The sequence below is a fragment of the Corynebacterium sp. HMSC065D07 genome (genome assembly GCF_001810695.1).
GTDB lineage: Bacteria > Actinomycetota > Actinomycetes > Mycobacteriales > Mycobacteriaceae > Corynebacterium > Corynebacterium hesseae.
On the sequence record NZ_KV802467.1, the window covers coordinates 1 to 47,895 of the forward strand.

46 protein-coding genes are annotated in these 47,895 nt (G+C 60.4%); 18 read left to right on the plus strand and 28 right to left on the minus strand.

Annotated features, from left to right (window positions below; genetic code table 11):
* Window positions 1–285 precede the first annotated feature (285 nt).
* Genes HMPREF2760_RS08220 through HMPREF2760_RS08230 form a run of 3 tightly spaced genes read right to left on the minus strand, consistent with a single transcriptional unit; the run spans window position 286 to window position 2,443 of the window.
* Window positions 286–1,272 carry a hypothetical protein gene (locus tag HMPREF2760_RS08220; protein ID WP_070597051.1) on the minus strand — a complete coding sequence of 329 codons (987 nt, stop codon included), beginning with the start codon at window positions 1,270–1,272 and terminating at the stop codon, window positions 286–288.
* Window positions 1,272–2,072 (minus strand): ATP-binding cassette domain-containing protein, encoded by an 801-nt coding sequence (locus HMPREF2760_RS08225; protein ID WP_070533748.1) that lies wholly within the window; start codon window positions 2,070–2,072, stop codon window positions 1,272–1,274. The genes HMPREF2760_RS08220 and HMPREF2760_RS08225 overlap by 1 nt, the downstream gene beginning before the upstream one ends.
* Window positions 2,069–2,443, minus strand: a complete 375-nt coding sequence (locus HMPREF2760_RS08230) for a GntR family transcriptional regulator (protein WP_070533746.1) — start codon at window positions 2,441–2,443, stop codon at window positions 2,069–2,071. Before HMPREF2760_RS08230 ends, HMPREF2760_RS08225 begins: the two co-directional genes overlap by 4 nt.
* A 225-nt stretch (window positions 2,444–2,668) precedes the next feature.
* Between HMPREF2760_RS08230 and HMPREF2760_RS08235 the strand changes: the two genes are divergently transcribed.
* Complete coding sequence (locus HMPREF2760_RS08235; RefSeq protein ID WP_070561790.1) at window positions 2,669–3,907, plus strand: NYN domain-containing protein; 1,239 nt, start codon at window positions 2,669–2,671, stop codon at window positions 3,905–3,907.
* Between the two features lie 113 nt (window positions 3,908–4,020).
* On the opposite strand, the gene HMPREF2760_RS08240 is transcribed toward HMPREF2760_RS08235, so the two are convergent.
* Window positions 4,021–4,815, minus strand: a complete 795-nt coding sequence (locus tag HMPREF2760_RS08240; RefSeq protein ID WP_070524228.1) for a PspA/IM30 family protein — start codon at window positions 4,813–4,815, stop codon at window positions 4,021–4,023.
* Window positions 4,816–4,972: 157 nt separating this feature from the next.
* On the minus strand, window positions 4,973–5,335 hold the full coding sequence (gene trxA, locus HMPREF2760_RS08245) for a thioredoxin (RefSeq protein WP_070524226.1): 363 nt from the start codon (window positions 5,333–5,335) through the stop codon (window positions 4,973–4,975).
* 147 nt (window positions 5,336–5,482) lie between these two features.
* Between trxA and HMPREF2760_RS08250 the strand changes: the two genes are divergently transcribed.
* The 6 genes from HMPREF2760_RS08250 to HMPREF2760_RS08275 all read left to right on the plus strand — a co-directional run bounded on the left by HMPREF2760_RS08250 (window position 5,483) and on the right by HMPREF2760_RS08275 (window position 12,144).
* Window positions 5,483–5,683, plus strand: coding sequence for a heavy-metal-associated domain-containing protein (locus HMPREF2760_RS08250; protein WP_070524224.1), 201 nt, complete (start codon window positions 5,483–5,485; stop codon window positions 5,681–5,683).
* Window positions 5,684–5,688: 5 nt separating this feature from the next.
* Window positions 5,689–7,866 carry a heavy metal translocating P-type ATPase gene (locus tag HMPREF2760_RS08255; RefSeq protein ID WP_070597052.1) on the plus strand — a complete coding sequence of 726 codons (2,178 nt, stop codon included), beginning with the start codon at window positions 5,689–5,691 and terminating at the stop codon, window positions 7,864–7,866.
* Window positions 7,867–7,871: 5 nt separating this feature from the next.
* The gene (locus tag HMPREF2760_RS08260) at window positions 7,872–9,206 is read left to right on the plus strand and encodes an MFS transporter (protein ID WP_070533736.1); all 1,335 of its coding nucleotides are present in this window, start codon (window positions 7,872–7,874) and stop codon (window positions 9,204–9,206) included.
* A gap of 28 nt (window positions 9,207–9,234) precedes the next feature.
* On the plus strand, window positions 9,235–9,699 hold the full coding sequence (locus tag HMPREF2760_RS08265; RefSeq protein ID WP_070533734.1) for a VanZ family protein: 465 nt from the start codon (window positions 9,235–9,237) through the stop codon (window positions 9,697–9,699).
* A gap of 785 nt (window positions 9,700–10,484) precedes the next feature.
* A complete protein-coding gene (locus tag HMPREF2760_RS08270) occupies window positions 10,485–11,291 on the plus strand; it encodes a HipA family kinase (protein WP_070533733.1) in 807 nt (268 codons plus the stop codon).
* Between the two features lies 1 nt (window position 11,292).
* Window positions 11,293–12,144: a DUF3037 domain-containing protein gene (locus HMPREF2760_RS08275; protein WP_070563953.1), complete on the plus strand. Its 852-nt coding sequence runs from the start codon at window positions 11,293–11,295 to the stop codon at window positions 12,142–12,144.
* Between the two features lie 95 nt (window positions 12,145–12,239).
* Here the strand turns inward: HMPREF2760_RS08275 and dnaB are convergent, their stop codons facing one another.
* The 8 genes from dnaB to HMPREF2760_RS12590 form a co-directional block, all read right to left on the minus strand.
* Window positions 12,240–13,664, minus strand: coding sequence for a replicative DNA helicase (gene dnaB / locus HMPREF2760_RS08280; RefSeq protein ID WP_010187892.1), 1,425 nt, complete (start codon window positions 13,662–13,664; stop codon window positions 12,240–12,242).
* 640 nt (window positions 13,665–14,304) lie between these two features.
* A complete protein-coding gene (gene rplI, locus HMPREF2760_RS08285) occupies window positions 14,305–14,757 on the minus strand; it encodes a 50S ribosomal protein L9 (protein ID WP_070524218.1) in 453 nt (150 codons plus the stop codon).
* A 46-nt stretch (window positions 14,758–14,803) separates the two neighbouring features.
* Window positions 14,804–15,394: a single-stranded DNA-binding protein gene (locus HMPREF2760_RS08290; protein WP_010187897.1), complete on the minus strand. Its 591-nt coding sequence runs from the start codon at window positions 15,392–15,394 to the stop codon at window positions 14,804–14,806.
* Window positions 15,395–15,445: 51 nt separating this feature from the next.
* Window positions 15,446–15,736, minus strand: coding sequence for a 30S ribosomal protein S6 (gene rpsF / locus HMPREF2760_RS08295; RefSeq protein ID WP_180952128.1), 291 nt, complete (start codon window positions 15,734–15,736; stop codon window positions 15,446–15,448).
* 148 nt (window positions 15,737–15,884) lie between these two features.
* On the minus strand, window positions 15,885–16,067 hold the full coding sequence (locus tag HMPREF2760_RS08300; protein ID WP_070524214.1) for a hypothetical protein: 183 nt from the start codon (window positions 16,065–16,067) through the stop codon (window positions 15,885–15,887).
* On the minus strand, window positions 16,064–17,455 hold the full coding sequence (locus HMPREF2760_RS08305; RefSeq protein WP_070533729.1) for a glycosyltransferase family 87 protein: 1,392 nt from the start codon (window positions 17,453–17,455) through the stop codon (window positions 16,064–16,066). The genes HMPREF2760_RS08300 and HMPREF2760_RS08305 overlap by 4 nt, the downstream gene beginning before the upstream one ends.
* Window positions 17,456–17,481: 26 nt before the next feature.
* Window positions 17,482–19,710, minus strand: a complete 2,229-nt coding sequence (locus HMPREF2760_RS08310) for a transglycosylase domain-containing protein (protein WP_070533727.1) — start codon at window positions 19,708–19,710, stop codon at window positions 17,482–17,484.
* Between the two features lie 76 nt (window positions 19,711–19,786).
* Complete coding sequence (locus HMPREF2760_RS12590) at window positions 19,787–20,146, minus strand: DUF5318 family protein (protein ID WP_070644730.1); 360 nt, start codon at window positions 20,144–20,146, stop codon at window positions 19,787–19,789.
* Between the two features lie 170 nt (window positions 20,147–20,316).
* Here HMPREF2760_RS12590 and HMPREF2760_RS08315 point away from each other — a divergent pair, with 170 nt between their 5' ends.
* The 3 genes from HMPREF2760_RS08315 to HMPREF2760_RS08325 all read left to right on the plus strand — a co-directional run bounded on the left by HMPREF2760_RS08315 (window position 20,317) and on the right by HMPREF2760_RS08325 (window position 22,358).
* Window positions 20,317–20,796 carry a MarR family winged helix-turn-helix transcriptional regulator gene (locus HMPREF2760_RS08315; protein ID WP_070524207.1) on the plus strand — a complete coding sequence of 160 codons (480 nt, stop codon included), beginning with the start codon at window positions 20,317–20,319 and terminating at the stop codon, window positions 20,794–20,796.
* 84 nt (window positions 20,797–20,880) lie between these two features.
* Complete coding sequence (locus HMPREF2760_RS08320) at window positions 20,881–21,864, plus strand: universal stress protein (protein WP_070597053.1); 984 nt, start codon at window positions 20,881–20,883, stop codon at window positions 21,862–21,864.
* Window positions 21,865–21,875: 11 nt separating this feature from the next.
* A complete protein-coding gene (locus tag HMPREF2760_RS08325; RefSeq protein ID WP_070533724.1) occupies window positions 21,876–22,358 on the plus strand; it encodes a hypothetical protein in 483 nt (160 codons plus the stop codon).
* On the opposite strand, the gene HMPREF2760_RS08330 is transcribed toward HMPREF2760_RS08325, so the two are convergent.
* Window positions 22,355–23,284 carry an oxygen-dependent tRNA uridine(34) hydroxylase TrhO gene (locus HMPREF2760_RS08330; RefSeq protein ID WP_070533722.1) on the minus strand — a complete coding sequence of 310 codons (930 nt, stop codon included), beginning with the start codon at window positions 23,282–23,284 and terminating at the stop codon, window positions 22,355–22,357. The genes HMPREF2760_RS08325 and HMPREF2760_RS08330 overlap by 4 nt on opposite strands.
* 53 nt (window positions 23,285–23,337) lie before the next feature.
* Complete coding sequence (locus tag HMPREF2760_RS08335; RefSeq protein WP_070563938.1) at window positions 23,338–24,834, minus strand: DUF1846 domain-containing protein; 1,497 nt, start codon at window positions 24,832–24,834, stop codon at window positions 23,338–23,340.
* A gap of 77 nt (window positions 24,835–24,911) precedes the next feature.
* Between HMPREF2760_RS08335 and HMPREF2760_RS08340 the strand changes: the two genes are divergently transcribed.
* A complete protein-coding gene (locus HMPREF2760_RS08340) occupies window positions 24,912–25,721 on the plus strand; it encodes an Fpg/Nei family DNA glycosylase (protein WP_070533721.1) in 810 nt (269 codons plus the stop codon).
* An 11-nt stretch (window positions 25,722–25,732) separates the two neighbouring features.
* Entirely contained in the window at window positions 25,733–27,322 is a 1,590-nt protein-coding gene (locus tag HMPREF2760_RS08345) for an NAD(P)H-hydrate epimerase (RefSeq protein WP_070533720.1), read from the plus strand.
* A 142-nt stretch (window positions 27,323–27,464) separates the two neighbouring features.
* Here HMPREF2760_RS08345 and HMPREF2760_RS08350 read toward each other — a convergent pair whose 3' ends face one another.
* The 3 genes from HMPREF2760_RS08350 to HMPREF2760_RS08360 form a co-directional block, all read right to left on the minus strand.
* On the minus strand, window positions 27,465–28,241 hold the full coding sequence (locus HMPREF2760_RS08350) for a YwaF family protein (RefSeq protein ID WP_246818381.1): 777 nt from the start codon (window positions 28,239–28,241) through the stop codon (window positions 27,465–27,467).
* Between the two features lie 128 nt (window positions 28,242–28,369).
* The gene (locus tag HMPREF2760_RS08355; RefSeq protein ID WP_070533717.1) at window positions 28,370–29,017 is read right to left on the minus strand and encodes an ABC transporter ATP-binding protein; all 648 of its coding nucleotides are present in this window, start codon (window positions 29,015–29,017) and stop codon (window positions 28,370–28,372) included.
* Window positions 29,017–30,012 (minus strand): ABC transporter permease, encoded by a 996-nt coding sequence (locus HMPREF2760_RS08360; RefSeq protein WP_070533715.1) that lies wholly within the window; start codon window positions 30,010–30,012, stop codon window positions 29,017–29,019. The genes HMPREF2760_RS08355 and HMPREF2760_RS08360 overlap by 1 nt, the downstream gene beginning before the upstream one ends.
* Window positions 30,013–30,127: 115 nt before the next feature.
* Here HMPREF2760_RS08360 and HMPREF2760_RS08365 point away from each other — a divergent pair, with 115 nt between their 5' ends.
* From HMPREF2760_RS08365 to HMPREF2760_RS08375, 3 genes are read left to right on the plus strand one after another with little or no spacing between them, the layout of a single operon-like run.
* Window positions 30,128–31,276, plus strand: a complete 1,149-nt coding sequence (locus tag HMPREF2760_RS08365; RefSeq protein ID WP_070533714.1) for a sensor histidine kinase — start codon at window positions 30,128–30,130, stop codon at window positions 31,274–31,276.
* A complete protein-coding gene (locus HMPREF2760_RS08370; RefSeq protein ID WP_070533713.1) occupies window positions 31,269–31,886 on the plus strand; it encodes a response regulator in 618 nt (205 codons plus the stop codon). The genes HMPREF2760_RS08365 and HMPREF2760_RS08370 overlap by 8 nt, the downstream gene beginning before the upstream one ends.
* A gap of 4 nt (window positions 31,887–31,890) precedes the next feature.
* A complete protein-coding gene (locus HMPREF2760_RS08375) occupies window positions 31,891–32,898 on the plus strand; it encodes an NAD(P)-binding domain-containing protein (protein WP_070563935.1) in 1,008 nt (335 codons plus the stop codon).
* A gap of 7 nt (window positions 32,899–32,905) precedes the next feature.
* On the opposite strand, the gene HMPREF2760_RS08380 is transcribed toward HMPREF2760_RS08375, so the two are convergent.
* On the minus strand, window positions 32,906–33,481 hold the full coding sequence (locus HMPREF2760_RS08380) for a VanZ family protein (protein WP_070533709.1): 576 nt from the start codon (window positions 33,479–33,481) through the stop codon (window positions 32,906–32,908).
* Window positions 33,482–33,568: 87 nt separating this feature from the next.
* Here HMPREF2760_RS08380 and HMPREF2760_RS08385 point away from each other — a divergent pair, with 87 nt between their 5' ends.
* On the plus strand, window positions 33,569–34,534 hold the full coding sequence (locus HMPREF2760_RS08385) for an acrylyl-CoA reductase family protein (protein ID WP_070563933.1): 966 nt from the start codon (window positions 33,569–33,571) through the stop codon (window positions 34,532–34,534).
* On the opposite strand, the gene metS is transcribed toward HMPREF2760_RS08385, so the two are convergent.
* The 9 genes from metS to HMPREF2760_RS12885 all read right to left on the minus strand — a co-directional run bounded on the left by metS (window position 34,531) and on the right by HMPREF2760_RS12885 (window position 44,506).
* Window positions 34,531–34,704 carry a methionine/alanine import NSS transporter subunit MetS gene (metS, locus tag HMPREF2760_RS08390; protein ID WP_070533705.1) on the minus strand — a complete coding sequence of 58 codons (174 nt, stop codon included), beginning with the start codon at window positions 34,702–34,704 and terminating at the stop codon, window positions 34,531–34,533. The two genes, HMPREF2760_RS08385 and metS, sit on opposite strands and share 4 nt — an antisense overlap.
* Before the next feature lie 25 nt (window positions 34,705–34,729).
* Window positions 34,730–36,391, minus strand: coding sequence for a sodium-dependent transporter (locus HMPREF2760_RS08395; RefSeq protein ID WP_070533704.1), 1,662 nt, complete (start codon window positions 36,389–36,391; stop codon window positions 34,730–34,732).
* 172 nt (window positions 36,392–36,563) lie between these two features.
* A complete protein-coding gene (locus tag HMPREF2760_RS08400) occupies window positions 36,564–37,277 on the minus strand; it encodes a response regulator (protein WP_070533703.1) in 714 nt (237 codons plus the stop codon).
* Complete coding sequence (locus tag HMPREF2760_RS08405; RefSeq protein ID WP_070533701.1) at window positions 37,274–39,871, minus strand: ATP-binding protein; 2,598 nt, start codon at window positions 39,869–39,871, stop codon at window positions 37,274–37,276. Before HMPREF2760_RS08405 ends, HMPREF2760_RS08400 begins: the two co-directional genes overlap by 4 nt.
* 23 nt (window positions 39,872–39,894) lie before the next feature.
* Window positions 39,895–40,446: a potassium-transporting ATPase subunit C gene (locus HMPREF2760_RS08410; protein ID WP_070597054.1), complete on the minus strand. Its 552-nt coding sequence runs from the start codon at window positions 40,444–40,446 to the stop codon at window positions 39,895–39,897.
* A gap of 30 nt (window positions 40,447–40,476) precedes the next feature.
* Entirely contained in the window at window positions 40,477–42,546 is a 2,070-nt protein-coding gene (gene kdpB, locus HMPREF2760_RS08415; protein ID WP_070533697.1) for a potassium-transporting ATPase subunit KdpB, read from the minus strand.
* Window positions 42,543–44,255, minus strand: coding sequence for a potassium-transporting ATPase subunit KdpA (gene kdpA, locus HMPREF2760_RS08420; protein ID WP_369822001.1), 1,713 nt, complete (start codon window positions 44,253–44,255; stop codon window positions 42,543–42,545). The genes kdpB and kdpA overlap by 4 nt, the downstream gene beginning before the upstream one ends.
* Window positions 44,255–44,350, minus strand: coding sequence for a K(+)-transporting ATPase subunit F (kdpF, locus tag HMPREF2760_RS08425; protein WP_039672809.1), 96 nt, complete (start codon window positions 44,348–44,350; stop codon window positions 44,255–44,257). The genes kdpA and kdpF overlap by 1 nt, the downstream gene beginning before the upstream one ends.
* 3 nt (window positions 44,351–44,353) lie before the next feature.
* Window positions 44,354–44,506: a hypothetical protein gene (locus tag HMPREF2760_RS12885; RefSeq protein WP_158011604.1), complete on the minus strand. Its 153-nt coding sequence runs from the start codon at window positions 44,504–44,506 to the stop codon at window positions 44,354–44,356.
* A gap of 228 nt (window positions 44,507–44,734) precedes the next feature.
* Here HMPREF2760_RS12885 and HMPREF2760_RS08430 point away from each other — a divergent pair, with 228 nt between their 5' ends.
* Window positions 44,735–46,420, plus strand: coding sequence for an FAD-binding dehydrogenase (locus HMPREF2760_RS08430; protein WP_070563929.1), 1,686 nt, complete (start codon window positions 44,735–44,737; stop codon window positions 46,418–46,420).
* 27 nt (window positions 46,421–46,447) lie between these two features.
* Window positions 46,448–47,731: a hypothetical protein gene (locus HMPREF2760_RS08435; RefSeq protein WP_070561867.1), complete on the plus strand. Its 1,284-nt coding sequence runs from the start codon at window positions 46,448–46,450 to the stop codon at window positions 47,729–47,731.
* Window positions 47,732–47,895: the final 164 nt, after the last annotated feature.

The window sequence follows — 47,895 nt, forward strand, 5'->3', positions numbered from 1 at the left end:
TACATTGGCACACTATTGAGTTCTCAAACATCGTCACCACACAGTCATACGGAACGCCTTTGGCGGTACGCAGTACTGCGAGTAAAGAAAATATTTGTTGTCAGGGCCTGTTTTCCTACCGCCTCTCTCCAAGAACTTCTGTTCCTGTGGGGCGCTGTCGGTCGCGCTGACTCATATAAAGTTACACACGGCCTTGAAAAAACACAAATATGCACTTCAATGAAGGTTTTTGCCCCTTCTTGAAGTGCACAAAGACAAGCTTTTTACGCAGACATTGGTTGGCGCTCAGCGTGCCCCAAACCAGCCCATGAGCCCCGGGCTAAACACGTTGGTCTTCTTGGCCATCCGGGGATATACGGCAACCCACACGACGTAGATAGTTGCCATCCCTGTCAGCGCCCACCCCATCGCAACGCTGGGATTGATAAGCCACGCTATGAACAGTGCGGCGATTACTCCCGCTAGCGCAGTGGTATAGACCCACGTCAGTTTGTCGGTAATGGCAAAACTTAGAAGTAGCGAGGTTGTAGCAAGACACACGATGGTGAACCCGGCTGGATTGCCGGTCCACATCATGGATACAAGATCGGCCAAGACCGATAGGACCACGGGGATTGCCGTGCACAGCAAAGTTGCCTTGGCCCAGGCACCGCGCGGCAGTCCAAAGGCCACTGCATCTTTGAGTGAGCTGCGGATTGAATCAGCGACGAGCGGCAGGACAATCAATATAACAATGACACCCACAATGCCCACGCCGGTATCCCACAGCTTGATCAACACGAGATTCACCGCGATCGCGAGGGCGAAGCCGATCGCCGTCCACATCCACGCGCGTACCTGGGGGCGCACCACAATTTGCGAAACCGGGGACGCTGAGAACCAGCCCGTCGAAGAATCACCATCGCTACCTACGATGAGGGAGCTCGCGGTCATGCGCGATGGCTCGACGCGCTTCACCATGCACACTGCCCACATGAGCCCCGGCGCGATGAGAGTCCACCATGGAAAGGCGAAGGGCGCGCTAACAAGAATCAGTAAAAGCGTCAGGGTGGCATTGATGCGCCGGTGCCCGTTCCACATACGCGAGCTGAGGCCAAAAGTGAGATAGCGGGAGAAATCAGGCTGGGATAGATAGACCGTAAGCACCATAAAGAGTGAGTAGCCGATGGCCCACCCTCGCCCGCTGCCCATCCCGATCACCGGCAAGACGACGAACCACAGGGCAAAGAAGAGGCTATTCCAGCTCAGCGCCATATGCCTATACAGCTTCATCACGCCTCCCCCAATGCCAGAACTGCCTGTTCGAGGGATACCTCGGTGGCACGCAGCCCCATTTCCTGAGCCATGGCAAAGACGTTGGCGGTGTGGTTGGGGCGGGCGTCGACAAGCGCTCGGTCCGCCACGGCGGAGGTTTCGCGCTCGAGCACCGGGAGCTGCAAGCGCCCCAACGCGCGGTCGAGGGCTTCGGCAGAGCCGGTGAGCTGGACGACGCCCTCGATAAACTCATCGATGGGGCCGGAGAGCGGGTTCTCCCCCATCAGGGCTACGGTATCAAGCAAACCGGAAAGCTCGTTGAGGTGATGGGTGGAGACGATAATGGTGCGACCATGCTCTTCGCGCAAGACCTCATAGAATACTTCCCGCTTGGAAGCGTCGAGGCCGAGATAGGGCTCGTCGAGAAGCATGTACGGCACCCCCGAAGCCACCGCAACGATGAAGCTCGCCGCGGACTTTTGCCCGCGGGAGAGGCCCGAGTAGTTCTTCATCGGAAGCTCGAAGCGCTCGACCAGTTCCGCGGCGCGCGTCTTGTTCCAGGTGGGCCAGCGCAGGCTGCATACCGTGAAGACCTTCTTCATATTCCAGCCTTCAGGCAGGGGGTTATCAATGCCCATGAGGACGATCTTGTTGAGGACTTTTTCATTGTCGTAAGGCTTGTCACCATCGACGGTGATGCCGGAAGCATTCAGCTGACCGGCGATTTTACGCATCAAGGTGGTTTTGCCAATGCCATTGGGGCCGACGAGGCCGTGCGTAAGGCCGTCGCTGAAGGTGAAGTGCGGAGTGGAAATCATGAGTAGAGTCCTCGGCTTTCTGCGACAAGGTCGATGAGGTCGTGGAGTTGCTGGCGGGTATAGCCCAGGTGCACGGCTTCGTCGATAAGCGGCGCGGCGTACTCGGCCGCGAATTCTTGGCGACGCCGCGCGCGGATCTTCTCGGCTGCACCTGAGGTGACAAACATTCCTATCCCCCTGCGCTTTTCCAGGATTCCTAGATCTACGAGGAGGGTCAGCCCCTTGCGGGCAGTGGCGGGGTTGATGCTATGAAAGGCGGCAAGTTCATTAGTGGATGGCGCCTGCGCACCCTCGGCGAGAGTGCCCTCAATAATGGCGTCCTCGATGAGCACCGCTATCTGCCGGAAGAGCGGCTGGGCAGAGTTGTCCATGCCGGCCTCCTCGTTGGTTGGTTACTCATGTAACTAACCATATAACCACACCGAAACCCTCGCAAGCCCCCCTTGGGCAACGCCATTGACCTGGGAATTTCCTCGGGGTTATCGACGTTTTGTGACTAATGGGGCACACTGGACTACACCGGCCCTAGGCTGGAAGATCTCACAGAAGTGACCCTAGAAAATTAGTTAGAAGAAATAGAACGGAATTTAGGAGCCATGCTTGAACGAACACTTGTCTTCGTTGACACGTCATACCTACTGGCCAGCTTTTATAACTCTTGGGAGACGGGGGCCCGCGCCCAGCTAGAGATTGATTTACCCGAAGTAGTCAGCTCCCTTGGTTCCATGATTGAGAACCAAGTAGGCAACCCCATCCACCGCCAATACTGGTACGACGGAATCCCCGATACCGGCCCCCACCGTTACCAGCGAGCGCTGCGGGTCTGCGATGGCGTCCAATTGCGCACCGGTCAACTCATCGAATGGGGCGAACGGCGAACCCAGAAAGCCGTGGACACCCGCCTCGTCGCCGATATGATCGTTTCCGCCATGAAGGGCCAAGTCACGGATTTCGTCTTGGTCTCCGGCGACGCAGACATGATTCCCGGGGTCCAGGAAGCCGTGAACAACGGTGTGCGCGTGCACCTTTATGGCTTCGGTTGGGACTCCATGTCTTCAGCTCTGCGCCATGCCTGCGACTCCACCACGATCCTCGATCCGCGGGAGGACTTCGCCGACGCGATGGAGCTCGAGGTCCTTGAAGGCCCGCTGCCGCCGACCATCCGCGAGCCCCAGAGCACCGGAGAAGGAAGCGAAGACGCTAGCGATTCCGCCACCGAGGACGCCCCAGAGTGCGACGAACCTACCGAAGCACAAGCTGCCTTCCCCTCTGCGCCAAAGCCTGGGCCGGCAACACCTTCCGCCGCGGCGCAAGACGTGGCTGCCACCGCCTCGCACCCAGAGTCGGCAGCACCGAGCGCCCCCGCCGACGAAGAGGAGCCCGCCCCCTGCGGCGAACAAGCCACAAAGCCCAGCGCCGCGGATCAGAAGCCCGCGGACGCAGAAGAGGAAACGGGCTCCGAAGCCCCGAAGCCTGCCCCCAAACCGGCCGCGCCCAAGCCGTCGATGATGGCGCCGCGCCGCAAGCTGCGCTCGAAGTATGTTCCCCTCCCCGAGGAAGTGTGGAGCTCCGCCGGCTTCCAGTCCCCCTTTGACGTGGGGCAGCAATATGCCTCGTGGTGGTTCGACAACGCCGCGAGCGCCGATCAGCGCGACCAAGCCCATCTCCTTTCCGGCGGCGGTCTGCCGCCGGAGATCGACCGTCCGCTGCTACAGTTCGCCTGCGAGACTCTGCACGAGTACACGCTCACCGAAACCCAGCGCGTGAACCTCCGCGATGGCTTCCACTCCGGCATCCGCGGCGTGCTTATCAATATCCGCCGCCAGGGCAGCTAGACCGTCGAGGCGCACAGGGACCTTAATAAAGGGACCTTCTGGAGCGCGGGGTGGTGAAATCCCCTGGCCGCAGAATGCGGCCTGCTCCAGAAGGCCCCTTTTCGCGCTGGCTACTACTTATCCTCAGCGTCCTTGGCTTCGGCGCCGGCCTCGAGCTCCTCTATGGTCTTGGAGGATGAGCCTTCCAGCTCCTTGTTCTTGGCCATCTCAGCGCGGATCTCATCCAAGCGGGACATAGCGGCCATATCGTGTCCCGCCGCCGAAATCTCCTGAATCCGGCTACCACCAGCTGCCTGGTGCAGCTCCTGGGCGCCGAGCGCATCAGCGTAGCGCTTCTCAATCTTGGCGCGTACCGAATCCATCGTAGGCGTCGAGTCATCCGGCTTGAGCTCATTCATGGAGTCCAGAGCCTCAGCGTTCTTCTCCTGCATCGCCGCCTGATCGGCTTGGGACAGCAACTGGTCCACCTGCGCGAGCTGCTCCTTCAGTCGGGCCTCCGACTGCTGTTGCTGGGCCTTTGCCTGCTCCGCCGCTTGCGCGGCAGCCTCGTGCTGGGACTTCAGATTCGCCAGCTCATTTTCTACGGCGACCAGCTGGCTCGCCACAACCTCCGCTGCCTGGTTGTACTCGGCGGCCTTCTGCGGATCCTCGGAAGCGTCCGCCAACTCCAAGGCCCGGCGCGTCTGATCCTGGTAGTCCTTCTGAGTTTTCACTAGGCGGTTGAGCTGCATTTCCAGCTGGGTTTTGCGGCCGATAATCTCCGCTGCGTGCTCGGAAATCTGGCGGTGCTGTTCCTTTGCACCTTCCACGGCCTGCTGGATTTGAACCTTGGGATCAGCGTTCTCATCGATCTTCTGATCGAAAGAAGCCATCACATACTTCCAACCTTTGCTGAATGGGTTTGCCATTGCGCTCACTCCTTAGTGGTTCCTGCAGCAGTAATCAATGCAGCGCTCGTTAGTGCTTTATATGTAAAGACGCTTTCCTGCGAGTGTAGCGATACTCACAGGAAAGCGCGCACAGCGGTCTATCTCGACCGCCTTATAGACGAACTATCCGGAATTATTAGGCCTGCTGGCTCTCCACCTGGGCGCGGACCTCATCCATATCGAGAGCCTTGACTTGGCTAATGAGATCTTCCAGGGCTGCCGGCGGCAATGCACCCGACTCGCGGAAAACCAAGATGCCGTCACGGAAAACCATCAACGTCGGGATGGAGTTAATTTGCAGCTTCGCAGCCAGCTCCTCGTTTGCCTCGGTATCCAACTTGGCAAAGGTGGCATCAGGGTGCTCCTCGGATGCCTTCTCAAAGACCGGGCCGAAGCGCTTGCACGGACCGCACCATTCCGCCCAGGCATCCACGAGGGTGATGCCATCGCCGGAGATGGTCTCCTGGAACGTCTCTTCAGTGATGTCAATCGTTGCCATGTCTCTTCCTATCTGTTTCGGGGAACTTTGTAGGTTCTTTCAACTCTCAACGGTACACAAGGCTCAATTATTCCTTGCACCTATACCCCTAGGGGGTATACGCTCAACGGTGTATCTACCCACTACTTAAGGAGTCTGATCACGACCATGAGCACCACCACCTACACCGTTAACGGCATGACCTGCGGCCACTGCGAACTCTCCGTGAAGGAAGAGATCTCGGAGATCAAGGGCGTCACCGACGTCACCGCTGACCACACCACCGGCGCCGTCACCGTGACTGGTGAGGGCTTTAGCGATGACCAGGTCGCCGCCGCCATCACCGAAGCCGGCTACGAGTTGGCCTAAGCATCATGACCACCAGCCTCACTCTCGGTATCACCGGGATGACCTGCACCTCCTGCTCATCCCGGGTGGAACGCAAGCTCAACAAGCTCGACAACGTCGAAGCCACGGTCAACTTCGCCACGGAATCTGCCTCCGTAAGCTATGACCCAGCGACGACGACCCCCGCCGATCTCATCGACGTCGTCGAAGGCGCGGGCTACGGGGCTTTTGCGGTGGACGATGAGGGGGAGGCGTCGGCAAGCACGGCGGACACCGCCCGCGAGGGTGAGGCTTCCGACATCCTGCAGCGCACGCTCGTCTCTGCGACGCTCTCGCTGCCCGTGATGCTCCTCTCCATGGTCCCGGCCCTCCAATTCCAGAACTGGCAATGGGCCTGCCTGGTACTCACAACGCTCGTCTACGTCATCGGAGGCGCGCCCTTCCACCGCGCCACGTGGGCCAACCTGAAGCACGGCGCCGCCACGATGGACACGCTCATCACGCTGGGCACCACCGCCGCCTTTGGCTGGTCGCTCTACGCGCTCTTCTTCGGCAACGCCGGCATGCCCGGCATGACCATGCATATGACGCTGCGTTCCAATGACGCGCAGATGGACCACATTTACCTCGAATCAGTGGGGATGGTCATTACGTTCCTGCTGCTTGGGCGCTGGTTTGAGCTCAAGGCTAAAGGGCGCTCTTCCGAGGCGCTCACCACGCTGCTGACTATGGGGGCTAAAGAAGCCACCGTGCTTCGCGACGGCACCGAAACCCGTATTCCTGCCAGTGATCTCCATGTAGACGATGTTTTTGTGGTTCGCCCCGGTGAGAAGATCGCCACCGATGGCGTGGTCTTCACCGGCCATTCAGCCGTGGACGAATCCCTGCTCACCGGCGAATCGTTACCGGTTGAGGTTTCACCCGGCAGCACGGTGACGGGCGCAACCATCAACACCTCCGGGCGGCTTGAGGTGCGCGCCACCCGCGTCGGCTCCGACACCGTCCTTGCCCAGATGGGCGCGCTCGTCACCGCAGCCCAGACCTCGAAGGCCCCGGTGCAGCGCCTCGCCGACCGAATCGCCGCTGTCTTCGTTCCCATCGTCATCGGCATCGCTATCCTCGCGCTCGTGGCTCACCTGTGGGTCGGCGGAGTTGCCCCGGCCTTCGTGGCCGCCGTCTCCGTCCTCATCATTGCGTGCCCTTGCGCCATGGGCTTGGCGACGCCCACCGCAATCCTCGTGGGCACCGGGCGCGGCGCCGAACTGGGAATCCTCATCAAGGGCCCGGAGATTTTGGAATCGACCCGCCAGATCGACACCATCGTTCTAGATAAGACGGGCACCATCACCGAAGGCCAGATGTCAGTAGCGGCGGTTCAGGCCACTGCGGGGCACTCAGAGCAGAAGGTTCTCCGTCTTGCTGCCGCCGCGGAGCAGGGCTCCGAGCACCCCATCGCGCGGGCCATCCGCGCGGCTTACGACGGCGACATCCCTGCAGCCGAGGACTACCGCGAGCTGCCAGGCCAAGGGATCGAAGCGACCGTCGACGGCGCGCGCGTGCGGGTGGGACGCCCACCCGCGGGCTACGACGGCACTGGGACGCAGGTCGGCGTCTACGTGGCGGATGACGTGGTGGGAACCATCGAGCTACAGGACCGCGTTAAGGAGTCCGCAGCCGCCGCCATCTCCGCCCTCCAGGATCTCGGCCTCACACCCCATCTGCTCACGGGCGACAACGCAGGTGCAGCACACGCAGTGGCGCGAGCCGTTGGCATTGATGAAGCCAACGTGACAGCAGAGGTGATGCCCTCTGACAAGGTGGACGCTGTAGCCCAGCTTCAGCAGCAAGGAAAGACCGTGGCCATGGTGGGCGATGGCGTGAACGACGCCGCGGCACTCGCACAGGCGGACCTCGGCATCGCGATGGGTGCTGGGGCCGATGTCGCCATCGAGGCCTCCGATATCACGGTAATGAATAACGACCTACGTTCCGTCGCCGATGCCGTACGCCTGGCGCGGGCCACCCTGCGCATCATCAAGGGCAACCTATTTTGGGCCTTCGCCTATAATATTATTCTTCTACCTGTTGCCGCTTTTGGCCTGCTCAACCCCCTTTTCGCGGGTATAGCCATGGCGTTGAGTTCGGTTTTTGTAGTCAGTAATTCTTTGCGCCTGAAAAGCTTTCACTCCGCAGAGTATGCTTAGCCTGCATGAATCGTCTTGATCATCGCTCTATCTCTCGCACGGAGAGGCTCGACCGCCTTCCCGTCACTGGAAAACACAAACGTCTCCTCTTCGGTTCCGGCATTGGCTGGGCTCTCGACGCCATGGACGTGGGCCTCATCTCCTTCATCATGGCCGCTTTGGCCGTGCACTGGGGAATCACGCCGACCCAATCCTCATGGCTGGCGTCCGTGGGCTTCATCGGCATGGCCTTAGGTGCTACCTTTGGTGGCCTTTTGGCCGATAAGTTCGGCCGCCGCCACGTCTTTGCCTTGACCCTGCTGGTCTATGGCCTCGCCACGGGTGCTTCCGCCCTGGCGACGGGCCTCACGCTTCTCATCGTCCTGCGCTTCTTCATCGGACTCGGCCTGGGCGCCGAGCTGCCGGTAGCCTCCACGCTGATCTCCGAGTTCGCCCCGCTCAAGGTCCGCGGGCGCATGGTGGTCTTGCTGGAGGCCTTCTGGGCGGTGGGCTGGATCCTGGCCGCGGTAGTTGGAACGTTTGTTGTGGGGGCGTCGGAAAGCGGCTGGCGCTGGGCGCTCGCGCTCGGCATGGTCCCCGCCCTTTATGCACTTTTCGTACGCCTCCACCTGCCGGAATCGGTGCGCTTCCTAGAGTCGAAAGGCCGCCACGAGGAGGCAGAGGAGATCGTCGCCTCCTTTGAGGCCGAGGTGGACTCGACGGACATCGACCGCACGCCCCCGGCACCGACCTACTCCGAGGAAGACGTCACCGCCGCCAGTATCTGGTCGCCGTCCCTGCGCGGGCGCACGCTGGCACTATGGACCATCTGGTTCTGCGTCAACCTGTCCTACTACGGCGCCTTCATCTGGATTCCCTCGCTGCTGGTCGCCGACGGATTCTCCCTGGTGAAGTCCTTCAGCTTCACGCTGATTATCACCCTGGCCCAGCTGCCCGGCTACGCCGCCGCGGCCTGGCTCATCGAAGTATGGGGGCGCCGCACCACGCTGGCTACCTTCCTCGTGGGCTCCGCGCTTTCCGCAGGTCTCTATGGTTTTGCCAGCACCGAGGCCACGATCATCCTGGCCGGTTGCCTGCTGTCCTTCTTCAACCTGGGCGCGTGGGGTGCTTTGTACGCCATCGGCCCCGAGCTCTATCCCACCGCGCTGCGCGGGCGCGGTACGGGTGCTGCCGCCGGCTTCGGCAGGCTCGCATCCATCTTGGCGCCGCTCATCGTTCCGCCGCTCATCGCGGTGGCGGGCACGGGCTGGCTCTTCGTACTCTTTGCGGCAGCCTTTGGCACCGCCGCTGTCGCGGCGCTGACCCTGCCAGAATTCAAGGGTAGGACCCTTGCTCAATAGGGTCGCCCTTGGCGCGTGGGTCGCGGTCATGGTTGCGCTGACTACGCTGAAGTCCTTCTTTCAGATTGGTTACCTCTGGAAGCCAGAGAACCAGCGTGTCCGCGATCTGCGCTTGGTTCCGCTCGATGAGTTTTCCGGCGGCACCTGGTTTGGCCCGCTCTTTGAGTACGCGGGCAATACCGCTTTCTTCATTCCCTTCGGAATGCTCGTCTTCAGCATGTGCCGTTCACTCAAGGCCACGGCCGCGTGGGGCTTCGCGCTGAGCCTGGCGCTGGAGACAGCACAGTACGCCTTCGCCCTGGGGCGCACCGATATCGATGACCTCATCTTCAATACCCTCGGCGCGCTGATCGGAGCAGGGTTTGCCCGGCTGTGTGGCGAGCGCTTCTTCCCCGTGTGGCGGTGGCTCGCACTCGCCGCAGCAGCCGTCTTCCTAGTCTTAGTCATTCTCGGCCCACGGTTGGGTGACCCCAACGCCGTGGTGGACCTGTAATTTAACCGTGCGCCATGTTGACGAACCCGACTTAGACCAACTTAGTGCGAGAGTTCTTGGCCGGTGATTGCTTGGATGGTGACGGTGAGGCCGAGTGGAGGTGGTACGGCGGCGTGGACGGTTTCGCCGCCAACAACGAATCAAAAGTTGCGGTATTTCTTGAGTGTTCTCACGAGGCGTTTGTTGGAGTAACCACTGCGGGTTTCCATCAGGTGTGCCCTGGCTAATGCTGCGATGACGATATTGAGGTGTTAAGAGTGACATTTCTCATCCACCCATGATCTAAGTTTGGTTTGACGTCAACTAGCGCGCTTCGACTTGTTTCGATGGTGGAAGGTCTCAACCTCAATGGAACTGATTCATACAACCTCAAAATCCGTGAGGACAAAGTCACAAAGAATGGTCGCACCAACAAAAAGTGGACTATTCTGAAAATCCAAAAGGAGGAAAAGACCCGTGACGCTCAAGAACCGGACTCAGGCTAATAGGTCCAAACCCGATTCATCACGCTCAAAAAGGTCATCGATATCTACAGTGTTATCCTCCTAGCCCTCGGCATCGTCTCTGGAATCGTCGCGTTCAGGCTAACACTCACTACGGAACTGAGCACCCTAATCCTCATCCCATCGGTCGTAGCCGCCACTACTGGCGCTCTAAACCTCACGACCACAAAACGGCCGCGGTAGACACAGATAATCCCCGAATAGGCAACTACGCCCAAATTTCCTGTTCCCATTAGACCCGCAGGCTTGTACTCCGCTCACCCCTCTCGCAAAGGCTTTGCAATGAACACCAACAACGTCATCTCTATCGATGCCCGACGCAGCCGTGAAGAAAAGACCTACCTACAAATCCCCGGAAGAGTCGCCTTCCACACTGGCACCCGGCCGTTCCTCGGCAAGGCCGACGACGGCAACGAATACTGGTGCAAACGCATAGAAAGTGACCATGGGCGCGAAGCCGTAGTCAACGAAGTTGCTGCAAGCATCGTCGGTCTGCGCCTGGGCGCCCACATCCGCCCATGGAAAATTATCTACGTCCCCGAGTCACTACACGGACACATGATTGGAGAATCAATATGGAGATACAGGCTCACCGGGACTCCACTCTTCGGCTCGCTCAATCTCCACACTGCTACACTGCACCAAGGGTTCGGAGTCATCCCCTACGTTAACGACGACGCCAACTACAACCACATCCCGAAGCTGATAGCACTGTGGTTGTTGTGCAATGTTCAGGAAGACCTCCAAATCCTCACGGACAACGATGACGATAACTCCATCTGGTCCATCGACCACGGGCTCTGGTTCGACTCGGAGCCCTACCCTTGGCAACTAACCCCGCCAGAACGCGCAGGCGGCACCGCACGCATTCCTCTACTGCGCACCGAAATTCCCAACAGCTCGTGGGACAAAGCCATCAACGCACTCGACAACCTCGACACCACCCTACGAGAAGAATTGCAAGAAGCACTACCAATAGAATGGGCAATACCTGCGCATGAGACTGACAAACTCATGAACTACGTCCTCTCTCGCAAGGACTACGCTCGGGAGCTCCTACGCTCGTACAAACACCGCAAAGGACAATGACATGAGATTCGACTACTGGACCGTAAGCGTGGTTCCCCGCCCCATGGGCATCACCACGATCGGCGTCGGTGTCATCGTCATCGATGCCGCAACAGGCGAAACAAAGAATCATTTCCGCTCCGACCGCGGTATCCACCACGATTCCGACTTTCCCGAGGCCATCCGGCGAGCCCTGCAACATTTCAAAGCCGACCTCAAGAAGCTGACAACGACAACCGAGCCGCTCAACCTTGACGGGCAACACACGCTGTCGAGCTATCTCGAATTCATTAGCGGACACTGGAACAACCTCATCAAGGTTCACCCCATGCAAAGCATGGACGCTGCAAACCTCAATGAGGCCACCGACCTACTGTTTTCGACCCTCATTGGCGAAGCCCCCACCGGCAAGCATCAACAAGACGTCAGACAGGTACGACGCTTTATCCGCAAACAATACGAGCAACTCCCAAGCCTGGAAAAAGCAACCATCTTTGACGCCGACGTCCAAGTTGCCCGGCGCGAGCTGGATCTAACTTTGGCGGTTGTCGATGATGAGGAAGTTATCGAGCTTAATCAGGCATTTAACTTCCGGTCTTCTGATGCGAATATCACGCGCGCGGCCATTGATTCTTGGACGCTCAAGGTGGACAAGTTGCAGCAGGCGGGCGGTGAGCTTACTGCTGGTGAGACTTTAATCTCTGTTCCTCGCGAATTGGATATCGTCGCTGTCACCACATTGCCGAACTCGTCAGCGCAGAAGAAGAACTACCAGCAGTTCCGTGAATTTTGTGGCGATCTCGATATCTCGATGCTGACGATGGAAGAAATTCCGCAGCATGCAGCCTCACTCAATAGGCGCTTAGCCTCTTAAAAAGCACGCTCCCCCGTACCTGGAAAGTCAGGTCCTAGTCTTAGTCATTCTCAGCCCACGGTTGGGTGACCCCAACGCCGTGGTGGACCTGTGATTTAACCATGCGCCATGTTGACGAACTTGGAGTAGTGCAGCTGGTGCGCCACCTTCACTGTGTCGATCGGTCCGCCACGGTGCTTTGCCAAGATGATGTCCGCCTCACCGGCGCGGGGATCATCGCGGTCCTGTGAGTCCGGGCGATACAGGAGCATAACCATGTCGGCGTCCTGCTCGAGCGAGCCGGATTCACGCAGATCCGCCAGCTGTGGCTTCTTATCGGTACGGGACTCTGGGCCACGGTTTAGCTGGGAAATCGCGATGAGCGGGACCTCGAGCTCCTTGGCCAGCAGCTTGAGCTGGCGGGAGAACTCCGAAACCTCTTGCTGGCGGGACTCCACCTTCTTGCCCGAGGACATCAGCTGCATATAGTCCAGCACAATGAGGTCGAGCCCGTGCTGCTGCTTGAGGCGGCGGGCTTTCGAGCGAATCTCCATCATGGTGAGGTTCGGGGAATCATCGATGAACAGGGGCGCATCCTGGATGCGGTTGAGGGTGTCATCGATCTTTGCCCAGTCCTCAGTCGATACGCGTCCACCGCGCATATCCGACAGCTTCACTTCCGCCTCCGCCGACAGCAAGCGCATGACGATTTCCGAGGCGGACATCTCCAAGGAAAACACCACGGAGGTCTTGTTGTGCTGCAGAGATGCCGAGCGCATGAAGTCCATGGCGAGCGTTGACTTGCCCACGCCGGGGCGGGCGGCGACGATAATCATCTGGCCGGCGCGCAAGCCATTGGTCAGGTTATCCAAGTCGATGAACCCGGTGGGCACGCCCGATTCCACACCGTTTTGCTGCAGGGCGGCGAGTTCGTCGATAGTGGGATCGATAAGATCGCTCAGTGCCCGGTAGTCCTCGGTGGTCTTCTTCTGTGCCACCGCGAAGACTTCCTGCTGGGCGCGGTCCAGAACCGATTCGATCTCCATGTCCTCGGAACCTTGGAAGCCGAGCTGGACAACTCTGGTTCCGGCGTCGACCAGCTTGCGCAGCACCGCCTTTTCCGCCACGATCTCCGCGTAGTAGCGAGCGTTGGCGGCAGTCGGCACCGTGGCCAGCAGGGTGTGCAGATAGGGCGCGCCGCCGACCCGCTCGAGGTTGTTGTAGCGATCGAGCCGAGCTGCCACGATCACCGCATCAATATCGGTGCCCGCGGCATAGAGGTCAATCATGGCCTGATAGATGAGCGTGTGCGCGGGGTAGTAAAAATCCTCCGGCTCTAGCTCTTCAATGACCTCCATCACCGTGTTCGGGCTCAAGAGCATAGCGCCAAGAACGCCCTGCTCCGCTTCCCGGTCCGCGGGTGGCTGGCGGAATTCGCCGTAACGCTTCGGCTCCTCCTGACGGTAGGAGCGGCGGGGTTCCTCCTCTACCGGTTCAGGCGGCGGTGGAACCTGATCGTCATCAAAACTGGCATTAGTCATTGTCCATCAATCCCACCGTTCATCGATCCCACCCTGACCGCCCCTGAAAATCTCAGCTTCTATCCGCGCCGGACGGCCAGGCTTTAAGGCAGTGCCAAGCGGCAACCGCGCGTAGTACACAACAGTGTAGCCGAGGCAATGGACACTGCCCCTTGGGCATAACTCCCACAGTTATCCACAGATCCCTGTGGAATTACCAGCTCAGCGGACGAAAACTCCGCAAAGCACGAGGTCAGTCCTGTGGATAACTCTGCAAGCTTGTGACCAGCACAGATAATTACCGCAGGTCAGAGCCTGTTTTTCGAGGTGTGAATATACGCACAAAACCCGTGAAAAAGTAGGGTCTTCAACCCGAAATAGGCGCTACCTGCGGGTTAACAAAAGGCGGCGTGAGTAAACTCACTGTAAACTGCACGCAGGTTTATCCACAGGTTCCGCGAGTTATCCACATGCCGTGCTTGGCGACGATTCCCCACCCCGCATGCCTAAAACGGCTAAAGGCCGTACACCTTCCACCACCTCACATAGTGGGAGGAGCACGGCCTTAAACCTTGCTGTTGTCTGAGGGTCACTTACTGGCGTACCATCGCCGCGCCTCACACGCGGCTGGACGGAGGGTGACCGTCGTGCGCCTTAGTTCTTAGGCAGCGACGACCGAGAAGTTCACCTTGCCGATAACGTCAGCGTGCAGCTTCAGCTCGACTTGGTAGTTGCCGGTCTTCTTGACCAGGCCCTTGGGAAGCACAACGATGCGCTTGTCCAGCTTCGGGCCGCCAGCGGCGGCAACGGCCTTCACGATGTCCTCTGCGGACACGGAGCCGAAGAGCTTGCCGGACTCGGAGGTCTTCACGGGGACGTTGACGTCCTTGAGCTCCTCCAGCTGGGTACGGATCTCGCGTGCATGGTCCAGGTCGCGGATTGCGCGAGCTTCCTGGGCACGCTTGATGCCCTCGATCTGCTTCTCAGCACCGCGGGTGGCAACGATTGCCAGGCCGCGCGGAAGCAGGTAGTTACGTCCGTAGCCGTCCTTAACCTCTACAATTTCGCCGGGGGCGCCGAGGTTCTCAACGGCAGCGGTGAGGATCAGCTTCATGATCCCTGCCTTTCAATTGAGTTAAATGAATACTTGCGTGACAGTCTTAGAACGGGGGTTCTGCATCCGCACCACCAAAGCTTCCCGCTTGGGGTGCCGAATTCCACGGATCGTTGCTCGGAGCCGACTGCTGGGACTGCTGCGGGGCAGAAGACTGGGACTGGTTTCCAGAGAAACCACCCTGGTTTCCGGAGAAACCGCCTTGGTTGCCGCCGCCGTAGTTAGCACCACCCTGCTGCTGGCCGCCGCCATAGTTTCCGCCACCGTTGCCGGACTTGCGGTTTACCTGAGCGGTTGCATAACGCAGGGACGGGCCGACCTCATCGACCTCGATCTCAAAGACAGTACGGTTCTCGCCCTCACGAGTCTGGTAAGAGCGCTGACGCAAACGGCCAGTAACAATAACGCGCATGCCCTTGGTCAGGGTCTCCGCAACGTTTTCTGCGGCTTGGCGCCACACGTTGCAGGTGAGGAACATGGCCTCGCCATCCTCCCACTGGGAAGTCTGCTGATTATAGCGACGCGGGGTGGAGGCAACACGGAAATTTGCCACTGCGGCACCCGCCGGGGTGAAGCGCAGTTCCGGGTCGGCGACAATGTTGCCAACGACCGTGATATTGGTATCTCCCTGAGCCATGTCTTTACTCCTTAATATCGGTTACGTGGATTGCTCGAAACCCAGTATCCGCTATTTGCTGTCGGTGCGCAGAACCTTGGTACGCAGAATGGAGTCGTTCAGGTTCAGACGGCGATCGAGCTCGAGAACGGAGTGGGATTCGCACTCCAGATCCACGACTGCGTAGATGCCCTCTTCCTTCTTGTTGATCGGGTATGCAAGACGGCGCTTGCCCCACACGTCAACCTTTTCGACTTTGCCGCCATCCTTGCGGATTGCTTCGAGGAACTTGTCTAGGGACGGGGTTACGGTGCGCTCATCCTGATTGGGATCCAGAATGATCATGACTTCGTAGTGACGCACGGACCTCATCACCTCCTATGGTCTAGTAATTGGTATCGGCCATATCACCTTTGCGGATATGGCAGGAGGGTCTGTTGCGTCAAGCAACCCTCACACAGTACCGCACTGACCGGCGGAAAAGGAAATCCCTTGTCTCCTCGGCCGCCCCCTAGTGAGTCGCGGCGACGAAGATTGCCGAACTCGCAGGTATCACCGTAAGGAAAAGCAGAGCCAGCAACCCCAGCATGATGGGCCAGGTTCGGTCTTCAGAACGCTGAAACAGGTAATAGGCACCCAATACGCACAAGAAACCTATCGTGATGGAGATGATGCCCACGATTGTTATGGTCATCGCGCAAAGTCCCCCGCCAGTGGATCCCTGCCACCGTGCGCGGCACGAACCTTGTCTTCCGACTTGCCCCACATCTGACGGATGATGAGCACGCCGATGGCGATGATGAAACCATCCCGGGTGATCACCGCGATGTCCAGCATCTCGTGCGGCAGGCCCTTGTTCTCCGAGCCGAGCATGTGCCAGGTGAGGATGGGCCAGAGGAGGGCGTCGGCAAGCGCCCAGCTAAAGATGAGGCGCCACCGTGGCAGCGCCAAGAGCGCCGGGACAATGAGCCACAGCGAGTATTGCGGCGACCACACCTTATTGAAGATAAGGAAGGCCATGATGATGAGGTAGATCATCTCAGCCACCCGCGGCGCACGCGGGGTTTTAAGCCCCATGACGGCGATTGCTGCGCAGCTCACAAGGAAGGCCACGAGGGAGAAGGTGTTGAGGAATTCGGCCTCAAAGCTCACGTTCGTAACGCGAGTCAGGAGTGCGTAGATCGTGGTCCACTCCGCCCCACGCTCTTGGTTGAGCCGGAAGAATTCGCGCCAAGCTTCGGGGTAGGCCACCGCCACGGGAAGGTTCACCACGAGCCACGTCGCAATAGTTGCCACGAACATCTTGATGAACGGCGACCAGCGCTTGTTGCGGATGGCCAGCACCAGAAAGGCACCCAGAATAAACAGGGGCCACAGCTTAAAGGCCGTGCCGAGCCCGATGAGGATGCCGGCGAGCCAGTTCTTACGCTTGGTCACCGCAAGCAGGGCGCCGACCATGAACGCCACCGACGGGATGTCCCAATTGGTAAAGGCATGCATGACCACGAGGGGGCTAGCTGCCATGAGGACGGTGTCCCACGCCCGGTTGCCCGTGAGCTGGAAGACCATAACCACGGTGCCTACCCACACGAGGGACATGATGAGCGCGGTCAGCCCGAAGTACCAACTGACATCGGCAATCCCAATCCACTCGACGGCCGGGTAGGTGGTGCGCGCCAGCCAAGCGACGGCGCCCTGGAACATGCCAGCCAACACGGGGTACTCCATGTAGCGCGTGATATCCCCTTCAACCCAGGAATAGGCGTAGGGGAAGCCCGGCTGGTCTAGTCCACGGCCCCCGTAGAGCGGGATGATGTCGTTGTAGCAGAAGGACGTGTACTGACGGTTACCGTCCCAATTCAGGCTAATGAGGCCATCCTCGCCCTTGCGACTACCGGCACAGGTTGCCTTACTCAAGAACCCAAACGCCAGGAATGTCCACGCCAGCGTGATGATCACTCGCAGTGGAGTCCACCACCCGGAGTGGGCCGAGCGAGCAAAACGCCCCGTCGACCCGCCCAGGGCGTCGACGGCGCCGCGGGCCATCGACTCAGAAGAGAGAGGGACTAGCTGAGAAGTCATGTGTTGGCTCACCAGGGATCAGTCTCCTATTGGCCAAGTAGTTGGTCGAGGCCATCTCCATTGAGAATCTCATCCAGCGAGGGGACCTCAGGGTCGGCGGGCTGAGCCGGTTGCTCAGGCTGGGCCGGCTGCGCCGGGGCATCACCATGCCCCTCCTCATGGTGTTGGCCTTCCTCTGGTTTTGCCTCGCCCTCGCCCTCAGCGGCTTCGCCCTCCGGGCTTGCCGGGGTCTGGTCCCACGTCGTGGTCTGGCTCGGGTCATAGACATAGCCCGAACCCCAGCTGCCGACGCCGTAGTTGATCGGATAGGCCTGCGGGAAGGTCTGCTGCTCAGCATTAGCCAGAGAGGTGTCCAAGATGGACTTCCAGATCTTCGTCGGCGAGTTGGAGCCGTACATGATGCCGCCCCACTGATTAAAGATTGCGGAGGTGTTGTCGGCCGTGCCTACCCACACTGCTGTAGCCAGCTGCGGCGTGGAACCGACCATCCACGCATCCTTGTTCTGGCCCGTATCGCCCAGCTGCGTCGTACCAGTCTTGGAGGCAGACGGGCGTCCGCCAGCTAGCGCACCATTGGACCATGCGGCAATTGGCTGCATCGCGGAGATCACGTTGTTGGCCACGTTGGCGGAGACACGGCGTTCACCGCCGTCGGTCGGGTTCTCGTAGAGGACTTCGCCGGCAGCGTTTTCTACCTTTTCCACGAAGTGCGGCTGATGCCATATGCCTTGGTTGGTCAAGGTGGCCATTGCCGTCGCTATATCGAGCGGACGCGACTGGTACTGGCCCAGCACGATGCCCTCGTACGGCGTTCCACCATTTTCAGTGAGGGTCTTTTCAATCCCCGGAAGACTGCGCGGCACGCCCAACGCATGCGCCATATCCGCGGTGTCCTGCGTCTTGTTTTCCAAGTCATCCTGGAGGCGCAGGAAGGACGTGTTATAAGAATTCTTCATTGCCTCAGCGATGGAGCAGCTACCGCAGCCGGCACCCACGTCGTTGGTCACGAGCTGCGATCCAGGCAGCTGGTAGGGCGCCGAGGAGTAATAAGTATTGAGATCGATGCCCTGCTGGAGCGCTGCGGCCAGGGTCATAATCTTGAAGGTTGAACCTGTCTGCAGCGGGGAATTGGCATAATCCCAGCCGTTGGAATCGTCACCGCCGTAGTAGCCGCGCACAGCACCCGTGGCCGGGTCAATGGTGACCGCCGCTGCACGTGCATCTTCCTGCAGCACTCCCAGCTCTGCATGAGCAGCATCCGTCGACGCATTCTGGACGGTCATATCAATGGTTGTCGTCACCTTCAGGCCACCAGTGGCCAGCTGATCCTCAGTGATGCCCACACGGGACAGCTCATCGATGACCTGGTTCTTGATGTGGCCGTAAGCGCCGGGCGCCTCGGTGTAGGCGGAGTATTCGCTTGGATCACGGGTCTCCGGGAAAGCCATCTGGGAACGCTCAGCCGCATCCAGATCGCCCATCTCAACCAGGCCGTCCATGACGTAGTTCCAGCGGTTCTGCGAGCGTTCCTCATCCACCCACGGATCCAAGACCGATGGAGACTGGATGAGGCCGGCGAGCATGGCACCTTCCTCCACGGTGAGGTCCTTGGCGTCCTTATTGAAGTAGGCATTGGAGGCAGCCTCGATGCCGTAGGCATTGCGGCCGAAGTACACGGTGTTGAGGTAGGCGTTCAGGATGTCCTCTTTGGCCCACTCATTGGTCATCTTCACCGAGTAGATGAGCTCACGGATCTTGCGGACGTAGGAGTATTCGTCACCCACCAGAGTGTTCTTCACGTATTGCTGGGTGATGGTGGAACCACCACCGGCGGTGCTATCACCCGTGAGCTTGCCCAAGACGGCGCGGCCCAGACCAGTGAAGGAAAAGCCCGAGTTCGTCCAGAACTCACGGTCCTCGGCGGCGAGGACCGAGTCCTCTACGTAATCCGGGATCTCATCCAACGTCACCTGACGGCGGTTGCCTTCCGGTGGAACGAGCTTGGCCAGCTGAGTTTCACCATCGCCGGCGACGATGGTGGAGATCTGGCTCGGCTGCAGCTCCTTGGGCCCGGGGACGTCGTATTGCGTATACGCGTAGCCGAAGAGCAGGGCAGGAATGCCCACTAGTACAAACAAAACAGCCAGCACGATCCACGGCCAGCGGCGCTTGCGGCCGGACGAACGCTGAGCGCTCTGTGAGGTGCTCTTCCTGCGATTACCTGACTTTCGCCCGGAGGTTTCCTTTTCGGTCACTGATCCGTGTCCTCATCAATCCTGTACAGAAACTGTAAATACATGCAGCTTACCGGCGTGAACTGGGAAGCCAAAACTACCCTAGAGCATAGACCGTGGCAGCTCGAAGCAGATGATTCCAGCGGCACGCCGGACACACTTCCACAAAATGCACGGTAAATTCCAGCCCTTCTGCGGCCATGTCCGCAATTTCCGCAGCGCTCCGCGCACTTCCCGCCCGGCGTTTTAAAGCATCTCCATAAACCCAACGGGTCAGCCGCATGTCTGATTCACACACCGGGCACGGCTTGCGCATGTCGACGCCATGGTGTTCCGCCGCCGCGCGAAGGAGAAAGTCGGCATCACATAGCTCTTCCCGCGTCACCTTTCCCGCGCGAAGCTCACGCAGATGCTGTGCACGCTCCCATTCATAAGAGACTTCGTTGCGGTAGGCCACTTCTAGCCTTGTCTTTGCAGACTCTGCCTTTGACGGAGAATTCACGCCGGACAGTGTAGTGCCGGCGGCGTCAACAATCTAGACCCTTTCATAGTACTTCGCGGTGCGAAACCAAATTTTTTAATCGGCTAACTACCGCTCCGTGGGATTACTAGCTACACTTATTTTCCATGAGTGAAGAAACTATCGAATCCCCGATCCCTTACGAGGATGCCCTGGAAGTCGCCCGCCAGATCCAGCCCGCGCTCAACAAACTCATGCTCATTTTCCAGCGCACGACAGAGGGCACATCCCTCACCACGTCGCAGGTCTCCATCATGAACCAGCTGCGCATGCGCGGCCCTTCGCGCGTGAGCACCATCGCCCAGGCAGAGCTCATCCGGATGCCTACCGCCTCCAATGCGCTGTACCAATTGGAACGCCAAGGTTTCGTGGAACGCCACCGCGACGAGAAGGACCGCCGCGGTGTCCTCGTCGCCCTTACCCAGCTCGGTGAATCCGAGCTGACCATCGTCTCTCGCCAGCGTGCGGCGGCTTTGGCAGAGATCCTGCGTTGGCTCGATCCGGACGACATCAAGGATGCCAACTCCCTGGTTAACCTGATCTCCAAGCTGGCCGATGTCTACCGGCCAATCATGGAAGGAAAATAGACCAAAAAGCGCCGGTAGAGCGGATTTTTATTTTAAGGCGTGAAGGGCCGATAATGAATAAAACGACCCCGAACCTTTTGATGAATGGCTAAGAATTCTTCACACCCCGCGGAAGGACAGTGCACCCCAGACGCCACGGTCCCTCCGCTCCGCGTCCTTGTTTCGTGGAGCCCCAGCTCCACCGGCACGGAAGCTATCGAGTTTGCCGCGTGGATCGCGCGTTCCACGCCCGTTCAGATCCGCGTGGTATCTACTATTTCGCAACCACTCACCGTGACGTCGCTCAGCAAGCTCACCGGTTCCTATAAAAAGTGGTTCAAGAAGGAGCGCGCCGCCTGCGAGCGGGCCGTCAAACAGGCATTGAACGCGGCTGGGGTGGACAAGTCCCAGCTCGATAAGAATGTCTCCGTTCTCATCGCAGGGCCCTCGCGCCCGCAGCTCTTGGAGGAGGCGGCCAAGGAATTTAACGCGAGCGTCATCCTCCTCGGCGCAAACCAATCCGCACCCAAGGGCCGTTTCTTCTCGGGCTCTACCGCCGATGCGCTTTTGCACTATGCGCCGCTTCCGGTGGGCTTGACTCCGCGCGGCATCAAGCTGTCTAAGCACGGCATCACCCGCATTAACTTTGCTTTCACCGATCTTGGCAGCGCCGATGATCCCGCTCTCATGCACGCGGCCTGCATTGCGCAGCGCGGCGGTATCCCCCTGCGCATCCTGGCGTTTTCAGCCAAGGGGCTTGTCGACGTCCCCCTCGAATACTCCCCCACCTTTCCTTCCGATGCCCCCAATTGGCGCGAGCATTCGCTTTCGTTGTTGGACCGGGCCCACGATTTCATCGCGGATGCCTACCCCGAGCTTTCGGTCACGACGGCCATCGGCAGCGGCCATGGCTGGTCCGGCGCGGTGGACTCGCTGAAGTGGAAGAAGGGCGACCTCCTCTGCTTAGGCTCCGACCCCATGGGCCCCATCGAGCGCGTCTTCATCGGCAGCACCGCCACCGAGCTGCTCCCGCACTTGGGCGTGCCCGTGCTGGTCTGCCCCAGCACCTACACCGCCGAAGCGCGTTAGACTGGCAGACCATGGCAGCTGAGCACCCCGAAAACGATCTCACGTCCGACGCGGACTATACGAACCTGCCTCGCCCCGAGCCCCGCACATTTGACGAGCTTGCCGACGAACCCGACCCCCTCGCCGTCGCCGAAGCCAACCGCCGCTCCTCGCGCCAAGCTCTGTGGTTTATGATTGCCATCCTTATCGGCTCAGCGCTCTATGCGCTTCTCCTCGCGGGCATCTTTAAAGTCGCCGGAACCACGACCAACTGCCTCCGCGCCGAGTATGCCGCCTGGCTCTGCACGAGGACCCAGCGCACCGTGTTCGCCACGACGACGCTGATCATCCCCTTCATCGGCATGATCGGCTGCGCCGTCATCATGGTGCGCAAGCTCAAGGCCTATGTGCGCTGGCGCGGTTGGATGGCCATCTTCTGGGTCATGGCCGGCAACTTCATGATCTGGTGTATCAACGATATCCAGATCCTGCTCGCCCCGGTTATCGAAAACTAGCCCTGCGCCTGGGCGGCTGCCACCTCGGCGCAATCCGGCCGGCCGCAGTGCTGTGTTTCCACATGCTGGATGCAGTCATCGCAGATGAGCACCTGCTTACGGCACGTGTCCTCATTAATGCAGTTATGGAACGTGTTGGTTCCCGCCCCGCAATGCACGCAGTGGCCCAGCTGAATGAAGCCCGGATCCTCTAGGCCCTGGCCAAACTCGTGGTGCATGCGCTTATCAAAGACGTACATCGAGCCTTCCCACAGGCCATCGTTGCCGTACTTTTCGCCGTAGCGCACAATGCCGCCGTCGATTTGATAGACCTCGTTGAAGCCTCTGTTCTTCATCAGCGCTGAGAGGATTTCGCAACGGATGCCGCCCGTGCAGTAGGAGACCACGGGCTTGTCCTTCATCCAGTCATATTTTCCGGACTCGATTTCGGCGATGAAGTCATGCGTCGTGCGCACGTCCGGCACCACGGCATTCTTAAACTTGCCGATTTCCGCCTCCATGGCATTGCGTCCGTCGAAGAAGACGACCTCCTCGCCGCGCTCTTCTACTAGCTTGTTGACCTCTTCGGGTTTGAGGTGAACGCCGCCGCCGATGACGCCATTCTCATCCACCTTGAGCTCACCCGGCGCGCCGAAGGCCACGATCTCATCGCGCACCTTAACCGAGAGGCGCGGGAAATCCTCCGCACCGCCTTCGGACCACTTGAACTCCATCTTCTTGAAGCCCGGGTACTCGCGGGTTTCGCGCACGTAGCGCTTGCAGGCCTCCATGTCCCCGCCCACGGTGCCGTTGATGCCGTGCTCCGAAATGAGGATGCGGCCCTTCAGCCCGAGCTTCTCGCAGAGGTTACGCTGCCACAGCATGATCGCGGTGGGGTCCTCAATGGGAGTAAAGCAGTAGTAGAGGAGAATCTTGCCAATAGTCACGCCCGCAAGTCTAGGCCTGCTAATGGCAAGATCCCCAATTTTTCGGTGGAGTCTCAGCGCTTCTGGTACAGCGCGCTCTTGCGGGCAAAGACCGGATCGGAGGTCACCAGGACACCTAGGTTGCGGAAGATGCCCTCATCCACGGAACCCAAGATGGTGGTGGTGTGGACATCGCAGCCCTCGAGTTCCTTCAGTGCGTCGAGCGCGCGGCGGGCGTTCTCGTCCTTGGCCGCGGAGACAGAGAGTGCGATGAGCACCTCGTCGGTGTGCAGGCGCGGGTTCTGCGAACCCAGATGCTTGGTCTTCAGCGTCTGGATCGGCTCGATGGATTCCGGCGAGAGCAGGTGCAGGTCATCGTCGATGCCCGCCAGGTGCTTGAGCGCATTGAGCAAGGTGGCCGCCGAGCAGCCCAGAAGTGGGGAGGTGCGGCCGGTGATGATGATGCCGTCGTGAAGCTGCAGCGCGGACGCCGGGCCGTCGGTCTCCTCCGCCTTCTGACGCGCCGGGAGCACCACCGGGCGGTCGGTGGACTTGATGCCGGCCTTCGCCATGACCACGGCGGCACGCTCGGACTGCGTGGAGTCGAGGCCGTTGCGGGCCTCCTCCACCAAAGTCTTGAAGTAGCGACGGATGATTTCCTGTCGGGAGGCCTCGCGGCAGACCTCGTCGTCGGTGATACAGAAGCCCACCATGTTCACGCCCATGTCCGTCGGGGACTGGTAGGGAACGGTGCCGGTCAGGCGCTCAAGCAGGGACTTCAGCAGCGGGAAGGCCTCGACGTCGCGGTTGTAGTTCACCGTGGACTCGCCGTGCGCGGAGAGGTGGAAGTGGTCGATGACGTTGGCGTCGTTGAGGTCCACCGTGGCTGCCTCGTAGGCCAGGTTCACCGGGTGATCCAGCGGGAGGTTCCAGATGGGGAAGGTCTCAAACTTGGCGTAGCCCGCCTGCACGCCGCGCACGTTCTCGTGGTAGACCTGCGACAGCGCGGTAGCCAGCTTGCCGGAGCCCGGCCCCGGCGCGGTGACCACCACAAGGTCACGGGTGGTCTCCACGTAGTCATTCTTGCCCAACCCCTCCTCGGAGACGATGAGGTCGATATTGGCGGGGTAGCCCGGGATAACGCGGTGGCGTGCCACCGTCAGCCCCAGGCGCTCGAGGCGCTCGATGAAGGCCTCCGCCTGGCTGTTGCCGTCCTCGAGCTGCGTCATGACGATGTTATTGACAAGGAATCCGCGGCCCCGGAAGACGTCGACAAGCCGCAGCACATCGTCTTCGTAGAGGATCCCCAGGTCACCGCGCATCTTTTGGCGCTCGATGTCCTTGGCGTTGATGCAGACGAGGATTTCTACGTCATCTTTGATGCGCTCGAGCATCGCAATCTTGTTATCCGGGGTAAAACCGGGCAGCACGCGGGAGGCATGCATGTCATCGAAAAGCTTGCCACCCATTTCCAGGTAAAGCTTCCCACCGATTTCTTTGCGTCGAGCGTTGATGTGCTCCGACTGCAGCTCAATGTATTTTTCACGGTCAAAACCGATTGCGCGCCCCATAGTATTTAGGCCCTTCCGTTCAACGGGTAGTACCCGGAAAGTCTACAGCAGCACTGCCCCCGCGTAGACTTCCTGACATGCCTGAGGGACACGTTATTCACCGCCTTGCTCGGACACTCAATGCGGACTTTCGCGGCGCGCCGCTGGCTGTGAGCAGCCCCCAGGGCAGGTTTGCTGCGGAGGCCGCGCTTGTCGACGCCTCACCCCTCTCCCTCGCCGAAGCCTTTGGCAAGCACCTCTTCCTCCACTTCGATGCGGACAGCCCGCGCCACGTGATTTACATCCATTTGGGGCTCATTGGGTCCCTGCGCTTTGAGCCTTCCGCTGATGTGTGGGGGCAAATCCGGCTGCGCATCGATAACGGAACGATGGCCGCGAACCTGCGCGGCCCGCAGTTCTGCACACTCATTACGGAGGAGGAGTACCAGGCCAAGGTGGCGAAGGTGGGCCAGGATCCGCTGCGTGAGGATGCTGACCCCGATGCCCTGTGGGCCCGGGTACATGCCTCACGCCGCAGTATCGGCGCGATGCTCATGGACCAAGGCCTCTTCGCCGGAGTTGGCAACATCTACCGCGCCGAGGCGCTCTTCCGCCAAGCACTCTCCCCCTTCATCCCCGGCAGTCAGCTCGACCGCGCCGAGTTCGATGCAATCTGGTCTGACTTGGTAGGTCTCATGGATTACGGCGTGGAACACGGCCGCATCGACACCGTCCGCCCAGCCCATACCCCGGAGGCCATGGGCCGCGAGCCGCGCAAGGACGACCACGGCGGCGAGGTCTACGTCTACCGCCGCGCCGGGCAGCCCTGCCATGTGTGCGGCACGGAGATACAGGAGAAGGTCATACAGGGCCGCAACCTCTTCTGGTGCCCTACCTGCCAGGGCTAGACTCGTAGGGTATGCGCCCTGCTTATACCGTTGCCACTGTTCGTGCTGCTGAAGAGCAGCTTCTAGCCCAGCAATCGGAGCCGGATCAGCTCATGAAACTTGCCGCCGCAGCGGTGGCGGAAGCTGCCACCTCGATGCTGGCTGCTCACCCCGGCGCGGTTGTCATTCTCGCTGGGCCGGGCGGCAATGGCGGCGATGGACTCTTTGCCGGCGCGCTCTTGGCCGAGCGTGGTATCACCGTCCATGCCCTAGTCCCCGAGAAGCACCACGAGGCAGCACTGGAGGCCTTCCTCGCCGCGGGTGCCACGGTCCTTCCTCCTATGTCCGCGCTGCCGACAGGCACCGCACTGCTTATCGACGCTATCGCGGGCCTCGGTTCCGCCCGTGGCCTGACCGGCGCCGCGCTGTCGCTCTACCGCGAGGCCACTGCTACCAGCGTGCCCGTTGTCGCCGTCGATATGCCCACAGGTGTTGATGCCGATACCGGCGTTGTCGCCGCGGATGCTGTCGAGGCCAATGTCACCGTCACGTTTGGCTCACCGCGACTGGGCCACGCGTTGGCCGCTGAATGTGGACAGGTGGTGGTCTCCGACCTCTTCTTACCCGGCGCACCTTCCTTCGCTGAGGCCCTCGCTGAGCTGGATAATCCTGCCGCATTCATCGCCCATGAACCCACCGTTCCGACGCCCTGGGAGTGGCTCCCGGGCGAACTCGATCTTCCTGGCGGGCGCCTCACTCGTCCCTGGCCCGTCGGTTGCACCGGCCCCATGACCGATCCCACTCCCGCCGCGCGTTCCGATAAGTATTCCGGTGGCGTCGTCGCCCTCGCTGCCGGCAGTGAGGCTTACCCGGGCGCGGGCATTCTGTGCGCCACCGCGGCGGTGCGGGCCACGCCGTCGATGGTGCGCTTCATCGGCGATAACACCATTACCGCGCTTCTCCCCGAGCTGGTCTGCCACCCCGATGTCGTCTCCGCTGGGCGCGCCCAGGCGTGGGTCGTGGGTCCCGGCCGCGGCACCGATTCGGCGGCGGCCTCCGAACTGCGAAAGGTACTGGCACAAGGTCTGCCCACCGTCATCGATGCCGACGCCCTCACGCTTCTGGCGCGCAACACCTCCTTGCGCCGGACAGTCACCGATCATCCGCTGACCATCCTCACCCCACACGAAGGCGAATTCACCCGCCTCTACGAGGCCACCTTCGGCTCTTCGCCCGATGCGGCTACCGGCTGGAGCCGCGCCCTCCGCGAGCTAGCCGAGGAACTGAACAGCATCATCCTGCTCAAAGGCCGCCTCACCCGCGTCACCGCACCCGGCCAGCCGCAGTACTCCTTCAATTCCGGCCATTCCTATGCCGCGACTCCCGGCTCCGGCGACGTGCTCTCCGGCATCCTCGGTGCGGTCATGGCTCAGCTTTCCGCCACCGCGCCCGCCGCATCCCCCACTGAGGTCATCGCCGAAGTTCTCCACGCCGGGGCCATCCACGCGCACGCGGCGGCCATCGCGGCCGAAACCCCCGACGGCTTCGCGCCCTGCTCGTCCTCCCAGATCGCCGCAGCCATCCCACAGGCCATTGCCCGGCTCCTCAACGCGGAGCGCTAGCTCCGCTACTAAGTACGTTTCGATCAAATAGCACCCCAAAAATCCGAAGATCTGGGGCCTTATTTGATCGATCCGTACCTGGCCGCCGCCGTCTTGGTACGTTTTCGCAACGAAGCCCTAGAATTTCGCGATTTGCGGGCCACTATTTACGAAAACGTACAGTGGCCCGGCGCAGGATCCCGGACGCAGTACCGACGGACTTGCGCAGCAGTCCCCGAGTGCCCACCGGCACGGTTCCGCGACGCAGCGAGGTGTTTTCCCACGGCCACGTCATTCCGGCCCATGCTGCCGCGACGGCAAGAGTCTCTGCCGCGATGTAGCCAGGCCAGGGACCCAGCAGGTTGATGATGGAGGGACTGCCCGGCGCGTGGTTGAGGAAGCCGTAGTTGCCGTCTGTCTTGGCGTTGACCGCCATGGCGATGGCCATCCAGATGGGCGTGACCTTCACGGCAAAGCGGTAGCCTTTCCACGTCGGCCGATAGCCTAAGCCAAAGGTCAGACCCAACGGCACGGCGAGGGCCACGATGTGGAAGAACCAGTAGGTGCTAAAACGCAGCCAGCGCGGGGCAAAGTAGTAGATGACATCCGGGGTGATGATGGCCTGCGGGTTAAGGATGATGCCCCAGAAATACGTCAGGGTCAGCGCATGCTCGTTGCCGGTAATAAGGCCGAGCGCCAAGATGGGACGCAGCACGTCACAAAGGTGCAGCGGGAGGGACTCCCGGATATCGAACTGGGAAGGGTCCAGGGAAATAACTGTCCATGCGGTGCCGAGGACCAAAAGGACCCAGCCGACCATCTGGCGGACGAACTTTTCACGGCTTGTGCCTTTAACGCGGCGAGCGCCGACGATAAAGACACCGCAGGCAGCGATGGTAATCGTCAACATGAGCGCATGCAGCGGGGTCCATTGTTGCATGCGCTCATAGTCGGTAGGGGTTACCCGTAGGCGGCGAGGTCGAAGCATATCGAAGTACTAATGTACTCCGTACTCGCCTGGTTCGGGCACCGAGGAGGAAAATTAGTTCCTTGAATTAATAGCGAGGGCTAGGCCGCGACCTCCGAGTAAGCGGAAACCTTGCCATCCTTGACTTCGAGGACACGGTCAGCGTAATCAAGCAGGCTACGGTCGTGGGTAATGAACAGGGTTGCGGTGTCGAAGTCTTCGGTAACACCGCGCAGAAGCTTGGCAATCTCACGCGAAAGCTTGGAGTCCAAGGCAGAGGTCGGCTCGTCCGCCAGCAACACGGACGGCTGGCCCATAAGAGCGCGGGCAATGTTGACGCGCTGGCGCTGACCACCAGACAGCTGGTTCATACGGCGGTTACCAAAGTCCTCAAGGCCCACGAAGCTTAAGAGCTCATCGGCACGATCCTGGCGTGGCTTTCGGCCTTCCAAGTGGTCGATGATGAGTAGTTGCTCACGCGCGGTCAGAGATGCAATGAGGTTGGCCTGCTGGAAGATGAGGCCGCGGGTGCCGTGCATCTCGACGGTTCCGGAATCAGGCTCGATGAGGCCGGCGGCTACGGATAGCAAGGTCGATTTGCCGGAGCCGGACTCACCAATGACAGCGGTGAGCTCGCCAGGCTTCACGTCTAGGCTCACACCATCCAGAGCGGTAACACGGGACTCGCCGTCGGGGTAGGTCACCACGATGTCGCGAAGGGACAGAGCAGGAGTAGCAGTGGTAGTCATTAGGCGTTGCCTCCTAGGGCGTCGAGCGGATTGATCTTGGATACGCGGCGGGTGGCGAGGAAGGCACCGGCGATGCCGAGCAGCCAGATGCCGAGTGCGGGAACGATGACCGTCATTACAGAAACCTCGAAGGGCACGGTGCCCTGTGCGGCGAGGCCCAGCAGCCAGCCGACGAGCGCGCCGGCGCCCACACCGGCGGCGAGGATGATGGCCGCCTGGGCAATAGCGTCCTTGAGCAAGTACGTCACGCTGGCACCAAGAGCGCGGAGGATGGACAGGTCACGGGTGCGCTGGATGGTCCAGATGCTGAGGAAAGCAATGGTCACCAGGGCGGAAATGCCGTAGAGGAATGCCTGCATGGTGAGCAGGGAACCGCGCTCCGAGCTATAAGCCGGCAGGCCAGACAGGGCCTTAGCCATCGAGACGGAGCTATCAGTCGGTTCCGCGCTCAACAGGGCAACACCCACCATGTCCTCGCGGGCGTGGGAGACCTTCTGCCAGGTGGCGGTGTCTACCCATACGACCGGGGAGTGGGAGTAGTACTCATCCGGCACCGCGCCGCGCACGTCCAGATCCACGCCACCGAGCGTGGCCTGGGAAGGCGCGTTCATCTCCTCGTCGATAGATTCGCTCAGAACCATGCCGCGATCCGGGATGAGGGTGTCCGTACCGGGGATCTCAGTACCAGCCGGCAGACCGAAGACAGCTACGCCGCCCTGTCCGTCAAGCTTGGTCTGGGTAGCGCCCAGCGGGATAGCACCAGCGGTGACGTCTTCAGCGAAGATTTCTGATTCCGTAAAGGACGGGTCCTCGGTAGAAAACGTCACGTTCGGGGTGTTTTCACCGAGCGCCTCCAGGGCGGACGTATTTTGCTTGGACAGGCCTTGGGTCAGGCCGGACAGCATAACGAGCAACAACGTAATTAGAGCCACGACGCCGCCGATCAGGAAGAAACGACCACGGGCGGTGACTATCTCTCTCAATGCAAGGAACATAGTATTCATACTGCTCACGCGCGAAGAGAAAGTAATCGGGTACCTAGTTGAACCTTCACTCAACCAGTTGGTTGATTCGGCCTCAACCGCTGAGGCGATAGGCTGGATCGGCGTGATGATGCGAAACAGCCTGTGGACCGTTGGCCTCCACGTCATGTTCGGATTCCTGCTGGTCTTCGGCGTACTCCGCGCCTGGGCCGATAACCGGCTCGATGCCCGAGTCCTCGGGCTCTCGATTGCCCTCGCCGTGGTCTACGCCGGCTTCGTGCTCTACGCTGCCCGCAAGCCCGCCAAGCCCGTACCCACCACGCTGTGGCTCGCTGCGCTCTGCCTGCTGTGGATCGGCCTCATGGTGCATGCCCAAGACTTCATGTGGATGGAATTCCCCCTGGTCTTCGTCTTTGTCCATGCTCTTCCCTTCTGGCCTGGCATCCTCGCCAGCGTTGTGCTGTGGGCCATCGCCGCCTTTATCCCCGCCTGGCTACATCCCCAGGCATGGACAGCGGCTGCCGCCATCGGTCCCTTCATCGGCACCTGTTTCGCCGTGGCCGTCTATCACGCGGCCCGCAAGATTCAGGCGGAGGCGGTGCACCACGCGGCCGTCGCCAAGCAACTGCGTGAAACACAGGAGGAACTCGCCGCCACCGAGCACCAAGCCGGCCGTCTGGAGGAGCGCGAGCGGCTCTCCCGGGAGATTCATGACACCGTGGCCCAGGGCCTATCCTCCATCGTGCTGCTCAGCCGCGCTGCCAAAAACAGCACGGACCCAGAGGAGACCACCGCGCAGCTCGAACTCATTGAGAAGGTGGCCAAGGACAACCTCGCCGAAGCTCGTCGCTTCGTCAAAGAACTCGCCGCCCCAACCTCCTCCATCGATGAAGGTCTACGTGCACTGGTAGATGAGCTCCAGGCCCAGGCACACGGTCTGGGTCTGCGCACGCAGTTGAGCCTCAAACTCACCGGCCGCGGCGAGGTGCCTACCGAGCTCCACCACGTCATTCTGCGTTCCGCGCGCGAGGGCCTGACCAACGTGATGAAGCATGCCGACGCCAACCGTGCAGTAGTTACGCTGGGCGCTTTCACAGATGAAATCACCTTGGACGTGGTCGACGATGGCCGCGGCATCGACGGCCCACAAGGCTTCGGCCTGACCGGCTTGGAGCAGCGTGTTCGCAGCGTCGGTGGCTCCGTCCAGGTAGAATCCTCACCGGCCGGCACCGCGCTCGCGGTGCGACTCCCAACAGGAAGCAGCCGCAATGGTTAACGTGATGCTCATCGATGATCACCCCGTGGTCCGCGCCGGGCTGCGCGCCATTCTCAACACGTTCCACGACATTGATGTGGTTCTGGAAGGCTCTGACGGTTCGGCAGTAGAGAAGCTGCTGCTTGACGACGTCCCCCCGATCGACGTAGTCGTCTGCGACATCCAGATGCCGGATGTCGATGGTATCGCCGCCACCCGGCGCGTGCGTGAGCTCAACGGCCCACCGGTGTTGATCCTCACCACCTATGACACCCAGGCGGATATCCTCGCCGCGGTCGAAGCTGGCGCAATGGGCTACCTCCTCAAGGACGCTCCTGAGGAAGCCCTGCATAACGCGGTCCTCGACACCGCTGCGGGAAAGCGCACGTTAGCCCCCGAGGTCACCAACCTCCTGGCGGAGCGCCTAGCCCAGCCGGAGACGGCACTCTCTGCCCGTGAATTGGAGATCCTTCAGGCCTTGTCCACGGGACAGTCCAATAAGCAGATTGCGCAGGAGCTGTTCATCTCTGAGGCCACGGTCAAGACCCACCTGATCCACGTCTACCAGAAGCTCGGAGTGGAGACCCGTACCGCTGCGGTGTCCGCTGCCCGCGAGCGCAAACTCATTTAAGCCAATGCATACCTATGACTGCATCGTCGTCGGTGGTGGCCAATCCGGCCTCGCCACCGGCTACTACTTGCGCAAAAAGAAGCTCGACTTTCTCATCCTCGACGCCAACCCCTCCCCCGGCGGTGCCTGGCAGCACGTGTGGGACTCGCTGACGCTGTTTAGCGATGCTGAGTCCTCCACTCTTCCCGGCTGGCCCATGCCGCACTACCCCGGGTTTCCGCCGGCAACCCATGTGGTCGACTACCTCACGCGCTACGAGGAGCGCTATGACCTGCCCGTTCGGCATGGGGTAAATGTCACCGATGTACTGTACGACGCTCCGTTCTTCCGCCTCACCACGAACCGCGGGGAGTTCCTAGCCCGCACCGTTGTGGCGGCCACGGGTACGTGGTCCGCGCCCTTTATCCCCTTCTACCCCGGCGCGTTTGCGGGCCGCCAATGGCACACGGCGAATTACCCCGGCCCCGCGCCGTTTCTCCCCGACGCACAGCACGATGCGGGGCGTGTCGCCGTCGTGGGCGCAGGCAACTCAGGTGCCCAAATCGCCGCCGAGCTTGCCCTGGAAGGCGTGGACACCACGTGGTTTACCACGCATCCGCCGCGGTGGATGCCGGATGACGTGGACGGCCGCGTGCTCTTTAGCCGCAACCGGCAGCGCATGCTCGCCTTGGCAAAGGGGGAGCCCGATCCCGGATCGGAGTCGGAACTGGGTGACATCGTCATGGTCCCGCCGGTGCTCAAGGCCCGGGATAGCGGGCTGTTAGGCGCTGCCCCGATGTTCGATTCCCTCGATGAACTCACCGAGCAGGGCTTTAGTGATCTCATCTGGGCTACCGGTTTTAGGCCCGCCCTGCGCCCTTTTACCGGGCTGCTCCGTAACGGAAAGCCCACGGTGGAAGGTTTCTTTCCCGTGGGCTACGGCTCGTGGACTGGTCCTGGTTCGGCCACGATTACCGGTGTTTCTCCTTATGCGCGACAGGTAGCGACCACCATCGCCGAACGCATAAGTTAGCAAACGCCTAGTTCAGCAGCATGGCTCCGATAAGCGCCACTGATGCCAGTGCTAGGAGAAAGCCAAGGCGTTGCAGGATCTTCATTCGTGCCTCACGGCTCAGCCGCGCCATAAGAAGTGCCCCCAGAACACTGCCCACGGTGTTGTAAAGGACATCATCAATATCGCTAAAGCCTAGGCAGAAGACGTACTGGGCAGTTTCAATCCCCAGGCTCACCATGAGACCTGCCAGTAGTGCTCCACCGAGACCCCAGCGAATCCGGCGCAGAGAGCGCCCCACCACGTACACGGCCGCACCGAAGGGCATAAAAAGAAGGATGTTGCCAAAGAGATCGCTCCACGCTCCATACCACACCGAGGCCGTCTCAAAACCGCCAAAGAGGTGCAGGTTCACCTTGCGTACCGCATGCGCAGAGCCATCCACGACTCCCGGGATCTCCATGAAGGGCTTGCCCAGCGTGGCTAGCCCCACGGTGACAAGGGCGAGGAGGGTGACTAGGAGGGCGTCGCGAAGCACATGCCGGTACGGATCCGGCACGGGCGCAAGCCGGTTTCGAGTGTGGCGTAGCTCTGTGGTGCTCATGGTGGCCACTGTAAGAGGAAAAGCTGACAAGTTCCTAGTGCATTTGCTGCCAAGAGGCTGCTTCACAGTGTCGGTAGGATAGTGCGCATGAGCACACTCATTGTCACCCGCACCGAGTCCGGCGTTTCCCAGGCTTTCCAGGACGAGCAGGTTCTGGCAGAAGGGGACACGCTGGTCAATGTTCAGTTTTCCTCCCTTAACTACAAAGACGCCATGGCTTTGGAGGGCGATAAGGGCGTCATGCGCATCGACCCACTCGTGCCCGGCATTGACGTCGTCGGCACCGTGGAAGAAACCACGGATGAGCGTTTGAAACCGGGCCAGCTCGTCGCAGCCTTCGGCGACGGCCTGGGCGAGTTCCGTCACGGCGGCTACACCACCCAGCAGCGCGTCAACGGTGAGGCCACCATTCCCGTTCCGGAGCGCTTCAGCGCCCACGATGCTGCTGCCATCGGCACCGCCGGCTACACCGCGGCTATCTGCGTGAACCAGCTGCGCACGCACGGCACGACGGAAGGTCACATCCTCGTCACCGGCGCGACAGGCGGCGTGGGCTCCATCGCCGTGCAGTTGCTCAAGTCTGCCGGCTACGAGGTCACCGCTGTGACTGGCCGCGTGGACTCCCAATCGGAGTACCTCACTCGGCTGGGTGCGGATCACATTTTGGACCGCGCTGCGCTCTCGGAAACTGGGCGTCCGCTGCAAAAGGCGCTTTACGACGGCGCCATCGACACCGCTGGCTCCACTGTTTTGGCTAACGTTCTGGCGCAGGTGCGCTGGGGTGGTGTTGTCGCAGCCACCGGCATGGCGGCCGGCCCAGACTTGCCGGCTTCGGTGCTGCCGTTCATCCTGCGTGGCATCGTGCTGGCGGGTGGCAACTCCGTCGATGCTCCGCGCGCGGTGCGTGAGGCTGCTTGGCAGCTTCTCGACGATCACCTGGACCTCGACCTGCTGCACTCCATTACGGAAACCGTGCCGCTCGACGCCGTCACCGCGGCCGCCAAGGAACTGCGTGCCGGCACCCGCCACGGACGCACAGTGGTGGAAATTTAACTGCGCTGATGAACGCGATGTGACAGGGCTTCGTCATCCGTACCGGGGGCGGAGCCCAGCTCGCCCGTAGTGTCATCGTCAGTGCGGGCTAGCCAGATGGAGGACACCACTAGTCCACCCCAGATGACGACGACGAAGAGGATAAAGAGCAGGATTGCGCTGGTAGTCATGGTCATTCTCCTTTCCTACTAGTTGTTATTTCTGGCCTGAAACGGGCACGGCATTGTGTCCGGGCGCGGCTGCGCTCTCGGTGCTCACTTCTGACACAGTGCCAGCAGCCAGCGGGTTTGGAGTACCTGCGGGGCGCCCGCCGACTGGGACGCCGTAATCCGAGGTCTCTATCCCGTCGAGGTACTTGTTGCCGCGGAAAGCTACGAGCGGCATAAGCAGACTTCCCAACAGGATGAGGCCGAGGGCTGCCCAACCAAAGAGCCCAATCTGGATAGAGGCATAGCCCTCATAACCTTCACGCGCGATGGTGAGAATCTCGTTGACAAGGAAGTACACCAGAAGCAGCGGCGTAGCCACGAAGGTGAGAATCTGCCAGAAGCCACCAACCTTGAACTGGGACACGGCGTTGAGGTGCTGCTGGATTTCACGGCGACGGCCGGTAATCCAGCCCACCACAATCAGCGCGCAGATAGAGCCAAAGACGATACCCAGGTTATTGGTGAACTTATCCATGATGTCCAGCGTGACCAGCCCGGAAGACGTGGAGAAGAGGAAGCAGGACAGAACCGCCATGACGCTGCCGACGAAAATCGCGGATACCCGGCGGGACACATCGAACTTATCGGCCACTGCGGAAACCACGACCTCCATGATGGAAATCAACGAGGTCACACCGGCCAAGAACAGTGAGCCAAAGAAGAGGACACCGAAGAATCCGCCCCACGGCATAAGGTTGATGATGGTCGGGAAGGCGATGAACGCCAAGCCGATACCGGAGGAGGCCACCTCATCCACGGCCACGCCCTGCTGCGCCGCCATGTAGCCCAAGGTGGCAAAGACACCAATTCCAGCGAGGACCTCGAAGGAGGAGTTCGCAAAGGCGGTAACCAGGCCGGTGTTCGTAAGGTTGGTACGCGGCTTGAGGTAAGACGCGTAGGTGATCATGATGCCGAAGCCGATGGACAGCGAGAAGAAAATCTGGCCGTAGGCCGCAATCCACACTGAGGGGTTGCTCAGTACGGACCAGTCCGGAGTAAAGAAGGCATTCAGGCCAACCGTGGCGCCTTCCAAGAAGAATGCGCGCACCACGAGGATGATGAACATAACCGCCAGAACCGGCAAGAAGATCGACGTCAGTTTGCCAATTCCCTCGTTAATGCTCGTGGCCAACGTCGCAATGCAGATGATCCACACGAGGATCATGACGATGAGGATGGAGGGAACCACGTCGCCGGAATAAGTGGTCTCTGGGTCTGCTTGGAGGAAATCACTCATGAAGTAGGTGGCAGGATCGTCACCCCACGCCTGCTTTACCGACTTCACGGTGTACAACGCCGCCCAGGCAATGATGGCGGCGTAGTAGATCGCAATGAAGAAGTTCACGCCGACCTTGAACCAGCCAACGCCTTCCCAGCTTTTACCAATGCGGCGGAAGGCCAGCGGTGCTGAACCACGGAAGCGGTGACCAATGGCCAGGTCAAACCAGAGAATCGGAATACCCGCGGTCAGCAGCGCCACCATGTACGGGATGAGGAAGGCGCCACCACCGTTGTCATAAGCAACGTAGGGGAAGCGCCAAATATTACCCAGGCCCACAGCGGAGCCAATAGCAGCCATAAGGAAGACGAAGCGGGTGTTAAACGTATCGCGCGTTGACGTAGTTTTTGTCGTGGTTGTTGAGGACATGAGAGCACCTTCTTGTAGAGCACATCCCGTCCGCATGAGCCTGAAAGTGGAACCTTCAGCATCCACATGCGGACGAGTATTAGCGAGGAGTTTATACTACCTGCCGACCAATAGGTACCCTTTTTTGAGAATTGTGTCTCATTTTTCGCCACCTTTAAGTTAGGTCGCTCTCCTATCCCGTCTCTGGGATGACGAAACGATAACCCAACCCAGATTCTGTGAGCAGGTACCGTGGGTGGGCGGGGTCATCCTCCAACTTGCGCCTCAACTGGGAGGTGTAAATGCGGAGGTAGTGACCCTGCCCCTCAAAGCCGGGACCCCAGATCTCAGAGAGCAGGTCCTCCTTGCGCACCAAGCCACCGTGGGCGCGAAGTAGCGTGGTGAGCACGCCCCACTCGGTGGGTGTCAGATGCAGCGGCTCGCCACCTTTGGTGATGGAATGGTGCGGAACGTCAATCACGATATCCCCGGCGCGAACCACAGCGATCTCAGTGCGCCTCACCGGACTCTGTGGGCTACCATGCCGCAACGCCACTCGCACACGGGCTAGAAGCTCCTCCATAGAGAAGGGCTTGGTCACGTAGTCGTCCGCGCCACGGTCGAGAGCTGCGGCGCTAAACAGTGGATCGGAGCGCGCCGTCAGGATGATGACCGGTACCGCAGACCACCCGCGGATTCCTTCCAACACGACGGTGCCATCCATATCCGGCAGCCCCATGTCCAAAATCACAACGTCTGGCTGCTGCTGCGACACCACCTGTAGTCCCTCTGCGCCTGTACGCGCCTGGTGAACCTCGTAGCCACGAGCCTTGAAGTTAATACTCAACGTATTAAGTAGGCGGGGGTCATCGTCCACAATGGCGATGCTGGTCTTTTTCGTCGTCATTTTTGTTCTCCTCCCGCGACGGGAAACCGCAAAATAAAGGTTGCGCCCGGGGTGGCAGCCACCTCGATGCTACCGCTCATGGCCTCTACAAAGCCTTGGACAACAGAAAGGCCAAGGCCTACACCGTTGTCGTTGCTGGTATCACCCAAACGCTGAAACGCTTGGAACAGTTCCTTCTGCTTCTCCGGTGGGATGCCCGGGCCTTCATCGACAACGATCAGTTCTACCTGTTCGGTGGTGGTCTGGGCGCTCAAGGTAACGTCGCCGGTTGGTGCATAGCGCAAGGAGTTATCGAAGAGATTGGCCAAGACGCGCTCCATGAGCGCCGTATCCGCGCAGCACGTAACTCCACGCACGCTAGGGTCAAGGTGAATGCGCCCAATTTGCTCTCGGGAATGCCCGAAGGCACAGGAAGCAATGGCGCGATTAGCCACTTCGGCTACGTCGACGATGTCTCGGCGGGCGGTTATGGCGCCGGCTGTGAGCCGGGAGTAATCCAGCAAATTGGTTACCAATCCGGTAAGTTCCTCGATGCTCGCCGCAGTTTCTGCCAAAAGCATGTCCTGGTCTTCGGGAGTGAATTCAATGTCAGCGTTGCGCAACGAGGACACCGCCAACTTGGCCGTGGCCAGCGGGGTACGCAGGTCGTGGCTCACACTAGACAGCAGCGCTCGGCGCAACTCGTCAGCAGCGGCTATCGCATCTGCGCGCGCGGCCTCAGCAGAGAGCTTTTCGCGGCGAACAATGCCTGCGAGATAGCCCGCTACCACGGTGACCAGACCTCGGTCACGAGCAGACAATGTCGGGCCCTCGAGACGCAGCTGAACCGTGCCATCTGCGCTCGCAACAACGGTGTCCACTTCCTGTTCATGGCGCACTTTTTCGGGAATATGAAGGTGTTTCGAAGTGCGTTCGGGGGTAGCTGCGCGCCAGGTGGCAAGAACGTCACCGTTTTCATCCAGCAGCTCTGCTCTACGACAATTAAAAGCCTCCCCCACCTTGCGCATCACGGCATCCTTCGGAGAAGAATCCGCGCGGCGATTCAAGGCGGCGCGGGAAAACACCGTGAGTAGCTCAGCATCACGCGCAGCAATAGCCGAGTTCGCACGCTCAATCTTGGCGCGGCGCACGAGCATGCCGACGGCCAGCGCAATAGCCACCATGACTACGGCGATCACGGCGTTAGCGGGATCAGCAATATCGAAGGTATGGATCGGCTCGGTGAAGAACCAGTTGACCGCTAGGCCGGAAGCCACCGCCACCACTACGGCCGGCCACAGGCCTCCCAGCAAACTGACAAGCAGGATGAGCGCAAAGTAGAACGCGGAACAAGTACCTGTTCCCAAATCCTGGCCGTCAGCTTGCACCAACAGCGCAGTGAGCCCCACGAAAGCCAACGCTGAGCTAAGCCACGCGATGGCGCGCTGCGGGAAAGGGCGGAAAGGATGCAGCATCCGTGTGAGCGGAAGTGGTTTTTCCGGGGGAAGGTTGACTATGTGACAGTCAATTGAGCCGGATTCACGCAGCACCGTTTCCGCTACCGTACCGTGCCAGTGCACGCCGAAACGACGCCGCGGCGAGACCCCCACTACGAGCTGGGTGGCGTTGACACTCCGGGCAAAATTAAGCAGGGCTTCTGGGACGCTGTCCCCGGTAACCTGGTGCAGTCGTGCGCCCACATCCTGGGCTAAGGACTGCAGCCGGGCGAGCTGTTGCGCTGATCCCCCCACCGAGGAGGAACGAGAGGTGAAGGAATCACCGAAAACAACGTGGACCACGTGCAATTCCGCCGAGGATTTTGTCGCGATGCGCCGTCCGCGGCGGATAAGAGTCTCAGCATGGGCAACGTTTTGGATGGCCACAACCACCCGCTCACGCGCTTCCCACGTTTCGGTGATTTTCTGATCCGAGCGATAAGTGATGAGTGCCTCATCAACCTGATCCGCTAGCCACAGCAGTGCCAACTCGCGCAGCGCGGTGAGATTTCCCACGCGGAAGTAGTTGTTGAGTGCAGGCTCAATGCGCGCCTCGCGGTACACGTGGCCGTCGCTCAGACGGGTGCGCAACAGCTGTGGGGAAACGTCAACAAGCTCGATCTCATCGGCAGCACGTACTACCTCGTCCGGCACCGTTTCCTGCGGCGCGATGCCCGTGATCTGCTTGATAACGTCATTGAGACTCTCCAGATGCTGGATATTGAGAGTCGACATGACATCAATTCCGGCGTCCAGGATCTGCTCAATGTCTTCCCACCGCTTCTCGTGAACCTCGCCGCGCGGATTAGAGTGCGCGAACTCATCGACGAGAACGATCTCCGGGTGCCGCTGGATAACCGCCGCGGTGTCCATTTCACCCGCGGAAATGCCCTCGACAGTGCGCCTCGGAACAATCTCCAGCCCCTCGCACAGGGCCTTGGTGTACGCGCGCCCGTGGTCTTCCACTACCCCAACGACAACGTCGCGGCCTTGGTCGACCAGCGTGTGCGCTTCGCTGAGCATGGCGCAGGTTTTGCCCGCGCCGGGAGCGGCGCCCAACAGAATCTTCAGGGTGCCGCGTTTGACCCGCGTCGGGGGTGTCGTCGGTTCGGTCAACATTGCTTCATCTTATGAGCTGATCTTTATGAGCAAGGGGTTGGCGTGGGCAATGCAATGTTGAGTGTGGTCACATTTACCGTGTCCTCGCCCAAGAAACCCAGGCTGGCATGCTCAGTATTGTCTGCAATCAGCTTCTTCACGTCTTCGATAGGCATACCCTGTTCCCGGGCCACACGCGGAGCCTGCAGCTCCGCGTACTCAGGACTGATGCCGGAATCCACGCCGGAACCGGAGCCGGTAACGGCATCGGCAGGCACGTGCTCCACTGATACGCCTTCGCGCTGAGCAATCTCCTCTCGGCGTTCCCGGATGGCCTTCTCTAGCTCCGTACTTGATGTGCCGTAGTTACTCATACCTTCCGCGCGGGCGAAGAAGTAGGGGCCATCTTCCAAGCCATCCTGAATCTGAGTGGAACCGACCAGGCATTCACCCTGGTAGATAAGGTTTCCATCGGCAGATTTCGGGGTGATGCGAGATATTCCCCACACCGCGGCCGGATAGATCATGCCCAGCGCGACGACGCATAAGAGCACGGCGACGAATCCGGCGATGAGATTACGCAGATCAACACGCATTATTGCTTCCTTTTTCTTTGCAGGTTTTCTTTATAGGCCTGGAAGGAGGGAGACGACATGGTCGATAACCCAGATGCCGATGAAGGGGGTAATAACACCGCCGAGACCCCAGATGCCGAGGTTTCGACGCAACAGTGAGGACGCAGAGGCCGGCTTGTAGGACACACCCTTGAGCGCCAAGGGGATGAGCGCGACGATGATGAGCGCGTTGAAGACAACTGCGGAAACAATGGCGGACTCAGGGGAATGCAGGTGCATGACGTTGAGGCGCTCCAAGTGCGGCAACTGCGTGGAGAAGAGCGCCGGCAGGATGGCAAAGTACTTCGCCAGGTCATTGGCCAAGGAGAAGGTAGTCAACGCGCCGCGGGTGATAAGCAGCTGCTTGCCAATTCGAACGACATCGATGAGCTTTGTCGGGTCAGAATCCAAGTCCACCATGTTGGCAGCTTCCTTCGCCGCGGAGGTACCAGTGTTCATGGCCACGCCCACGTCCGCCTGGGCCAGCGCTGGGGCGTCGTTAGTACCGTCACCGGTCATGGCCACCATGCGGCCTTGTGCTTGCTCCTCACGGATGCGGGCGAGCTTGTCCTCCGGAGTAGCTTCGGCGATGTAATCATCGACGCCGGCTTCCTTGGCAATGGCAGCTGCGGTCAGCGGGTTGTCACCGGTCACCATGATGGTCTTGATACCCATCTGACGCAGTTCAGCGAAGCGCTCGGCCATGCCAGGTTTGACGACGTCACTCAGTTGCACCACCGCAATAACCGTGCGGCTGCCATCGGATTCTTCCACAGCGACGGGCAGCGGGGTGCCACCGTCTTGTGCAATTCGGGTTACGGAATCCTCGATCTCTTGCGGCCAGGTGCCACCTGCTTCAGTAACCCACTTGCGTACGGCATCGCCAGCGCCCTTGCGCAGCTTGCGGTGAGCCAGGTCAAGGCCGGACATCCTCGTCGACGCGCTGAATGGAACGACCTCCGCACTCCGCGCTTCTGCATCTCCTTCGCTGGACAGAGAGTAGTTTTCAGTCAGCCAGGCCACAATGGAACGGCCTTCTGGGGTTTCATCCGCTAGGGAGGAAATGCGAGCAATCGCTGCAGCCTCGCGCTCATCAACGCCCGAAGCCACAATCAGGCCGGTGGCCTGGCGGTTTCCGTAAGTGATGGTGCCCGTCTTGTCCATGAGGAGCGTGGCGACGTCACCAGCCGCCTCCACCGCACGGCCGGAGGTGGCCAGAACGTTGTGACGAACGAGGCGGTTCATACCGGCGATACCAACTGCCGAAAGTAGGGCGGCAATGGTGGTAGGGATTAGGCAGACCAACAGAGCGATAAGGGATAGTGGCGAAAGCTCCGCGCCGGTGAATAGACCCATCGGGGCAAGCGCAGTGACGGCGACGAGGAAGAGGATGGTCAGCGTGGAGAGCAGGATGCTCAGCGCAATCTCGTTCGGAGTCTTGCGGCGTTCCGCGCCCTCCACCAAGGCGATCATGGTGTCAACGAAGGTGGAGCCCGGTTCGGAGGTGATTTTGACCTTGATGGAATCAGAGAGCACCACGGTGCCGCCGGTCACGGCACAGCGGTCACCGCCAGCTTCGCGGACCACAGGAGCCGACTCACCAGTAATAGCCGATTCATCCACGGTGGCAGCACCTTCGATGACGTCACCGTCACCCGGGATGGTCTCCCCTGCTTCTACACGCACGATGGCACCCTTGGTCAGCTCGGACGCGGGGACCACTTCAATGCCAGAGTCAGTAATGAGATTGGCAGTTGCATCATCGCGCACAGAGCGCAGACTGTCTGCTTGGGCCTTGCCACGGCCTTCGGCATATGCCTCGGCAAAGGCGGCAAAGGCAATGGTGAACCACAACCATACCGTCACGACCCATCCGTAAAAGCTGGGGTTGAGGATGGACCACACAGTGGTCAGTGCCGCGCCTACCCACACCACGAACATCACGGGGTTGCGTGCTTGGGCGAGCGGGGACATTTTGCTCGGCAGCGTTTTCAGCGCCGCAGCCGCGAGGCCACTGCTCTTCTCCGGAGCGTTGCGGTGAGGAGTCTTATCCGGCTCAGCGGTGATGGTTTGGGTTGTCATGATAGTGCCTCCGAAATGGGACCCAGGGTGAGGACAGGGAAGAAAGTGAGCGCTGCAACCAGCAGGATTACTCCGATAGTCAACAGCGAGAAGGTAATGCCGGAGGTGGGTAAGCTGCCTGCGGTGGTGGCCTGGCGCTTCTGTCCTGCCAGGCTTCCGGCTAGGTAAAGGGCGAAGACGATGGGCAGGAAGCGGCCCAACAGCATGGCCAAGCCCAAAGTGATCTGCCACCAGGGCTCAGTCACCGTCAGTCCGGCAAAAGCAGAACCGTTGTTATTCGCCGCCGAGGTAAAGGCGTAGAGAACTTCCGACAGGCTGTGGGCATTATCAGCCGTGCCCGGCGCACCGAAGTTGGTCGCTGAAGCTTCCACGAGTTTGCGCTGCGCCACGGAAGCGCCGACGCCCACGAGGACCAGAACCGGCATGGTGAGGATGTACAAGCTAACCGCTGAAATTTCCTTGCGGCCAATCTTGTTGCCCATAAATTCCGGTGTGCGGCCCACTAGGAGGCCACCGATGAACACCGCGAGGATGGCCACAACCAACAGGCCATAGAGGCCAGTACCCACACCACCCGGCGCGATTTCACCCAGCAGCATGTTGAGGATGAGCAGACCACCGCCCAGTGGCGAATAGCTATCGTGCATCGAATCCACCGCACCCGTCGAGGTACCCGTGGTAGACACGGCGAACAGTGCTGAGGCATCAATGCCTAGCCGCTGTTCGATACCTTCCATGTTGGTGCCTGCCAACTGAGACGCGCCGCCGACAAGGGTGTGCTGTGCCCAAGTCACCAGAACAACCATCACGGTCCACAAACCACCAGCCACGCTGAGCAGCGTCCACGCGTGCTTCTGCGACTTGAGCATCACACCATACGTGCGAATCATGCAGAAAGAGATGACAAGCAGGGAGAAGATCTCCACCAAGTTGGTAAAGCCGGTCGGGTTCTCAAACGGGTGCGCAGAGTTGGCACCGAAGATGCCACCGCCGTTGGTACCCAGGAGCTTAATGGCTTCCTGGCTGGCCACGGGAGCACGGGAAATATCTACACCGGACTCCGTAACCAGGTTCGAGCCAAAGGTTTGCATGGTTCCGCCGAGGACGAGCACGGTGGAGATGAATAGCGACAGGGGAAGCAGGATGCGGACGAGGCCGCGGGTGAGGTCCACCCAGAAGTTGCCGATGAGGTGCTGACCATTCTCGGTTGCCAACGTATCGCGGCTGTACCCCAAGTGACCGATGCCGCGGATCAAGGCGACAGCAACACACATGCCCACTGCGGCTGAGGCGAAGTTTTGCACGGTCAGGCCCAGCATCTGCGAAGCGTTCGTCAGAGTGTCTTCACCGGAATAGGACTGCCAGTTGGTGTTGGAGGTAAAGGAAGCCGCGGTGTTGAAGGCCATCCACGGCTCCACGGCTTCCTCGCGGGGGTTTCCAAAACTTGGCAACACCGCTTGGAGCCGCTGCACTGCGTAAAGGACGAGGACTGAAGCCAGGCTGAAGCCCAGCAGAGCGCGAGCGTAGTTCTTAGCGTTATGGCCCCGGTTAGGGTCAATACGCAAAATTCTGTACACAAGGCGCTCCACGGCCCAGTCTTTTTCAGAGGTATATGTGCGGGCCATCCAATTGCCCAGCGGCACGTAGGCCGCTGCTAGAAGTGCAAGGAGGGCAAGATACTGCGGCGCCACCGCCGCAATGCTAGCGATCATGCGAAACGCTCCGGGTCAATAAGGGAAATGATGAGATAAGCCACGAGCGCGACAACAATGATGAGCCCGATGACTGCTGTGATGGTGTTCATGTTCTACGCGTCTCCGTCCATAAACTCGTTGATGGAGGAAGGACCGCTGAACGCAAGGACCACGATCACTATGACCAGAATGTCCAACATGTGGGAGAGACCCCCTTGTGCGCGTGCAATGTTCTGCACTAGTCCGTGCTCAGTGAAGGTTGTCACCGAGCATCAGTGCCTCCTAATCGGCATCTGACATCTAGTGACGTTAGGAGCACACCCCGCTGTACTTACCTTTTCTTTGCGGCATCTTTACACCTTCAGCCTCGAATCTTTACGTCCTCTTTACGCCCCCATTTACCCCCAACTAACAAATGCCGAAACTCCATTGTTTCTGTACATCTTCCTGAATACTCCCCCTAACTGTTCTTTCATCGCGTAAAGTTTCTTTCCATGAACGAAACCTCCGTCATCATCGTGGGCACCGGCCTCGCCGGCATGGTCGCCGGCTACGAGGCCCTCAAAGGTGGCAAGCACGTCATCTTCCTTGAACAAGAAAACCGCAATAACCTCGGCGGGCAGGCTTTTTGGTCACTCGGCGGGCTGTTCTATGTCAATTCTCCCGAACAATCCATGATGCGGGTCAAGGACTCCGAAGAGTTGGCGTGGCGGGACTGGACCAACTCAGCCGATTATGACCCAGTGACCGAGGAGGACCGTCACGACTATTGGGGTGAGAAATGGGGACGCGAATACGTGCGCTTCGCCGCCAATGAAAAGCGCTCCTATCTCAAAGGCCTAGGCCTCAACGTCCTGCCCACCATCGGATGGGCAGAGCGCGGCTCCGGGGATGCCTCCGGCCACGGCAACTCCGTGCCGCGCTTCCACCTCACCTGGGGCACGGGCCCAGAGGTCGTGCGCGTCTTCCGTGAGCCGCTCCTTAATGCAGAAGAAAAAGGCCAGGTAGAGTTCCATTTCCGCCACCGCGTGGATGAGCTCGTCGTCGAGAACGACGAGGCGGGTCGTCCGCGTGTGGTGGGCGTGCGCGGCAGCGTCCTCTCCCCCACCAATCAGGTACGTGGCGAGGCCAGCCCGAGGGACGTCGTCAAGCACTTTGAACTGCGCGGCTCCGCCGTGGTGATTGCCACCGGCGGCATCGGCGGCAATCTGGAGAAGGTACGCAAGATGTGGCCCACTGAGCGCTGGGGCGAATGCCCGAAGGAGCTGGTCACGGGTGTTCCCGCGCATGTCGACGGCCGCGGCATCGACATCGCCCAGCAGGCCGGCGCCTCCGTGGTCAACACCGACCGCATGTGGGCCTACACCGAGGGCATGACCAACTGGAACTCCATTTGGCCCGGCCACGGCATCCGCATCATCCCTGGGCCCTCGGCGCTGTGGATCGACGCCGAAGGCAACCGCCTGCCCACCACCCTCTTCCCCGGCACCGATAACCTGGCCGCACTCGCCCACATTGGCCAGACCGGCCACGGCTATTCCTGGTTCGTGCTCAACAAGGCCATCGTGGACAAGGAATTCATCTTCTCCGGCTCGGAGCAGAACCCGGATCTGACGGATAAGGAATTCAAGAAGCTCGCCGGCAAGCTGGGCCCCGGCACGCACGTGGCCGTCAAGGCCTTCATGGACAACGGTATCGACTGGGTCGTAAAAGACAACCTGGAGGATCTCGTCGCCGGAATGAACGACATCTCTCCGGAGGGCTCCCCCACCATTGATGTGGCCCAACTTCGAAAAGTCCTGGAAGACCGCGATTCTCAGCTTGATAATCCCTTCAGCAAGGACACCCAAGTCAACTACCTGCGCGTGGCCCGCGGCTTCTTGGGTGACAAGCTCATCCGCGTGGCTCCCCCGCACCGCATCCTCGATGAATCCAAGGGCCCGCTCATCGCGGTGCGTTTGAAATTCCTGACCCGAAAGACGCTGGGTGGCCTGGAGACCAACCTCGATGGCCAGTGCCTCAACCCCGACGGCACGGTACTCCCCGGCCTTTACGCCTGCGGTGAGGCCTCCGGTTTCGGCGGTGGCGGCATGCACGGCAAGAATGCGCTGGAAGGCACCTTCCTCGGCGGATGCATCCACTCGGGCAAGCGCGTGGGCGAAGCGTTGGCGCGCGGCTAGCACGGTTTTCTAATACTGTCGGTCACTATGAACCTCGCTAGGAACGTCCGCATCGACGTGGAGAATCCCTTCTTCACCACGTCCCGCTTCGTCGCCGCCCCCGCGGAACTCACCGTGGGCGAGATGATGATCATCGTCCACGCCGCACTCGGCCTCGAGCCCTCTCATCCGGGAATCCTCGTCGGTGGGGACGATACGCCAATCGACGTCCTCAGCATCATTGACCAGGACTTTTTCGAGACTTTCCGGGAGGTAGCGCACTACCACCCCTCGGACGGCGCATGGAATATCAGCATCAGCGTGGCCGATAGCTCGCGCGTCGTCATGGGCCTTCCCGCGCTTATCGCCGGTGAGGGTCCCGATCTCATGAGTGAGCTCGGAAGTGCCGAGGCGATGTTCAAGGTGGTCCTCGACGTCCAGGCCACCATGGCCTACATGGCCGTGCCCACGGATAGTATGGAGCGCATCTTCGCGCTCTTCCCCAACTACACACTGGACCAAATCCACCAACGCCTCACCACGTTCTTCCCGCCAGCAGTGGCGCAGCGCCTGGCCACCATGGGCACGGAGGCCGCCAACCTCGAGGGCGGCACCAAGCCCGCGCTGCCTGGGGATCTCCCGCTCGATCCCTTCCGCTCCACCCCCTTCGAAGACATCCCCGTGCCCTCCCCGGAGCTGCTGGAGCAATGGCGCGCGGACATCCACGAGGCCTACCCGGAGCTGCGCCCCGACTATGAGCTGCCGGCGCTTGACGACGCCACCGCCGCCCACGTAGGCCAGCGCATACGCGAATACCTCGAGGTCATCGAGGAATTTCCGCGTCTCACCGGGGCCGGCTACCTCAAGCAGGCGGCCGTCGCGCGCCTCAAGGAGGGACTGAATAGCCCCAATGATTTTGATGAGGTCAAGCGCGAGGACTACCACCAGCCGTTGCTGAACTTGCGGGGTTTCTTGACGGACTTGGATTGGATCAAGACCACGACGACGGATATCAAGCTCACCAAATATGGCCGCAAGGCCATGAGCGATCCGCTCTGGGCAACGCAGGTCGTCCTGAACAACATCCCCTATGCCTACGCCGAACCGGAGGGCATTCCTCAACTGTCCTTCGAACTAGTCCATTTATTCCGCGGCGAGTGGGAGTTCAACCCGGAATACGACTACACGCACGCCATCACCCGCGACCTGCTGTTCACGCTGGGCGTCCTTGAGGATGATTCCACGTTTCCCATGATTACCGATGGCTGCGAGGGCTTCCTCGGCGCGATCATCACCAAGGTGCGCGAGGAGCTGAACCAAGAGCTGGATTAGCTCCAAGCCGCGACCATGTAGACGACACTCATAACACTGCTCCCTGGTGTTGTTCGGCGGTGAGGTGGGATTGTTGCGCACTAAATCCGCCTAGGTCAGGAAGGCGTCCTGCAAAAGGCATCTGGTAAAAGGGCCCTTCCGGTTTTAGAGTGCGTTGATTTTGT

Coding starts and splice junctions, on each gene's coding strand:
- kdpB (WP_070533697.1), bottom strand. CDS start 42,546: ATGACAACCCAAACCATCACCGCTGAGCCGGATAAGACTCCTCACCGC.
- HMPREF2760_RS08365 (WP_070533714.1), top strand. CDS start 30,128: ATGATGCGAAACAGCCTGTGGACCGTTGGCCTCCACGTCATGTTCGGA.
- HMPREF2760_RS08235 (WP_070561790.1), top strand. CDS start 2,669: ATGCTTGAACGAACACTTGTCTTCGTTGACACGTCATACCTACTGGCC.
- rplI (WP_070524218.1), bottom strand. CDS start 14,757: ATGAAGCTGATCCTCACCGCTGCCGTTGAGAACCTCGGCGCCCCCGGC.
- HMPREF2760_RS08220 (WP_070597051.1), bottom strand. CDS start 1,272: ATGAAGCTGTATAGGCATATGGCGCTGAGCTGGAATAGCCTCTTCTTT.
- HMPREF2760_RS08380 (WP_070533709.1), bottom strand. CDS start 33,481: ATGAGCACCACAGAGCTACGCCACACTCGAAACCGGCTTGCGCCCGTG.
- HMPREF2760_RS08385 (WP_070563933.1), top strand. CDS start 33,569: ATGAGCACACTCATTGTCACCCGCACCGAGTCCGGCGTTTCCCAGGCT.
- HMPREF2760_RS08435 (WP_070561867.1), top strand. CDS start 46,448: ATGAACCTCGCTAGGAACGTCCGCATCGACGTGGAGAATCCCTTCTTC.
- HMPREF2760_RS08360 (WP_070533715.1), bottom strand. CDS start 30,012: ATGTTCCTTGCATTGAGAGAGATAGTCACCGCCCGTGGTCGTTTCTTC.
- HMPREF2760_RS08340 (WP_070533721.1), top strand. CDS start 24,912: ATGCCTGAGGGACACGTTATTCACCGCCTTGCTCGGACACTCAATGCG.
- HMPREF2760_RS08355 (WP_070533717.1), bottom strand. CDS start 29,017: ATGACTACCACTGCTACTCCTGCTCTGTCCCTTCGCGACATCGTGGTG.
- HMPREF2760_RS08345 (WP_070533720.1), top strand. CDS start 25,733: ATGCGCCCTGCTTATACCGTTGCCACTGTTCGTGCTGCTGAAGAGCAG.
- HMPREF2760_RS08335 (WP_070563938.1), bottom strand. CDS start 24,834: ATGGGGCGCGCAATCGGTTTTGACCGTGAAAAATACATTGAGCTGCAG.
- metS (WP_070533705.1), bottom strand. CDS start 34,704: ATGACTACCAGCGCAATCCTGCTCTTTATCCTCTTCGTCGTCGTCATC.
- HMPREF2760_RS08395 (WP_070533704.1), bottom strand. CDS start 36,391: ATGTCCTCAACAACCACGACAAAAACTACGTCAACGCGCGATACGTTT.
- HMPREF2760_RS08265 (WP_070533734.1), top strand. CDS start 9,235: ATGGTTGCGCTGACTACGCTGAAGTCCTTCTTTCAGATTGGTTACCTC.
- kdpF (WP_039672809.1), bottom strand. CDS start 44,350: ATGAACACCATCACAGCAGTCATCGGGCTCATCATTGTTGTCGCGCTC.
- HMPREF2760_RS08305 (WP_070533729.1), bottom strand. CDS start 17,455: ATGACTTCTCAGCTAGTCCCTCTCTCTTCTGAGTCGATGGCCCGCGGC.
- HMPREF2760_RS08240 (WP_070524228.1), bottom strand. CDS start 4,815: ATGGCAAACCCATTCAGCAAAGGTTGGAAGTATGTGATGGCTTCTTTC.
- HMPREF2760_RS08255 (WP_070597052.1), top strand. CDS start 5,689: ATGACCACCAGCCTCACTCTCGGTATCACCGGGATGACCTGCACCTCC.
- HMPREF2760_RS08290 (WP_010187897.1), bottom strand. CDS start 15,394: ATGGCTCAGGGAGATACCAATATCACGGTCGTTGGCAACATTGTCGCC.
- HMPREF2760_RS08315 (WP_070524207.1), top strand. CDS start 20,317: ATGAGTGAAGAAACTATCGAATCCCCGATCCCTTACGAGGATGCCCTG.
- HMPREF2760_RS08250 (WP_070524224.1), top strand. CDS start 5,483: ATGAGCACCACCACCTACACCGTTAACGGCATGACCTGCGGCCACTGC.
- HMPREF2760_RS08230 (WP_070533746.1), bottom strand. CDS start 2,443: ATGGACAACTCTGCCCAGCCGCTCTTCCGGCAGATAGCGGTGCTCATC.
- trxA (WP_070524226.1), bottom strand. CDS start 5,335: ATGGCAACGATTGACATCACTGAAGAGACGTTCCAGGAGACCATCTCC.
- HMPREF2760_RS08370 (WP_070533713.1), top strand. CDS start 31,269: ATGGTTAACGTGATGCTCATCGATGATCACCCCGTGGTCCGCGCCGGG.
- HMPREF2760_RS08270 (WP_070533733.1), top strand. CDS start 10,485: ATGAACACCAACAACGTCATCTCTATCGATGCCCGACGCAGCCGTGAA.
- HMPREF2760_RS08275 (WP_070563953.1), top strand. CDS start 11,293: ATGAGATTCGACTACTGGACCGTAAGCGTGGTTCCCCGCCCCATGGGC.
- HMPREF2760_RS08300 (WP_070524214.1), bottom strand. CDS start 16,067: ATGACCATAACAATCGTGGGCATCATCTCCATCACGATAGGTTTCTTG.
- HMPREF2760_RS08260 (WP_070533736.1), top strand. CDS start 7,872: ATGAATCGTCTTGATCATCGCTCTATCTCTCGCACGGAGAGGCTCGAC.
- HMPREF2760_RS08375 (WP_070563935.1), top strand. CDS start 31,891: ATGCATACCTATGACTGCATCGTCGTCGGTGGTGGCCAATCCGGCCTC.
- HMPREF2760_RS08350 (WP_246818381.1), bottom strand. CDS start 28,241: ATGCAACAATGGACCCCGCTGCATGCGCTCATGTTGACGATTACCATC.
- HMPREF2760_RS08400 (WP_070533703.1), bottom strand. CDS start 37,277: ATGACGACGAAAAAGACCAGCATCGCCATTGTGGACGATGACCCCCGC.
- HMPREF2760_RS08430 (WP_070563929.1), top strand. CDS start 44,735: ATGAACGAAACCTCCGTCATCATCGTGGGCACCGGCCTCGCCGGCATG.
- dnaB (WP_010187892.1), bottom strand. CDS start 13,664: ATGACTAATGCCAGTTTTGATGACGATCAGGTTCCACCGCCGCCTGAA.
- HMPREF2760_RS08320 (WP_070597053.1), top strand. CDS start 20,881: ATGGCTAAGAATTCTTCACACCCCGCGGAAGGACAGTGCACCCCAGAC.
- HMPREF2760_RS08325 (WP_070533724.1), top strand. CDS start 21,876: ATGGCAGCTGAGCACCCCGAAAACGATCTCACGTCCGACGCGGACTAT.
- HMPREF2760_RS08405 (WP_070533701.1), bottom strand. CDS start 39,871: ATGTTGACCGAACCGACGACACCCCCGACGCGGGTCAAACGCGGCACC.
- HMPREF2760_RS08410 (WP_070597054.1), bottom strand. CDS start 40,446: ATGCGTGTTGATCTGCGTAATCTCATCGCCGGATTCGTCGCCGTGCTC.
- HMPREF2760_RS08225 (WP_070533748.1), bottom strand. CDS start 2,072: ATGATTTCCACTCCGCACTTCACCTTCAGCGACGGCCTTACGCACGGC.